This is a genomic window from Phytobacter sp. MRY16-398 (genome assembly GCF_003925915.1).
Classification (GTDB): Bacteria; Pseudomonadota; Gammaproteobacteria; order Enterobacterales; family Enterobacteriaceae; genus Phytobacter; species Phytobacter diazotrophicus.
This window is the reverse complement of sequence record NZ_AP018756.1, coordinates 2,009,370-2,064,118: the sequence shown is the minus strand read 5'-3', so window position 1 is coordinate 2,064,118 and position 54,749 is coordinate 2,009,370. Positions and strand designations below refer to the sequence as shown.

The 54,749-nt window shown below is 53.5% G+C and carries 60 protein-coding genes, 5 tRNA genes and 2 pseudogenes (1 of these 67 only partly in view); 34 read left to right on the top strand and 33 right to left on the bottom strand.

Annotated features, from left to right (window positions below):
• The first annotated feature begins 147 nt into the window (after positions 1 to 147).
• The 7 genes from MRY16398_RS31150 (at position 148) to MRY16398_RS09860 (ending at position 5,238) form a co-directional block, all read left to right on the top strand.
• Positions 148 to 270, top strand: a complete 123-nt coding sequence (locus MRY16398_RS31150; RefSeq protein WP_255498897.1) for a hypothetical protein — start codon at positions 148 to 150, stop codon at positions 268 to 270.
• Positions 267 to 452: a DUF1482 family protein gene (locus tag MRY16398_RS09885; protein WP_047369726.1), complete on the top strand. Its 186-nt coding sequence runs from the start codon at positions 267 to 269 to the stop codon at positions 450 to 452. Before MRY16398_RS31150 ends, MRY16398_RS09885 begins: the two co-directional genes overlap by 4 nt.
• Positions 453 to 620: 168 nt before the next feature.
• Positions 621 to 956 carry a hypothetical protein gene (locus MRY16398_RS09880; protein ID WP_125124257.1) on the top strand — a complete coding sequence of 112 codons (336 nt, stop codon included), beginning with the start codon at positions 621 to 623 and terminating at the stop codon, positions 954 to 956.
• Between the two features lie 15 nt (positions 957 to 971).
• Positions 972 to 1,310, top strand: a complete 339-nt coding sequence (locus MRY16398_RS09875) for an RrF2 family transcriptional regulator (protein ID WP_125124256.1) — start codon at positions 972 to 974, stop codon at positions 1,308 to 1,310.
• A gap of 140 nt (positions 1,311 to 1,450) precedes the next feature.
• Positions 1,451 to 3,922, top strand: coding sequence for a 3'-5' exonuclease (locus MRY16398_RS09870; RefSeq protein WP_125124255.1), 2,472 nt, complete (start codon positions 1,451 to 1,453; stop codon positions 3,920 to 3,922).
• 70 nt (positions 3,923 to 3,992) lie between these two features.
• Complete coding sequence (locus tag MRY16398_RS09865) at positions 3,993 to 4,241, top strand: DUF4224 domain-containing protein (RefSeq protein ID WP_125124254.1); 249 nt, start codon at positions 3,993 to 3,995, stop codon at positions 4,239 to 4,241.
• Positions 4,210 to 5,238, top strand: coding sequence for a tyrosine-type recombinase/integrase (locus tag MRY16398_RS09860; protein WP_172600701.1), 1,029 nt, complete (start codon positions 4,210 to 4,212; stop codon positions 5,236 to 5,238). Before MRY16398_RS09865 ends, MRY16398_RS09860 begins: the two co-directional genes overlap by 32 nt.
• Before the next feature lie 80 nt (positions 5,239 to 5,318).
• Here the strand turns inward: MRY16398_RS09860 and MRY16398_RS09855 are convergent.
• A tRNA-Ser gene (locus MRY16398_RS09855) sits at positions 5,319 to 5,408 on the bottom strand.
• Positions 5,409 to 5,501: 93 nt separating this feature from the next.
• Between MRY16398_RS09855 and mtfA the strand changes: the two genes are divergently transcribed.
• Both mtfA and MRY16398_RS09845 read left to right on the top strand, forming a co-directional pair.
• Positions 5,502 to 6,299, top strand: coding sequence for a DgsA anti-repressor MtfA (gene mtfA, locus MRY16398_RS09850; RefSeq protein ID WP_041851849.1), 798 nt, complete (start codon positions 5,502 to 5,504; stop codon positions 6,297 to 6,299).
• Positions 6,300 to 6,399: 100 nt separating this feature from the next.
• Positions 6,400 to 6,475: transfer RNA gene (locus MRY16398_RS09845), tRNA-Asn, on the top strand.
• Between the two features lie 51 nt (positions 6,476 to 6,526).
• On the opposite strand, the gene MRY16398_RS09840 is transcribed toward MRY16398_RS09845, so the two are convergent.
• Positions 6,527 to 7,450: a LysR family transcriptional regulator gene (locus MRY16398_RS09840; protein ID WP_125124252.1), complete on the bottom strand. Its 924-nt coding sequence runs from the start codon at positions 7,448 to 7,450 to the stop codon at positions 6,527 to 6,529.
• Positions 7,451 to 7,541: 91 nt separating this feature from the next.
• On the opposite strand from MRY16398_RS09840, the gene MRY16398_RS09835 reads away from it, so the two are divergent.
• Positions 7,542 to 8,018, top strand: a complete 477-nt coding sequence (locus MRY16398_RS09835; RefSeq protein ID WP_071196365.1) for a GNAT family N-acetyltransferase — start codon at positions 7,542 to 7,544, stop codon at positions 8,016 to 8,018.
• Positions 8,019 to 8,069: 51 nt separating this feature from the next.
• Here MRY16398_RS09835 and cbl read toward each other — a convergent pair whose 3' ends face one another.
• Together cbl and nac are read right to left on the bottom strand one after the other, a co-directional pair.
• On the bottom strand, positions 8,070 to 9,020 hold the full coding sequence (gene cbl, locus MRY16398_RS09830) for an HTH-type transcriptional regulator Cbl (RefSeq protein WP_041851852.1): 951 nt from the start codon (positions 9,018 to 9,020) through the stop codon (positions 8,070 to 8,072).
• 101 nt (positions 9,021 to 9,121) lie between these two features.
• Positions 9,122 to 10,039: a nitrogen assimilation transcriptional regulator NAC gene (gene nac, locus MRY16398_RS09825; protein WP_041851853.1), complete on the bottom strand. Its 918-nt coding sequence runs from the start codon at positions 10,037 to 10,039 to the stop codon at positions 9,122 to 9,124.
• A 332-nt stretch (positions 10,040 to 10,371) separates the two neighbouring features.
• On the opposite strand from nac, the gene MRY16398_RS09820 reads away from it, so the two are divergent.
• Both MRY16398_RS09820 and MRY16398_RS09815 read left to right on the top strand, forming a co-directional pair.
• A tRNA-Asn gene (locus tag MRY16398_RS09820) sits at positions 10,372 to 10,447 on the top strand.
• A 189-nt stretch (positions 10,448 to 10,636) separates the two neighbouring features.
• Positions 10,637 to 10,825, top strand: coding sequence for a YjfB family protein (locus MRY16398_RS09815; RefSeq protein WP_041851854.1), 189 nt, complete (start codon positions 10,637 to 10,639; stop codon positions 10,823 to 10,825).
• A gap of 92 nt (positions 10,826 to 10,917) precedes the next feature.
• On the opposite strand, the gene ldtA is transcribed toward MRY16398_RS09815, so the two are convergent.
• The 3 genes from ldtA to MRY16398_RS09800 form a co-directional block, all read right to left on the bottom strand.
• On the bottom strand, positions 10,918 to 11,868 hold the full coding sequence (gene ldtA, locus MRY16398_RS09810) for a L,D-transpeptidase (protein WP_041851855.1): 951 nt from the start codon (positions 11,866 to 11,868) through the stop codon (positions 10,918 to 10,920).
• A 76-nt stretch (positions 11,869 to 11,944) separates the two neighbouring features.
• The gene (locus tag MRY16398_RS09805) at positions 11,945 to 12,247 is read right to left on the bottom strand and encodes a helix-turn-helix domain-containing protein (protein WP_071196363.1); all 303 of its coding nucleotides are present in this window, start codon (positions 12,245 to 12,247) and stop codon (positions 11,945 to 11,947) included.
• Positions 12,248 to 12,249: 2 nt separating this feature from the next.
• The gene (locus MRY16398_RS09800; RefSeq protein ID WP_125124251.1) at positions 12,250 to 12,603 is read right to left on the bottom strand and encodes a type II toxin-antitoxin system RelE/ParE family toxin; all 354 of its coding nucleotides are present in this window, start codon (positions 12,601 to 12,603) and stop codon (positions 12,250 to 12,252) included.
• A 218-nt stretch (positions 12,604 to 12,821) separates the two neighbouring features.
• Between MRY16398_RS09800 and acuR the strand changes: the two are divergent.
• The 6 genes and pseudogenes from acuR to MRY16398_RS09770 all read left to right on the top strand — a co-directional run bounded on the left by acuR (position 12,822) and on the right by MRY16398_RS09770 (position 19,733).
• Positions 12,822 to 13,642: pseudogene (acuR, locus tag MRY16398_RS09795) on the top strand (acrylate utilization transcriptional regulator AcuR).
• Positions 13,572 to 14,501, top strand: coding sequence for an MDR family oxidoreductase (locus tag MRY16398_RS09790; protein WP_232034419.1), 930 nt, complete (start codon positions 13,572 to 13,574; stop codon positions 14,499 to 14,501). Before acuR ends, MRY16398_RS09790 begins: the two are co-directional and overlap by 71 nt.
• Positions 14,502 to 14,694: 193 nt before the next feature.
• Complete coding sequence (locus MRY16398_RS09785; protein WP_041851859.1) at positions 14,695 to 16,149, top strand: AMP nucleosidase; 1,455 nt, start codon at positions 14,695 to 14,697, stop codon at positions 16,147 to 16,149.
• Between the two features lie 18 nt (positions 16,150 to 16,167).
• A complete protein-coding gene (locus tag MRY16398_RS09780) occupies positions 16,168 to 17,946 on the top strand; it encodes an aminopeptidase P family protein (RefSeq protein ID WP_125124249.1) in 1,779 nt (592 codons plus the stop codon).
• A 363-nt stretch (positions 17,947 to 18,309) separates the two neighbouring features.
• Positions 18,310 to 18,933, top strand: coding sequence for a helix-turn-helix transcriptional regulator (locus MRY16398_RS09775; protein ID WP_172600637.1), 624 nt, complete (start codon positions 18,310 to 18,312; stop codon positions 18,931 to 18,933).
• A gap of 20 nt (positions 18,934 to 18,953) precedes the next feature.
• Complete coding sequence (locus MRY16398_RS09770; RefSeq protein ID WP_172600636.1) at positions 18,954 to 19,733, top strand: EAL domain-containing protein; 780 nt, start codon at positions 18,954 to 18,956, stop codon at positions 19,731 to 19,733.
• Between the two features lie 3 nt (positions 19,734 to 19,736).
• Here MRY16398_RS09770 and MRY16398_RS09765 read toward each other — a convergent pair whose 3' ends face one another.
• The 5 genes from MRY16398_RS09765 to MRY16398_RS09745 all read right to left on the bottom strand — a co-directional run bounded on the left by MRY16398_RS09765 (position 19,737) and on the right by MRY16398_RS09745 (position 24,556).
• Positions 19,737 to 20,549: a DeoR/GlpR family DNA-binding transcription regulator gene (locus tag MRY16398_RS09765; protein WP_071196356.1), complete on the bottom strand. Its 813-nt coding sequence runs from the start codon at positions 20,547 to 20,549 to the stop codon at positions 19,737 to 19,739.
• A 147-nt stretch (positions 20,550 to 20,696) separates the two neighbouring features.
• Positions 20,697 to 21,320 carry an HAD family hydrolase gene (locus MRY16398_RS09760; RefSeq protein ID WP_125124246.1) on the bottom strand — a complete coding sequence of 208 codons (624 nt, stop codon included), beginning with the start codon at positions 21,318 to 21,320 and terminating at the stop codon, positions 20,697 to 20,699.
• A complete protein-coding gene (locus MRY16398_RS09755; RefSeq protein ID WP_125124245.1) occupies positions 21,317 to 22,828 on the bottom strand; it encodes an FGGY-family carbohydrate kinase in 1,512 nt (503 codons plus the stop codon). The genes MRY16398_RS09760 and MRY16398_RS09755 overlap by 4 nt, the downstream gene beginning before the upstream one ends.
• A gap of 27 nt (positions 22,829 to 22,855) precedes the next feature.
• Positions 22,856 to 23,656 carry a BtpA/SgcQ family protein gene (locus MRY16398_RS09750; protein WP_071196353.1) on the bottom strand — a complete coding sequence of 267 codons (801 nt, stop codon included), beginning with the start codon at positions 23,654 to 23,656 and terminating at the stop codon, positions 22,856 to 22,858.
• A gap of 42 nt (positions 23,657 to 23,698) precedes the next feature.
• On the bottom strand, positions 23,699 to 24,556 hold the full coding sequence (locus MRY16398_RS09745; protein ID WP_125124244.1) for a DeoR/GlpR family DNA-binding transcription regulator: 858 nt from the start codon (positions 24,554 to 24,556) through the stop codon (positions 23,699 to 23,701).
• 144 nt (positions 24,557 to 24,700) lie between these two features.
• Between MRY16398_RS09745 and MRY16398_RS09740 the strand changes: the two genes are divergently transcribed.
• The 5 genes from MRY16398_RS09740 to MRY16398_RS09720 all read left to right on the top strand — a co-directional run bounded on the left by MRY16398_RS09740 (position 24,701) and on the right by MRY16398_RS09720 (position 29,817).
• Positions 24,701 to 25,501: an SDR family NAD(P)-dependent oxidoreductase gene (locus MRY16398_RS09740; RefSeq protein WP_052249323.1), complete on the top strand. Its 801-nt coding sequence runs from the start codon at positions 24,701 to 24,703 to the stop codon at positions 25,499 to 25,501.
• Positions 25,502 to 25,600: 99 nt separating this feature from the next.
• A complete protein-coding gene (locus MRY16398_RS09735; protein ID WP_125124243.1) occupies positions 25,601 to 26,737 on the top strand; it encodes an ABC transporter ATP-binding protein in 1,137 nt (378 codons plus the stop codon).
• A gap of 9 nt (positions 26,738 to 26,746) precedes the next feature.
• Positions 26,747 to 27,547 carry a carbohydrate ABC transporter permease gene (locus MRY16398_RS09730; RefSeq protein WP_079496379.1) on the top strand — a complete coding sequence of 267 codons (801 nt, stop codon included), beginning with the start codon at positions 26,747 to 26,749 and terminating at the stop codon, positions 27,545 to 27,547.
• A gap of 65 nt (positions 27,548 to 27,612) precedes the next feature.
• Complete coding sequence (locus MRY16398_RS09725) at positions 27,613 to 28,887, top strand: extracellular solute-binding protein (RefSeq protein WP_125124242.1); 1,275 nt, start codon at positions 27,613 to 27,615, stop codon at positions 28,885 to 28,887.
• A gap of 18 nt (positions 28,888 to 28,905) precedes the next feature.
• On the top strand, positions 28,906 to 29,817 hold the full coding sequence (locus tag MRY16398_RS09720; protein WP_107224098.1) for a carbohydrate ABC transporter permease: 912 nt from the start codon (positions 28,906 to 28,908) through the stop codon (positions 29,815 to 29,817).
• A 125-nt stretch (positions 29,818 to 29,942) separates the two neighbouring features.
• Here MRY16398_RS09720 and MRY16398_RS09715 read toward each other — a convergent pair whose 3' ends face one another.
• Positions 29,943 to 31,403, bottom strand: coding sequence for a hypothetical protein (locus tag MRY16398_RS09715; RefSeq protein WP_125124241.1), 1,461 nt, complete (start codon positions 31,401 to 31,403; stop codon positions 29,943 to 29,945).
• Positions 31,404 to 31,619: 216 nt separating this feature from the next.
• Between MRY16398_RS09715 and MRY16398_RS09710 the strand changes: the two genes are divergently transcribed.
• Positions 31,620 to 31,847: a hypothetical protein gene (locus MRY16398_RS09710; RefSeq protein WP_125124240.1), complete on the top strand. Its 228-nt coding sequence runs from the start codon at positions 31,620 to 31,622 to the stop codon at positions 31,845 to 31,847.
• 97 nt (positions 31,848 to 31,944) lie between these two features.
• Here the strand turns inward: MRY16398_RS09710 and MRY16398_RS09705 are convergent.
• From MRY16398_RS09705 to MRY16398_RS31255, 3 genes are all read right to left on the bottom strand, one after another.
• Positions 31,945 to 32,020 (bottom strand) — tRNA-Asn (locus tag MRY16398_RS09705).
• A 111-nt stretch (positions 32,021 to 32,131) separates the two neighbouring features.
• Complete coding sequence (locus MRY16398_RS09700) at positions 32,132 to 33,565, bottom strand: EmmdR/YeeO family multidrug/toxin efflux MATE transporter (protein WP_103245488.1); 1,434 nt, start codon at positions 33,563 to 33,565, stop codon at positions 32,132 to 32,134.
• An 88-nt stretch (positions 33,566 to 33,653) separates the two neighbouring features.
• Complete coding sequence (locus MRY16398_RS31255) at positions 33,654 to 33,746, bottom strand: DUF5951 family protein (RefSeq protein ID WP_222556193.1); 93 nt, start codon at positions 33,744 to 33,746, stop codon at positions 33,654 to 33,656.
• Between the two features lie 6 nt (positions 33,747 to 33,752).
• Between MRY16398_RS31255 and MRY16398_RS09695 the strand changes: the two genes are divergently transcribed.
• A tRNA-Asn gene (locus MRY16398_RS09695) sits at positions 33,753 to 33,828 on the top strand.
• 137 nt (positions 33,829 to 33,965) lie between these two features.
• Here MRY16398_RS09695 and MRY16398_RS09690 read toward each other — a convergent pair.
• The 3 genes from MRY16398_RS09690 to MRY16398_RS09680 form a co-directional block, all read right to left on the bottom strand.
• Positions 33,966 to 34,298, bottom strand: coding sequence for a type II toxin-antitoxin system PemK/MazF family toxin (locus MRY16398_RS09690; protein ID WP_125124239.1), 333 nt, complete (start codon positions 34,296 to 34,298; stop codon positions 33,966 to 33,968).
• Positions 34,299 to 34,556 carry an AbrB/MazE/SpoVT family DNA-binding domain-containing protein gene (locus MRY16398_RS09685; protein WP_125124238.1) on the bottom strand — a complete coding sequence of 86 codons (258 nt, stop codon included), beginning with the start codon at positions 34,554 to 34,556 and terminating at the stop codon, positions 34,299 to 34,301. It abuts the gene before it with no gap.
• A 423-nt stretch (positions 34,557 to 34,979) separates the two neighbouring features.
• Complete coding sequence (locus MRY16398_RS09680) at positions 34,980 to 35,891, bottom strand: LysR family transcriptional regulator (protein WP_125124237.1); 912 nt, start codon at positions 35,889 to 35,891, stop codon at positions 34,980 to 34,982.
• A 100-nt stretch (positions 35,892 to 35,991) separates the two neighbouring features.
• On the opposite strand from MRY16398_RS09680, the gene MRY16398_RS09675 reads away from it, so the two are divergent.
• From MRY16398_RS09675 to MRY16398_RS09655, 4 genes are all read left to right on the top strand, one after another.
• Complete coding sequence (locus MRY16398_RS09675) at positions 35,992 to 37,101, top strand: alkene reductase (protein WP_125124236.1); 1,110 nt, start codon at positions 35,992 to 35,994, stop codon at positions 37,099 to 37,101.
• A 298-nt stretch (positions 37,102 to 37,399) separates the two neighbouring features.
• Positions 37,400 to 37,939, top strand: a complete 540-nt coding sequence (locus MRY16398_RS09665) for an ester cyclase (protein ID WP_079496546.1) — start codon at positions 37,400 to 37,402, stop codon at positions 37,937 to 37,939.
• A 257-nt stretch (positions 37,940 to 38,196) separates the two neighbouring features.
• Positions 38,197 to 38,487, top strand: a complete 291-nt coding sequence (locus MRY16398_RS09660) for a DUF3601 domain-containing protein (protein ID WP_079496374.1) — start codon at positions 38,197 to 38,199, stop codon at positions 38,485 to 38,487.
• Between the two features lie 126 nt (positions 38,488 to 38,613).
• On the top strand, positions 38,614 to 38,949 hold the full coding sequence (locus MRY16398_RS09655; protein ID WP_041851877.1) for a gamma-glutamylcyclotransferase family protein: 336 nt from the start codon (positions 38,614 to 38,616) through the stop codon (positions 38,947 to 38,949).
• A gap of 54 nt (positions 38,950 to 39,003) precedes the next feature.
• Here MRY16398_RS09655 and MRY16398_RS09650 read toward each other — a convergent pair whose 3' ends face one another.
• Both MRY16398_RS09650 and MRY16398_RS09645 read right to left on the bottom strand, forming a co-directional pair.
• The gene (locus MRY16398_RS09650; RefSeq protein WP_079496373.1) at positions 39,004 to 40,029 is read right to left on the bottom strand and encodes an LLM class flavin-dependent oxidoreductase; all 1,026 of its coding nucleotides are present in this window, start codon (positions 40,027 to 40,029) and stop codon (positions 39,004 to 39,006) included.
• Positions 40,030 to 40,177: 148 nt separating this feature from the next.
• The gene (locus tag MRY16398_RS09645) at positions 40,178 to 41,062 is read right to left on the bottom strand and encodes a LysR substrate-binding domain-containing protein (protein WP_079496372.1); all 885 of its coding nucleotides are present in this window, start codon (positions 41,060 to 41,062) and stop codon (positions 40,178 to 40,180) included.
• 100 nt (positions 41,063 to 41,162) lie between these two features.
• Here MRY16398_RS09645 and MRY16398_RS09640 point away from each other — a divergent pair, with 100 nt between their 5' ends.
• The 4 genes from MRY16398_RS09640 (at position 41,163) to MRY16398_RS09625 (ending at position 43,935) form a co-directional block, all read left to right on the top strand.
• Complete coding sequence (locus MRY16398_RS09640) at positions 41,163 to 41,465, top strand: carboxymuconolactone decarboxylase family protein (protein WP_079496371.1); 303 nt, start codon at positions 41,163 to 41,165, stop codon at positions 41,463 to 41,465.
• A gap of 4 nt (positions 41,466 to 41,469) precedes the next feature.
• On the top strand, positions 41,470 to 41,856 hold the full coding sequence (locus tag MRY16398_RS09635; protein ID WP_041851880.1) for a tautomerase family protein: 387 nt from the start codon (positions 41,470 to 41,472) through the stop codon (positions 41,854 to 41,856).
• A complete protein-coding gene (locus MRY16398_RS09630; RefSeq protein ID WP_125124235.1) occupies positions 41,856 to 42,356 on the top strand; it encodes a DUF4865 family protein in 501 nt (166 codons plus the stop codon). The genes MRY16398_RS09635 and MRY16398_RS09630 overlap by 1 nt, the downstream gene beginning before the upstream one ends.
• A gap of 166 nt (positions 42,357 to 42,522) precedes the next feature.
• Complete coding sequence (locus MRY16398_RS09625; protein ID WP_125124234.1) at positions 42,523 to 43,935, top strand: hypothetical protein; 1,413 nt, start codon at positions 42,523 to 42,525, stop codon at positions 43,933 to 43,935.
• Between the two features lie 190 nt (positions 43,936 to 44,125).
• Here the strand turns inward: MRY16398_RS09625 and MRY16398_RS30885 are convergent.
• From MRY16398_RS30885 to fusA, 3 genes and pseudogenes are all read right to left on the bottom strand, one after another.
• Positions 44,126 to 44,494: pseudogene (locus MRY16398_RS30885) on the bottom strand (transposase domain-containing protein); the annotation flags it as partial.
• A 37-nt stretch (positions 44,495 to 44,531) separates the two neighbouring features.
• Positions 44,532 to 44,969, bottom strand: coding sequence for an IS200/IS605 family transposase (gene tnpA, locus MRY16398_RS09620; RefSeq protein ID WP_125124233.1), 438 nt, complete (start codon positions 44,967 to 44,969; stop codon positions 44,532 to 44,534).
• A 160-nt stretch (positions 44,970 to 45,129) separates the two neighbouring features.
• Positions 45,130 to 47,232: an elongation factor G gene (gene fusA / locus MRY16398_RS09615; protein ID WP_125124232.1), complete on the bottom strand. Its 2,103-nt coding sequence runs from the start codon at positions 47,230 to 47,232 to the stop codon at positions 45,130 to 45,132.
• 241 nt (positions 47,233 to 47,473) lie between these two features.
• On the opposite strand from fusA, the gene MRY16398_RS09610 reads away from it, so the two are divergent.
• Positions 47,474 to 47,785 carry an ArsR/SmtB family transcription factor gene (locus MRY16398_RS09610; RefSeq protein WP_041851883.1) on the top strand — a complete coding sequence of 104 codons (312 nt, stop codon included), beginning with the start codon at positions 47,474 to 47,476 and terminating at the stop codon, positions 47,783 to 47,785.
• Between the two features lie 74 nt (positions 47,786 to 47,859).
• Here the strand turns inward: MRY16398_RS09610 and cobT are convergent, their stop codons facing one another.
• The 9 genes in view from cobT to MRY16398_RS09565 are tightly spaced (at most 29 nt apart) and all read right to left on the bottom strand, a layout consistent with a single transcriptional unit that may run on beyond the window.
• A complete protein-coding gene (cobT, locus tag MRY16398_RS09605) occupies positions 47,860 to 48,918 on the bottom strand; it encodes a nicotinate-nucleotide--dimethylbenzimidazole phosphoribosyltransferase (RefSeq protein ID WP_125124231.1) in 1,059 nt (352 codons plus the stop codon).
• Positions 48,919 to 48,947: 29 nt separating this feature from the next.
• Positions 48,948 to 49,688, bottom strand: coding sequence for an adenosylcobinamide-GDP ribazoletransferase (gene cobS, locus MRY16398_RS09600; protein ID WP_107224089.1), 741 nt, complete (start codon positions 49,686 to 49,688; stop codon positions 48,948 to 48,950).
• Positions 49,685 to 50,230 (bottom strand): bifunctional adenosylcobinamide kinase/adenosylcobinamide-phosphate guanylyltransferase, encoded by a 546-nt coding sequence (cobU, locus tag MRY16398_RS09595; RefSeq protein ID WP_041851886.1) that lies wholly within the window; start codon positions 50,228 to 50,230, stop codon positions 49,685 to 49,687. Before cobU ends, cobS begins: the two co-directional genes overlap by 4 nt.
• The gene (locus tag MRY16398_RS09590; RefSeq protein ID WP_125124230.1) at positions 50,224 to 51,747 is read right to left on the bottom strand and encodes a cobyric acid synthase; all 1,524 of its coding nucleotides are present in this window, start codon (positions 51,745 to 51,747) and stop codon (positions 50,224 to 50,226) included. The genes cobU and MRY16398_RS09590 overlap by 7 nt, the downstream gene beginning before the upstream one ends.
• Positions 51,744 to 52,559 (bottom strand): energy-coupling factor ABC transporter ATP-binding protein, encoded by an 816-nt coding sequence (locus MRY16398_RS09585; RefSeq protein WP_107224087.1) that lies wholly within the window; start codon positions 52,557 to 52,559, stop codon positions 51,744 to 51,746. The genes MRY16398_RS09590 and MRY16398_RS09585 overlap by 4 nt, the downstream gene beginning before the upstream one ends.
• Positions 52,560 to 52,567: 8 nt before the next feature.
• Entirely contained in the window at positions 52,568 to 53,248 is a 681-nt protein-coding gene (locus MRY16398_RS09580; protein ID WP_125125646.1) for an energy-coupling factor ABC transporter transmembrane protein, read from the bottom strand.
• Positions 53,232 to 53,513: an energy-coupling factor ABC transporter substrate-binding protein gene (locus MRY16398_RS09575; RefSeq protein WP_041851889.1), complete on the bottom strand. Its 282-nt coding sequence runs from the start codon at positions 53,511 to 53,513 to the stop codon at positions 53,232 to 53,234. The genes MRY16398_RS09580 and MRY16398_RS09575 overlap by 17 nt, the downstream gene beginning before the upstream one ends.
• A 1-nt stretch (position 53,514) precedes the next feature.
• Positions 53,515 to 54,252 carry a cobalt ECF transporter S component CbiM gene (gene cbiM / locus MRY16398_RS09570; RefSeq protein ID WP_125124229.1) on the bottom strand — a complete coding sequence of 246 codons (738 nt, stop codon included), beginning with the start codon at positions 54,250 to 54,252 and terminating at the stop codon, positions 53,515 to 53,517.
• Positions 54,249 to 54,749: the 3' portion of a cobalt-factor II C(20)-methyltransferase gene (locus tag MRY16398_RS09565; RefSeq protein ID WP_125124228.1), read on the bottom strand. It continues 210 nt past the right edge of the window; only the last 501 of its 711 coding nucleotides appear in the window; its start codon lies beyond the right edge, outside the window — the gene reads right to left on this strand; its stop codon occupies positions 54,249 to 54,251. Before MRY16398_RS09565 ends, cbiM begins: the two co-directional genes overlap by 4 nt.

Sequence of the window (54,749 nt, the reverse complement as noted above, 5' to 3'; positions counted from 1 at the left end):
GCTGCCGGCGGCATACGAAACACCGGATGAGATAACGACACTGATATTCATTTTTCAGTAATTTCGCGCAGCAGGCTTTACCCGTTCCGCTCGCCAGCGACACAGGCAAACACTCGACATGAACCTCATCAAAGGGGAGAAAGAACAATGAAGGATTTCGCACGCGTTTCTGTTGGCATTCAGGCCGTGAAGTTGAATTGGGTTGTGGCTCGCGTTCGCCAGTTCTGCTATTTCCTGGCGCAGAAAGGCAACCCGGAGATTAAGGCGTGAGCACGTTTTTTTATTTAGTCATCACCGTTTGTGCGCTGACTGGCGAGTGTTCTGATACCCCGCTGGGTGTGTACCAAACCGAAGATGACTGTAATGCCGCCGCAGCGGAGCAAAGTGTAAAAGGCGAGTGCTTCCCGGTGAGCATTCCGGCTGCCGACCAACAGCCTGCAGTTCATTTTTAAACGAGTTTTCACCAATAACCAACGGCTGTAGCCAGCCTGATGCTCAGTGCACGGGGCATCGTGATGGCAATACCGCCATCATAACCAAACAGGAGGCGATGACCTGTTCTTGTTAAATTGGATAAATCTTCTTTGCCCGCCTCGCGGCGGGCCTTTTTAGGAGGAGATATGTCAGCAAACGAATTAGCGCTGCGTTTCAGCACCGCACCCGCTGAGCAGCTCATCGGCAAACTACCGGTGCTGGAAGTGAAGGAAGCTCTTTGGCAGGAAGTTGAGGATGAAGTTCTCACTGAGGTTTATCAGGAACATGAGTTTGAAATGGAAGCGGTATCGGAACAGACAGATGCAGCGAACCGCCTGGCCAGCAAATTCGAACTCGTCGCCGAGACCTTCGGCACCGCCATCAGGCTGGCATTGTCGCTACCACCAGCAGAAGCGAAGCAAATTTTGCAAGATGCTATCGACGATAACCCCGGTTACGGCCGGGAGCCGGATAAGGGATAAGTTATGGAATTTGGAATGAAACGTATCATTGCCTCAGTGCGCGTCGTCGCTGTAATGAAAAAGCTTTATACCGGCGCACCTGTCACTGTTGCGACCATCAGCAGCGAACTCAAGCTTTCCCCGTCTTACGTTGAACAGATCGTATCAAAGCTGGGAAAGGCCAAAATCGTGCGCGGTCAAAAAGGACCGGGAGGCGGCTACCACCTTTGCAAGCCTGAGTCCGAAACCAGTGTCGCCGAGGTGATCCGCGCTGTAACCATAATTCCGCACAGCAGCATTTTCGACCCGGTACTGGTTGCGCTCGACAGTGTTCTCGTCTCGCAACTGTCCGACGCAAAAATCAGTACCCCATAAAGCACAAAACCCGCGCAAGGCGGGTTAAGTACCCGGTCAGCCGACCAAAGCTTTCCGGAACGAGTTTTGACCAATAACCAACCGCAGGCGGCTAATCATTAGCTGCCGGGTATCTTACAACCATCAGGAGCCCGAAGGCAATGAAACCATATGCACGTCTTGTTCAAAACAAGGCTAAAGCCTCAGAAGCAAAAAGCATCTTTTTCTGGAAATCAGCTAAAACAGCGGAACGCGTAGATCGCGATTTAGCAAACGCACTCGAAGATGCAGAAATAGAAGTTGGCCGTGGCAAAGACTACTTAAAACCAGTTGCGACGAATTTTCCTGTGTTTGATGACTTACCACCAGAGGGCACACTCGATTTCACCTGGTGTGATCGCTATGAACTGGGCGAGGACGGGCTCACCTGGCAGAAAATTATCAAACCGGATCCATCAGCGCCGACCGAAAAAGAAACACTCCCGGTTACATCCGATGAAGCCAATATCTCCTTGGAAAATCGTGGGCTGGCTGTTCGCATTGCCATTCACCTGCTGAACGATAAATACCAGACCCATATCACGAAGGCGCAGCAGATTACCGCCACCGAGCTGTCACTGGATGAAGGCAACTCCTACACGCATAACTTACTCCAGGCCATCACTGACGTTGCTGAATTTGCTGATCTGTCATTGCATGTTGAGTGGAAACTGGTGCAGGCAGTTAAAGCTGTATTCCCTCAGGATGGCGAGCACGCCCCGACGCTGCTGGTCGAATTTGTGACGAACTGGATCTCTGCTGAACCGGATTCCCGCAATCAGTTGGTGGAAGACTGGCAAGGCGGCAAATTACCGGCTAAAGAACCGAGAACACGAAGCGAGGATGTTACCGATAAGATGGAGCATCCTGCGGCACAACTGGGATTCCGCCAGCAGTTCCTTGCCGCTTACATCTGCGATGAGTTTGCCCATCATGTCACCGCCGACCAGCGGATCATGATCTCCGACCTCATGCTCGACGTTGATAACCATTATGTTCAAAACCTGATGCTGGCCGCTGAGAATGTGGCGGAGGCAAAAAAATATTCCTGGCAAGAGATCTGGAAGCTCACTGACGCTGTAAAAAAAGTATTTGCCCCTTCGGCACGTCATGAACTCGGCGTGGTTTTGCGGTTCATGCAGGCATGGGCATCAACTCATCATATTGACCGGGGCTTACTGGTTAAAGAGTGGCTGGCTGGAAAACGCGTGGCCGCTATTCAGAGAACTGATTCAGGAACAACTGCTGGCGGCGGCATTCCAACAGACCGCAATCCAGACTACATCCACACGCTGGATACGCTGGATGAAGAAATTGCCGCAGCAACCCTGCCTATGGATTTCGACATCTACAACATCCCTGGGGGGATCCATCGCAGGGCGAAAGAGGTTATCTCCAAAAATGAAAGCCCCTGGAAGGAGTGGTCGGGTGTACTACGCAAAACGCCTGGCATCCTCGATTATTCCCGCGCAGCCATTTTTGCAGTTATCAGAAGCGCTCATCCCGAGTTTTATAAATCCCCAGGTCGTCTGAGCGGTTACATAAATGCCTACCTGACCGAAACCGATCATGCCAACCCAACACAGGAAACATTAGTTGCCGCGCGCCAGTTGGATAGTGCAGCAGTAGTTGCCGGGGTCATTCAGGGAACAGAACCGGTAGAAAGTCTGGATAAGCTCTCTACCGAATTCGTTGTTGTAGGTAAGCAGGTTGCAGAAGCAGCAGGCAAAACTGCAGGGGATTCTAAAACAACAACGGAAATTGCGAATCTCGGTAATGGCGTTTTCTCCATCGATAACCTGATGGGCCAGCAATCCGCCACCAGCACAACCACACAACAGAACGAGGCTGCCGATGATGTGCAGATGGAAGAGACTGGCCGTGATGAAACCCAGACTGATTCTGCGGTACCGCCGGGCGAAGCAGAAAATGTGTCAACTGAAAGCGGTGCTGCAGCTCGTCCACAGGCAACTGCCGTAGATAATAATATTGATACCGGGCATCAAATTAACGATGGTGAATCATACATCCTGATGACACATGTGATGGTTGACCTGGAAACGATGGGCAACAATCCGGAAGCACCGATTATCGCCATCGGCGCGGTGTTTTTCGATCCGGGAACAGGAAAAACGGGTGAGGAGTTCTATCAGATTGTCAGCCTCGAGTCTGCAATGGAGTTCGGTGCGAAGCCAGACGCCGCCACAATAATCTGGTGGATGAAACAGTCAGCAGAGGCGCGCGCAGCGATAACAGGCGGCGATGCTATTTCGCTGATGGACGCCATCGATAACCTCGACGAATTTATTCACACGAATTCAGCCAACGGCATCAAGTATGTGCAGCTCTGGGGCAATGGCAGTTCATTCGACAATGTAATTTTGCGCCGCGCATATGAACAGGTTGGTGCGGAATTGTCCGTGCCGTTCTGGAATGACCGTGACGTGCGCACCATTGTCGAGTTGGGCAAAGTTGTCGGTATCAACCCGCGCTACCAGATCCCTTTCGACGGCGACATGCATAACGCACTTGCCGACGCCCGGCATCAGGTCAAATACGTTTCAGCTATCTGGCAAAAACTGACCCAGAACTGATTTTCCAAAATCATCAATCAACATCCCGGTCAGTTATCTTTTACTGGCCGGTCATTGAGAGAAATGACCGATGCATGAATTAACGCTGTCGCCTCAGGAAATTGCAGAAATAACTGGCTACTCGCGCTATACGCATCAGCAACGGCAGTTGCGTTGCCATGGCATTCCGTTCACTACTGATGGGCGGAACCGCCCGATCGTATTACGTCGCAATCTTTCGCCCGGAATTACTGAATTACCTAAGGTTGATGAATATGTCGCTGCAGAACCTAACTACGACGCAATCAATGGGCCGACCACGAAAAGATCCAAAAGATAGACATCTGCCACCGCGGGTGACAAAAAATAAATATAGTTATGTATGGAAACCAAAGGGGACGAAACTCAGCATTACTTTGGGAAAGATCCGCGAAACGAGCATGTCACGGTTATGGGAAAATTACGAAAAGGCGAAAGCTGAGCGCCACGACGTAATGACTTTCGAAAAATTATGGGGCTTATTTATTTCTAGCCCCTCATTCTGTGAACTGGCTCCGCGCACTCAGCAGGACTACCGGCAATACCATAAAAATCTGATTCCTGTTTTCGGCAAGATGAGGGCCGATGACATCAAAATAGAAATGGTCAGAATTTATATGGACCGCCGCGGACAGCGCAGCATAAACCAGGCGAACCAGGAACTGGGAGGCATGTCCCGGATTTTTGGGTGGGGATTCGAGCGAGGTTATGTGAAGGGGAATCCATGCAAAGGGGTGAGAAAGTTCACCCTTAAGGCCCGGGAAGTTTACATTTCAGACGAAGAATATCAGGCAATCTACGACGAAGCGGTAGTTGCAATGAAAGCCGCGATGGAAATAGCGTATCTTTGTGCTGCTCGTTCTTCTGACGTTCGCACCCTAACCTTAGATCAATTGTCGGAAGCAGGTATTTATATACAGCAGGGTAAGACGGGTACGAAACAGATTAAAGCGTGGACAGAACGCCTTCATGCTGCCGTTGAGCTAGCCAAAACGTTAGGCGGCCAAAAATATCTGATATGTAGTTCCAAAAAGGAGATGTATTCCAAAAGTGGTTTTGCAGATCTATGGGAGGATGCCAGATCTCGCGCCGGGGAAAAACTCGGACGAAAACTGGTCTGTACATTTCATGATCTTAAAGCAAAAGGCATTTCAGACTATGAAGGCTCAAGCAGGGAAAAGCAGATATTCTCAGGCCATAAGACAGAGAGCCAAGTAGTCGTTTACGACAGGAAAGTTAAGGTGTCGCCTACACTGGACTTGCCAACTCTAAGCAGTACAGAGGAAAAAGACGAATGAAATATACCAATCGAATATACCAACACAATACCAACTGTGACGGGAGTCGTTGAAAGTAAAGCGCGTAAGTGCTTGAATAGTGGCGGAGAGAGGGGGATTTGAACCCCCGGTAGAGTTGCCTCTACTCCGGTTTTCGAGACCGGTCCGTTCAGCCGCTCCGGCATCTCTCCGTTTCAATGGTTGCCATGATGCCAGGTAATTTGGCATTTTAACAGACCCTGTCCCGTTAATTTGGTTCAAGTGGCGAGTTTGCGAGCAAAGCGATGATTAAGTGGCCCTGGAAAACAAAGGAAGCCTCTCACGGTGCGGAATTCCCATGGGAAGAAGCGTTAAGCATCCCCGTGTTGGCGAGCCTTTCTTTAGATGAACAAGAGAAACTGGTTCACCTTGCAGACCGTTTTTTGCAACAAAAGCGGCTGGTTGCCTTGCAAGGTTTCGAACTGGATGCGCTAAAGAGCGCGCGTATCGGCCTGCTCTTTTGCCTGCCGGTACTGGAACTCGGCCTTGAATGGCTGGATGGTTTCCATGAAGTGCTCATCTACCCTGCCCCGTTTGTCGTTGACGATGAATGGGAAGACGGTATTGGCCTTGTCCATAGTCAGCGTCTCGTCCAGTCGGGGCAAAGCTGGCAGCAGGGGCCCATTGTCCTGAACTGGCTCGACATCCAGGATTCGTTCGATGCATCAGGATTCAACCTGATCATTCACGAAGTCGCACACAAACTGGACGCCCGTAATGGCGACAGGGCAAGCGGTATTCCACTTATCCCTATGCGTGAAGTGGCTGGCTGGGAGCACGATCTGCACGCTGCGATGGACAATATTCAGGATGAAATCGACCTGGTAGGGGAAAGCGCGGCCAGTATCGATGCCTATGCTGCAACCGATCCTGCTGAGTGTTTTGCCGTGCTGTCGGAGTATTTTTTCAGCGCACCTGAACTGTTCGCCCCACGTTTCCCGGCGTTATGGCAACGTTTCTGTCACTTCTATGGACAGGATCCGTTATCGCGTCTGCGCGATCGGCCTTATTCAGCAAATGATCCCGTAAGCCGTGTGCACTAAAAAGGCAATTTGCACTTTAATTCACCAATTGAATCAGCAAGTTAAATTAAGTATTGACACATATGAACGTGGCAAGTAGTATGCGCCCCGTTCACACGATTCCTCTGTAGTTCAGTCGGTAGAACGGCGGACTGTTAATCCGTATGTCACTGGTTCGAGTCCAGTCAGAGGAGCCAAATTTGAAAACCCGCTTAAGCCAACTTAAGCGGGTTTTTGCTTTTATGGCCTCACATCCCCTTCTCTGCCAGCGCCTGTAATTCTCCTTTCAGCCAGTCCGTTGCCGCACGCTTACCACTGCGCTTATGCGAATAAATTTTTACCTCAAACGGCGGCACGGCAAAGGGGAGTTCAAAAAGCGCTAATTGCGCCGCCAGCTTCATCTTCCCGGCAGCAAAACGCGGAATAGCGAGCAGCAGGTCGCTCTGCTCAATAATGAACGGCGCGCTGAGCATCGAGGGTGTTTTTATCGTCACCTGCCGCATATACCCCATCCGCTCCAGTTGCAGATCCAAAATACCCTGCTTCTCATTCCAGGGGGTGACCACCAGATGCCTGGCCGCAAGATAATCTTCAAGCGTGAGCCGCGTGCGCTGGCTGTTACTGATGACGACATACTCATCTTCAAACCAGACAATCTCATCCAGTTCTGGATGCGCCACATCATCCGGCGCACTGAACCCCAGCGCCAGATCAATCTCGCCTGCAAGCAATTCCGTCAACGCCGGGCTATGCGGTAAATAACGCAACTCAAAACGCAGTCCTGGCGCAGTCTCCTGTAACCGATTCATTAAGGCCGGAAAAATACAAAATGCGGTGAAATCCGTAATAGCAATCTGAAAACAATCGGTACTGCTGGCCGCGTCAAACGCAGGTTGTGGCGTCAACTCCTGATTAAGGGACTTCAACGCCGGGGCGATCGCAGGTGCGAGCTGGGTCGCATACACGCTGGGGCACATCCGGTGGCCTTCGCGATAGAACAGTGGATCGTTCAATGTGACGCGTAGCCGCGACAGCGCATGACTGAGGGCAGACGTACTCATCGCCAGCTCCTCGGCGGCCGCTCTGACGGAACGATGCCGATAGATAGCGTCAAAAACGGGCAAAAGGTTTAGATCAAGACGTCGCAAAGCATGATGCATAATATTCATCAACCAGTGATTTCATTGCACTTAATTCTTTTAACAATACCCCTTATGCTTAACGCCAGCAATTTGAACCCACGCATAACAGGCAGGAAGAGAAATGAGCATCACGATTCGCCAGGCACGCCCAACGGACGCAAATGCAATTTATGACATGATTTATGAACTGGCGGTGTACGAAAAAGCCCCGGAAGAAGTGGTGACCACCCCGGACGAAATTAAGGCCACTCTGTTTGGTGCCGACAGTAAAACCGAAGCGTTAATCTGCGAGATCGACGGTAACGTGGCGGGTTATGCGGTCTTCTTCACCAGCTACTCTACCTGGCTCGGACGCAACGGTATCTATATGGAAGATTTGTATATTTCCCCAGATTATCGCGGCGCAGGGGCAGGCAAAGCCTTACTGAAATACATTGCGCAATGCGCGGTACAGCGCAAATGTGGTCGTCTGGAATGGAGCGTGCTCGACTGGAACAAACCAGCAATTGATTTCTACCTGAGCATCGGCGCACTGCCGCAAAGCGAGTGGGTACGCTATCGTCTTGATGGCGATGCGCTGCTCAAATTTGCGGAGTAACCTGCAACGCGCGTATCCCCCGACGGCATCCGTATGCGGGGGACGCTGTTTTCAAATCTGGTAATCAATCACCTCTTCGTCCGGCTCCATCACCTGACGTTTGATATCCTCAACCGACAGCCCTGCATTACAGAGCTCGATAAAGCGCCAGACATAATTGCGCTGCAGTTGACCGCGTTTAAGCCCAAGCCAGACGGTATTGGCATCGAACAGATGACGCGTATCCAGCCGCACCAGCTTGCCCTCTTCGTTCTCCCCGCTCGACTGCTCGGCCACCAGCCCAACCCCCAGCCCCAATTCAACGTAGGTTTTGATGACATCCGAATCCTGTGCGCTGAGCACAATATCCGGCAGCAGCCCCTTGCGACCAAACGCCTCATCAATACGCGAACGTCCGGTGATCCCCTGCCGATAGGTGATCAGCGGCCAACGACTGATCTCTTCAAGCGTAAGAGGAGAGGTTTGCAATAAGGGATGATCTTTAGGAACCAGCAGGCTGTGATGCCAGCGGAACCAAGGGAAAGCAGCGAGAGTGCTGTCGTTGCTGAGTCGCTCACTGGCGATGCCGATATCCGCGCCGCCATTGTGCAACAGCGTCTCAATCTCCTGCGGCGTCCCCTGAATCAGCTCAAGCCGAACTTCGGGGAACAGCGCGCGGAACGATTTAATCACCGTAGGCAGGCTGTAGCGAGCCTGTGTATGCGTTGTCGCAATCGTCAGCACGCCGGATGTGTCATTCGTGAAAAGGTCAGCGAGGCGGCGTACATTGCTCGCCTCATTGAGAATACGTTCGGCTATCACCAACAGCGCTTTACCCGGCTCGGTCATCCCCAGCAGCCGTTTGCCCCGACGGATGAAAATCTCAATCCCCAGCTCTTCTTCAAGCTCGCGGATATGACGACTCACCCCGGATTGCGATGTATAGAGCATGTTGGCGACTTCGGTCAGATTATAATCCCGGCGCGCCGCTTCCCGGATAATTTTCAGTTGCTGGAAATTCACCCTTCCCTCCAGGGCCATCAGACATGACGCTATTGTTAAAGTCTGAGGCCTGGCAGAACAAATAATAAAAACCAGCATGTTATTCCGTAATGGAATAACGCTTAACTTACCAACTGCAACTCCTGGCTGTCCATCGCCGGGCGGCTTACCAGAGACATAAGAATATCTTTTACCGCCTGTGCCTGCGGCGAGAGCGTACCGCGGGCAGAAACGTTCAGAGAGAGCGGTAAATTCATCGACGGCGTGGTAATACGCGCCATCCAGCCGTTCGCCGCACTGCTCAATGAGCGCGCGGCGGATTCCGGCAGCACCGTTACGCCCATACCACTGGCAATCGCCGCCGTGAGGGTGGCGATCGATTCGATTTCGCCGATGATTTTTGCCGTCAGGCGACGCAATGAGAACGCTTCGTCAACCCGCAAACGCACCGCGCTGTAGTCACGTGGCAGGAACAGGTTCATCTCTGCAACGGCTGTCAAATCAACGCTTTGTCCTGGGCAATCGCGCGTGCCGACCAGATACAGATCTTCTTTCAGCAGCGGTAAGCTGTTGATGCCGGAACCGGGTGCGCGCTCATACAGCACAGCCATATCGAGTTGACCACTCAGGAGCTTGTCGTTCAGTACCGTACCGCTATTTTCATGCAAATATACGGTCACTTCCGGTAACTCTGAGCGCACCGCCTGCAACAGCGGCATCGTTACAGAAGAGGCTGCCGTGCCCGGTGCAAGGCCGATGGAGACCTGTCCACGCAGGCATTGCCCCACGTTGTTCACCGCCAGTTGTGCCTGTTCGCACTGACGCAGGATAGTCCGCGCATGGGCATAGAGGATCTTGCCCGCTTCGGTCGGCGTCACGCCGCGCTTAGTGCGAATCAGCAACTGCTGATCCAGTTCGCCCTCCAGCGTAGCCACTTGCTGGCTCAGCGCGGGCTGCGCGATATGAAGTACCTCAGCGGCCTGAGTCAGGCTGCCGATATCGACGATTTTTACGAAGTATTTCAGGCGTCTTAAGTTCATTTTGCCTCCTGTTCGGAATACCAGTGCCAACGCCGGCAGTCATGTTGTCGGAGGAGTTGCAATATGCTTGCCAGTTTTAGATAAGTCATCTGACCATCGCTAACAGGCTGGATAATAAGAGATTCTGATAACCAGGGGGGATATGATTACTGAAACAGTGGTTTGCCCGATGCCCCATAAGAGACTCCTCTGCCTCATGATGGTGCAAACAAGCGGCAGACTGACTATCTTGCAGGCGCATTGTCGAAATAGTCGACAAACGGAACGAGAAAGGCATTGCAGCCTTTGACAAGGCGATCAGGCATCGTTAATATGCGCCCCGTTCACACGATTCCTCTGTAGTTCAGTCGGTAGAACGGCGGACTGTTAATCCGTATGTCACTGGTTCGAGTCCAGTCAGAGGAGCCAAATTTGAAAACCCGCTTAAGGCAACTTAAGCGGGTTTTTGCTTTCCAGCGCAGCACACGCCGCTCATTCGACAAATCCGCAGTGGGCACTTATTCTTTTCTAAGGTTTTACCGGAACATGCCGATGATACTGTGAGGCTTTGTCCTCGCACTGTTAGATTTTTTGTTTGTTAACAATAGGATGATCGAAATGGATACATTGCAAATCGCATCATTATCGACCAGTCTCAGTGCTTATAACCTCCAGAACCAGGTCAGCACCATTGTCCTGAGAAAAGCGCTGGATAACCAGGAGGCAACGGCAACCGGTATCATTAATCAGATACCTCAGGTGCCGGCAAATCCGTCCATTGGTCGTCACGTGAATACCACCGCATAAGCAAGTTTGCCCAATTACGCTTGCGTTTATTGGGCATTCCTGAGTACCTATGCTGCCAGGCCCGCCCAGATGCGGGCTTTTTTATCTGTGATTTACAACCGTTCTTTACTCAAACCAGCGCTGTGCGCGGACTCGCTGATGTTCACTGGCATCCCGGAGCGGCGTTCAAGCACCTCAGCCGCCCTCAACGCATCCACGCCCTCGCCTTTAATGACGGCATGTAACGCTGGCGTCAGAGGCAACGGCACTTTATTGGTGGATTCAAACTCGGCGCGATTGCGCGATAGCGGTTCGTGGACTTCAACCCAGCGGCTGCCATCCGGCTCTACGGTCGCTTTCACCGGCTGGTCAATCAACTGCACACGGGTGCCCACCGGCACATTATCGAAGAGATATTTGATGTCATCATTCCGCAGGCGAATGCAGCCCTGGCTGACGCGCAGCCCGATGCCGAAATTGGCGTTGGTCCCATGGATGGCATACAGCTTGCCGATATAAATAGCATACAGCCCCATCGGATTATCCGGCCCGGCAGGCACCATCGCAGGCAGGGTTTTCCCCTCTTTGGCATATTCGCGACGGGTGTTCGGCGTAGGAGACCAGGTGGGGCCTTCCTGCTTACGTTCAACAGCAGTAACCCAGTTACGTGGCGTTTCGCGTCCGGCCTGACCAATGCCAATAGGCAGGATCTCAACGGTATTGCTGTCTTTGGGGTAGTAGTAAAGGCGCATTTCAGCGACATTCACTACGATGCCCTGACGCACCGTGTCGGGCAAAATGATCTGCTGCGGCACAATCAGTTCGGAACCCGCTTTTGGCAGGAAAGGATCAACACCGGGATTGGCCTCCAGCATATTGCTCAACCCCTGGCCGTACTGCGCGGCAAAGGCCTCCAGCGGCAGCGTATTACCCTGCGGCACGGTGACGACCTGCACGCTGCCGACCAGGCGGCTTCCCTCCGGCGGCAATGGGTAACTCACCGCCAGCACGCTCTGACTGGCGAGCAAAATAAAAAGGCCATAAAACAGTTTAATACGACGCATGATTTCCTTTCCTCAGACGCGACAGGCGTAGCCTAATCATAGTCTTTTTTGTCCCTGTCTCGCTAATGCTCACGGGTTATACAACGAAGGCGTAATGCGACCCATCAGGCAGTTCGATATCAAGACGAAGCTTACCGCCAGTGGCTTCAACGTAGCGCTTAAGCGTCGACAGTTTTACATCGCGACCCGGTTTTTCCATTCCCGCCACCGTAGGTTGCCGTATCCCCAGTGCATGCGCCATTTCCACCTGCGTTTTTTGCACTTTCTCACGCAGTTCGGCCAGGTGAATGTTCAGGAGAGTCTCAGTCGCCATTGACTCAGCCTGCGCCACAACCTCTGGTTTTTCATCCGCAAGCAGTTGTTCCAGCGTTCTGCCCATATTTACTCCTCTTTCTCTGGTTTTTTCAGATAGTTTGCATATTCCTGCTCAGCTCGCGAAATCATTTCGGCGTAGAAACGTTTTTCATTTCCAGCTTTACTTCCTGCGCACAACACAATAGCCGCCCGTCTGGGATCAAAAGCGAAAAAAGGGCGTATCGGCTCCCCACGACACTGAATTCGCAGCTCCTTCATATTGCTGTAGCGCGCCCCTTTTATCGTGTCGGCCCAGGGTCTGGGCAATTCGGGGCCTTTCGTTCGCAACACGATCAGCGCCGCCAAAACGCTCGCACGCGTGTGATCATTTTGAGCGATTAACCACTCATCAAACCTGTCCGTTGTTTTAATTTCCCACACAAGATTTCCTTATAAATATAGGCCAAAAGCTATATAGCCGCAAAGTGATAATCTGCAATGTGAAAGAAAATCAGGAGAAGCGCACTTAATCGCAGCCAAAACCGGAAGCAAGGTTCCAGACTTTCTTCATGTACCGTAAAGCCATTCCCCTCGCTTCGCTTGCTAAGCATTCCGATTGCGCGTAGGCTGGCGACAATTAAAACCAATCGGTCTAAATTATGAGTAACGAAACGGTCGTTGCGCAAAAACCCCGGCGTGGCAGGCCTCCAAAGGTCGAACGCGCGTTTACTGACACCCGCCAGGAACTGATTCGTTCGGGTCTGGCGGTGCTGACGGAGACGGGATATTTGTCGGCGGGTATCGATGCGGTCATTAAAAATATCGCCGTACCGAAGGGATCGTTTTACCACTGCTTTAAGAGCAAACAGGAATTTGGCATGGCGGTGCTTGCAGCCTACGGTTCCTTTTTTGCCCATAAATTAGACAAATTCCTGCTTGATGGCACCCTGCCGCCGCTTGAGCGGATGGCCGCTTTTGTGCTTCATGCGGGTCAGGGGATGGCGAAATATCAGTTTCGCCGCGGTTGTCTTGTTGGCAACCTACTACAGGAGTCCCCCCTCTTACCCGAAGCGTTCCCCCAACGATTAAAAGCGATCCTCGAAGAGTGGGAAACGCGCGTCGCCCGTTGCTTTACCGAGGCGCAAGCGCAAGGCGTTATTCCACAGGATGCTTCGCCGGAAAAACTGGCGCGGGTGTTCTGGTCCGGCTGGGAAGGCGCCGTGATGCGCGCCAAACTGTTCCAGTCTGCCGACCCGCTCAATCAGTACTGGGAATTCTTTTTGTACAGCATTACTCAAAAATAACACCTGCACAGGACGGCCCTGCGCCGAAAACCACAGTCAGACGAGGAAAACTCAGTCATGAAAGCTTTAGTTCTGGAACAGATTGAAAACAAAACCCTGGCAGCCGTGAAAGATATCGCTCTGCCCGCCCTCGCCGATGGCGATGTGCTGGTCGACATCGACTGGTCCAGTCTTAATTACAAAGACGCGCTGGCGATCACCGGCAAAGGGAAGATCGTTCGTCAGTTCCCGATGGTACCGGGTATCGATTTCTCTGGGCGCGTCAGCGAAAGCCGCGATCCGCGCTTTGTTCCCGGCCAGTCGGTGATCCTCACCGGCTGGGGCGTGGGTGAAAACCACTGGGGCGGTCTGGCCGCACAGGCGTGTGTAAAAGGCGACTGGCTGGTTTCTCTGCCAGACGCGCTCAGCGCCCGCAACGCAATGATTATCGGTACCGCAGGTTTTACCGCCATGCTCTGCGTGGATGCGCTGGTTGAAGCTGGCGTGAAACCGGAAAGCGGTAAAGTGCTGGTCACCGGAGCCAGCGGCGGCGTTGGCAGTACCGCCGTTGTGCTATTGAAAGCGCTGGGTTACACCGTTGTCGCGGTCTCTGGCCGTGAATCCACCCACAACTTCCTGCGCCAGTTAGGTGCCGATGAAATTCTGCCGCGCAGCGATTTCGAAGAGACCCGTCCGCTGGAAAAACAGCTATGGGCCGGTGCCGTCGATACCGTCGGCAGTAAAGTGCTGGCAAAAGTACTGGCACAGACAAACTACCGTGGCTGCGTTGCCGCCTGCGGCCTGGCGGGTGGCTTCGATCTGCCCACCACCGTGATGCCGTTTATTCTGCGTAACGTCCGCCTGCAGGGTGTGGACTCCGTGATGGTACCGACCGCTGAACGCGCTTCGGTCTGGGCGCGTCTGGCCAGTCTGTTGCCGGAGAGCTACTACCAGCAGGCGTCCACTGAAATCGGCCTGGAGCAGGCTCCGGCGTTTGCCGCCGATTTCCTGAGTAACAAGATTCAGGGCCGTACGCTGGTGAAAATCAACGGCTAACTGTTACCCCGGCGCGCCCTGTCGCGCCGGCTTCTCGCCATACGCCCCATTATCATTAGATTTACGCACTCAATGCGCGGCAATGGTATTGAAGACAGGCATCCTCCGAAACCCATCATCCGGAGTTATTGTTTCATAAAGCTGTGACATACTATCGTCTACAGCCGTACACCTGTGAAACAAGGAGTTAATGATGAATAAAAAGGGTGCACATCTGACCCCGGAACAGGCACTGGATCAACTGGAAGCCCTGTATGAGCAGTCAGTGTCGAACCTGCGTGCAGCCATCAGCCGTTATATCGAAGATGGCACGCTACCCACGCATGAAGCACGCGCCAACGGCCTTTTCGTCTACCCTGAGCTGTCGGTAAGTTGGGATGGCAGCGCCACCAACCCACCGAAAACCCGCGCTTACGCCCGTTTCACCCACTCTGGCTGTTACACCACCACCGTCACCCGCCCCGCCCTGTTTCGCAGCTATTTACACGAACAACTCACGCTGCTGTGCCAGGACTATGGCGCACATATTGAAGTAGGGCTATCAGCACATGAGATCCCGTATCCGTATGTTATTGACGGCTCGGAACTGACGCTGGACCGTTCAATGAGCGCCGGGTTGACCCGCCATTTCCCCACCACCGAACTGGCGCAAATTGGCGATGAAACCGCCGACGGTCTGTTCCATCCTACCGAGCTCTATCCGCTGTCGCATTTCGATGCCCGCCGCGTGGATTTCTCACTGGCCCGTCTGCGCCACTACACCGGCACCCCGGTGGAGCACTTCCAGCCGTTCGTGCTGTTCACCAACTACACCCGCTACGTAGACGAGTTTGTCCGTTGGGGATGCAGCCAGATTCTGGACCCGGAAAGTCCCTATGTTGCCCTCTCCTGTGCGGGTGGCCACTGGGTCACCGCTGATACCGATGCCCCGGAAGAGGCCATCTCCGATCTGGCGTGGAAAAAACACCAGATGCCGGCCTGGCATCTCATCACCGCCGACGGTCAGGGCATCACCCTGATTAACATCGGCGTCGGTCCGTCAAACGCGAAAACCATTTGTGACCACCTTGCGGTGTTGCGCCCGGATGTATGGATGATGATTGGCCACTGCGGCGGCCTGCGTGAAAGCCAGTCGATTGGCGACTATGTGCTGGCGCATGCTTATCTGCGAGATGATCACGTACTGGATGCCGTACTGCCCCCGGATATCCCCATTCCGAGTATCGCCGAGGTGCAGCGTGCGCTGTACGATGCCACCAAAGAGGTGAGCGGCATGCCCGGCGAAGAAGTCAAACAGCGCCTGCGTACCGGCACCGTGGTCACTACCGATGACCGTAACTGGGAGCTGCGTTATTCCGCGTCGGCACTGCGTTTTAACCTGAGTCGCGCGGTGGCTATCGACATGGAAAGCGCCACCATTGCCGCCCAGGGTTACCGCTTTCGCGTGCCGTACGGTACGCTGCTGTGTGTCTCTGATAAACCGCTGCACGGCGAAATCAAGCTGCCGGGTCAGGCCAACCGTTTTTATGAAGGGGCGATTTCCGAGCATCTGCAGATTGGTATTCGCGCCATTGACCTGCTGCGGGCAGAAGGTGATCGGTTACATTCACGTAAACTGCGCACCTTTAACGAACCCCCGTTCCGCTAACAATAAGGAAGGATTCTTATGCAAACCCCAACACCGCTGGCAGCACTGCGTACACAGCTAGCGGCCATGGATGTCGACGGCATGATTGTGCCACGCGCTGATGCCTACCAGAGTGAAGACTGCGCGCCGCACGATAATAAACTGGCCTGGCTGACCGGCTTTAGCGGCTCGGCGGGCCTGGCGCTGATCCTCCGTGACCGGGCGCTGATGTTTGTCGACGGACGCTACCAGGTGCAGGTTCGCCAGGAGGTCGATCTCAACGCATTTGAGATCCACCATCTGCACAATGAGCCGCTGGCGCAGTGGCTTAACGACTCGCTGCCCGCTGGCAGTCGTATCGCCTTTGAACCGTTGCTGATGGTCAACAGCCAGTTTACCGCACTGGAGGCGACCCACTGTGAACTGGTGGCGCTGAACAATGATCCCTTTGACGCCATCTGGCACGACCGCCCGCCAGCCCCCTGCGGTGCAATCCGCGAAATGCCACCGGAAATCAGCGGTGAAAGCAGCGAGGCGAAACGTGCACGCATTGCTCAGGTGCTGGCTAAAGAAGGTGTCGATCTGCTGGCTATCACCCAGCCGGATAACATCGCCTGGCTTTTAAATATTCGGGGTTCGGATGTGGCAATGAACCCGGTCGCTCACTCATTCGCCCTGCTCAGCCGTGACGGAGAGATGGAGTGGTTTATCGATGCGGCGAAAACGCATGCCTTATCGGATGACCTGAAATCTTCCCTGCGGATCTCCGCATGGACCGATTTTCTGCCCCACTGTCAGCAAGCGGCCGCTGGCAAGAAAGTGATGCTGGACGCCGATTACGCCCCGGTCGCCCTGCGTTTTGCTATCGAGCACAATGGCGGCGAAGTGGTCTGGCACGCGGACCCCATTACGCTTATCAAAGCGCACAAAAACCCCGTTGAGCTGGAAGGTTATCGCGACAGCCACCGTCAGGATGGCGCGGCGTGGGTTAACTTCCTGGCATGGCTGGCGCGTGAAGTCCCGGCACGTGAGGCCGCAGGCAACCCGCTTTCCGAACTGGAAGCACAGGCAAAACAACTCACTTTCCGCCAGCAACAGGCCGGTTTCATTGAGCAGAGCTTTAGTACCATTTCCGCCTCTGCCAGCAACGCCGCAATGTGCCACTATCACGCCAGCGAAGCCACCAACACCGCCATTACCCGCAGTAATTTCTACCTGAATGACTCAGGCGGTCAGTATCGCAATGGCACAACCGATACCACGCGCACATTGTCGTTTGGCCCCCTGTCTGATGAACAGCGTTTGCACTATACCGCCGTACTGAAAGGCTTTTTGTCGATGCTGACACTGCAGTTCCCGAGCGGCACGCAGGGGCACCAGATCGATGCCTTTGCCCGCCGCGCGCTCTGGGAATTAGGCCTCGATTTCGACCACGGTACCGGGCATGGTGTGGGACATCAGTTGTTGATTCACGAACAGCCACATCGCATTGCCAAAAAGGTCACCCCATGGCCGCTGGTCGCCGGGAATATCATGACCATCGAACCGGGCTATTACCTGGCCGATCGCTACGGCATTCGCATTGAAAACCAGGTGGAGGTCGTAGAAAGCCAGCCCGGATTCTGCCGCTTCTCATCGCTGACGCTGGTGCCTGTGGATCTTAGCCAGGTGGAGTGGTCGCTACTCTCGGAGCAAGAAAAACAATGGCTTGATACCTACCATCAGCAGGTTCGCGACACGCTTTCACCGCTGGTCGACAGTGATGCGCGAGCATGGCTGGATGCCGCGACGGCCCCCGTGTGCACATATATGGGTTAAACAATATAAAGCCTGCATATGTTTAATATGCAGGCTTTAATGTAATGGCAGGTTTAACCGTTTTAAGAATTATCCTTATTTTTATTCAAAGGTTATTTGCACGTCTCCTTTACCGCCACTATTTAATATTGCGGATAAAATACATCAATCACATACCTTTCTTGACATAGCCTTACTAATAGCATGGTATTGTGTTTCCGCATTAACACCTCGACTGATATTTAAATATTCATTAGGATTTTTCCTAAGTCAAATTAACAAATTCTCATTTTCCTTAAGATTATGAGAGAGTTATTGCTTTTGTTTTATTCAGGTATATAGAATAAACCAGCCAATACCAGGATGCCCCGAGGTTACAAGGGAATGAAATTTTTAATAAATATTGATAATGACACATTATTCTCTACTGGCATCGTCGGTTTAATTCGTGACGCTATTAAAGAATGCAATGTCTCTTCGCCTTCTCTTTCCTGGGATTTTAGCGTTGAGAATATTCATAAAGCAGATTTTATTTTCATGACCGTATGTGCGGGAGAATATTACTTATGTTTTAGAGACTTAATTAACAGGAAAAAGTCAGGGAGGATTTTTATCTTTGTCGCCGGCGATACGATTCCAGCGAGACATATCCTGCCTGACTGCATCAAAGACGCACAATTCTTTCTTCGCAAAGAGCGTTCGGCTGTGGTGTACGACGCCATCGTCAAAGCGATTCATGGCAACCCTGCGGCAAAAGAGCGCGCCAAAGGTGCGGGAAAATGCGCCTATTCCTGTATTAACTGTAACTATAGAGCCCTCTCTTTTACCCAGGAGAAAATTGCCTATGGCTTACATGCCTGCATGGGCATGAACGATATCGCGGATCGTATTGGTATTACCTACAAAACGGCCATTAGTCACAAAAAGAATATTATGAATAAATTCGACCTGAACAGTAAACTGGAACTGTATGAATTTATTGCCTGTTATCACAAAAAGAAGCATTAGTGCTTAATATGGAGCTAACGATGCTTTGCCGATTAAAGCATGCCTTACTTGCCAATAATATCAACCTTTACTACCAACCTATTTACTCAGCCTGCACAAAAAAGATTGTCGGGTTTGAAGCGTTATTGCGATGGCGTGATGCGCGATTCGGACGAGTCTGCCCGGAAACGTTGATCGGGCTCGCCGTTGAAAATGGCCTGATGAGTACCGTTTCGCTCTACGTAATTAAAAAAGCCATTGCCGAAATGGCGACATTATTAGCCCGGCACGGACTGTTATTAAACCTGAACATCACACCTGGCGATCTGAATTCAATCTCATTTAAGAACACGCTGCTTAATGAACTTGCGCGTCATCAGCTCAATGCCTCGTCCATCGTGCTGGAGATAACCGAGGTCAGTTGCAACGATTCCCAGGCGCTCATGACTAACGCGACACAGTTCAGACAGCACGGCTTCCACCTGGCGCTGGATGATTTTGGTAAAGGTTGTTCGAATAATGAAAGGCTGCTCAGCCTTCCCGTAACGGATGTCAAAATAGATAAATCCCTGACTCAGGCACTGTGCGCAAAGACTCTACATGGAGAAAAAACCCTGCGTATGTGCAGGGCGCTGTATGAACGACCTTACCGGTTAATCTTCGAAGGGATTGAGTTCGCGGAACAACTGGCCTGTATCACCCGAGAGTTTCCCGGCGCCCGTGCGCAGGGCTGGTATTTCTCAAAAGCGCTGCCCGTAGAGGGCGTGCGGGAGCTCCTGAACGAAGCCTCACCCGAGGCCGTCATACAACGCCTGGCCTGACGGTCAGGGTGCAATCATCACCTGCACATTCGCCAGTTCAAGGGCGGTCGCCAGTACCGCAGGCGGTGCGCTATCTGTTATTAGCAGATCGATATCCTGCCACTGCGCCACCTGCACCAGCGACATATGCTGGAATTTTGCAGAGTCGCAGAGCAGCACTTTAAAGCCGGAACGGCGAATCAATACCCGTTTCATTTCCGTCTCATCCAGTGCGCTATCGTAAATGCCCTGGCTGGTAATGCCCGATGCGCCAATAAACGCAATATCAAACCAGAACTGCTGGAACTGCTCAATGGCAGACGGCCCGACAATCGCCATCTCGTCATCACGCATCATCCCCCCTGCCAGATAGACTTCCGGTGCCTGCGCATAGCGGCCCAGCGCATGGGCAATGCGCACACTGTTGGTGAAGATTTTCAGACGCTCATGCTTCACCAACTCGTCGACCATAAACAGGGTTGTGGTGCCGATATCAAGCGCCACGCTCTGGTAGCGCCCGGCCACCTCAGCAGCCATGCGGGCAATGCGCATTTTGCTCTCCCGATGAAGGGAAAGACGTGCGTCAAAATGCGCCGGAAGCGGGTCCATAATCGGCTGGCTGACCGTTTCGGTCAGTACCGCACCACCGTGTACCCGGCTGAGTTTACCCTCGGTTTCCAGTTCGGCGAGATCGCGGCGTACTGTCATCTCCGAGACCGCCAGCTCCGCTGAGATATCCACTACTGTCACGCGCCCCTGCTCGACCAGCATGTTAAGGATCCGCTTTTTGCGTTCCTGAGGAAGATAACGGGCCTGAATCTCGGGTTTAGCTGACATAACGATAGATACTCTGTTTCGGGTGGAGGGGCTTAAACGATATAGCTCACAATATTAAGGGGAAGTGGTGTGATTTAAAACCCAATTTGTTCGAATGTGTTCATTTCTTTGCGCGGAACATCCCTTTCCCGCGCGAAACTGTGCGAATCAAAACCAGTCGAGGATCCGCGTCAGCGAGGTGATTTCTGTTACCCCCTGCTCAGAGGCGGGTGACGCGCCATAAAACGCGACGTGCATTCCGGCGGCCTGCGCCGAGCGCATCCCGGTCATGCTGTCTTCAACCGCCAGTACCGCCGCCGCAGGCAATCCAAACGCCCCCAGCGCATGTTGATAAGGTTCGGGCGCCGGTTTGCCATGGTGTACATCATCCAGCGTCACCACTACATCAATAAACTCACGCACACCCAGCGCCTCAAGATTCGCTTCGACTATCCGTCGGCACGAATTCGACACGCAGGCCTGTTTGATACCTTTCGCCGCCAGCTTGCGGATGGTTTCGCGGCTGCCGGGAATAGCAACCAGTTCGTGGCGGTGGTCATGGTAGTAGTCTTCAATCGCCGCCAGCCACACGGACTGGTCCAAATCGGCGGGCAGTTCTGCGCACAAGGCCAGCCAGACATCGTTAATGTGCACACCGTAAAAGCGCGTCTCGGGAATATGGCTCAGATCCAACCCGAAGCGATGGCAGACAGCCAGCAGTGCCCGGTGATGAAGTGGTTCGCTATCGACCAGCGTGCCGTCAACGTCCCAGGCAATGGCAGTAAATTTCATGGTGTCTCCTGGCGGGTCAGTGGACGACAGGCTTCATAGAGCTGGCGGAAACGCGGATATCCCTCATGGTAAACATCGGCATGTTCAGGCCGTGGCGTAATCACATCTTTGAGGTTGACCCAGGCGCTGGCTCCCTTCCAGTCTGTCGATACCCCGACACCCATCGCCGCCGTCCAGGCGGCCCCCAGACAAGAACCGGGGTGCCCATCCAGGCGAGTCAGCGGCTCGCCCAGCACATCGGCGACAATCTGCATCCACAGTTTGCTTGCCGAACCGCCATCAGAGACGATGTAGCGTTTTACCGGATAGCCGATGTCAACCAGCGTCTCGATATGGTGTTTGATGGCGTAGGCGTAGGCTTCGAGCAGCGCGCGCCAGATATGCCCCGCGTCGTGGCTGAGCGTCAGGCCAAACAGGATGCCCCGGGCATTTGGATCATGTAACGGGGTTTTCTCCCCCAGAAAATAGGGCAGGAAAATCAGGCCGTCACTGCCCGCCGGGCGGTTTTCCGCCATCTCGTCCAGGTACTGATGGATACTCATGCCCTTTTCACGTGCTGCCGCTTCATGCTGCGCCGCGAAGTTCTGCACAAACCAGTTCAGCCCCGAACCGCCGGTCGACATACAGCCGTTGGGCATGTAGCAACCCGGCACAAGGTGATAATCCAGATACAGGCGCGGGTCAGGGGTAGCGCTTTGCGTTACGGTCAGAATATCCACCGAGCCGCCGAATTTGAGCAGCACTTCGCCAGGCGAAGTCACCCCCGCGCCGAGCGCGGAGGCAATCAAATCCGCCGCCCCGCCAATCACCGGTGTGCCTTCACTGAGCCCGGTCCAGGCCGCCGCCTGCGCGGTCACCGCGCCGATAATGTCATGAGAGCGGACCAGACGGGGGACTGTATAGCGGGGAAGATGGGCAAAGGCAATCAGTTCGTCATCCAGCGTATTGCTGCTGATATCAACAAAACCCGCCTCCAGCGCCCAATTCTGCTCGATGATTTTCTCACCCGTGAGCTTCCAGTTAATAAAATCATAGGAACCGAACACCGTGGCAATACGTTCAAACACTTCCGGTTCATGGTGTTCAATCCAGCGGATTTTCGCTCCCACCAGTTGCTGGTTAATACCGTTTCCGGCGCGCTCTAAAAAGTGCTGACTGTCCATTTCACAGCGCATCTGCTGCACTTGTGCGCCGCTGCGACCATCGCTCTGTTGAATGCTCGGACGCAGCAGGCGGTCTTCGCTATCCAGTAAAACCACGGCAGGCAACATCCCGGTCACGCCAATGCCACAGATTTCACTCGCCGCAATGCCGCTTTGTGTGAGCAACTGCTGGCAAATTTCACCGACATTGTCCCACCACTGCTCCGGCGACTCCTCCGTCCAGCCGCTGTGCGGGGCGAAAAGCGTGACCGGGCGGGAGGCCGTACCGAGTACCTTATCGGGCAGGCCGATCAGGATGCCAATGGTTGAGGTTGTACCAATATCAATGCCTAACAGATACTGCATCTTATCCTCCCGTTCCAGGGGTTATGTTTAGCGCAGCTTTTCGACCACATCCATAAAGCGTTTTACCCGATCCCCGTCGACCTGATTCCAGGTGTGCCCGTCGACCTTAAAGTGCGTGCCGATGACCACACCGCTGGCAATGCTCAGAATGTCGGTGACGTTATCGATGTTGGTGCCGGTGTTGGCAAAAACCGGAACGCCCTCTACCGCTTCACAGACTTTGCGCAGATTAGAATGTTCAGCCGGTTCACCGGTGATCGGCCCGGACACCAGAATGGCATCTGCCAGTGACGAGAAAATGGCGCTGCGCGCGCGCAGTTCGATGGGGCGCGCATCCAGAGAATGGGCGAATTCTGCGTTGATGTTAAAGAGCAATTTCATATCTTCACGGCCCAGGTTGCGGCGCAGGCGAGACGCGCTGGCACAATCCGGCTCCCAGATCCCCATATCAGAAGCAAACACGCCGGTGAAAATTTCACGCACGAAGCTCGCCCCGGTGGCAGCACCAATGGCGACACTGGCGTTAGGATCCCACAGGTAGTTCACGCCGAACGGCACTTTCAATATCGATTTCGCCGCCTGTACCACAGCCGACATGGCCGAGACGCCTTCCAGCGACGCTTTAAACACATAAGGACGGTCATTTTCGTTGCCGAACATAATCGCATCCACGCCACCTGCCTGTAGTTTCTCTACATCACTGAGAACATCGTCGATGAGCTTATTGAGGCCACCTTTAGCGTCGTACAGCGGCGCGCCAGGCAGCGCGCCAATATGGGCCATTGCGATAACCGCTTTTTTCTTATTACCCAAAAATTCAAAGATCATAACTTTCTCCGGTGTTGGCTGATATGTCATGGTAAAAAGCGATCACGCGTCTTTCGGCAACGCAGGCGCGATGATCACATCAATATTTTCCGCCTCCAGCATCGCCGACAGCGCGGGTGGTGGTGCCTGTTCGGTGATCAGGATGTCGAATTGCCTCAGTGTGGCGAGGTGCACCAGCGACATTCGTTGAAACTTGCTGGCGTCACACAGCACCACTTTCAGGCTGGAACGGTTGAGATAAAGACGTTTGAGTTCCGCATCCTCAAAGGCATAGTCATAAATTCCCTCGGCGGTCAGACCAGAGACGCCAATAAAGGTGATGTCGAACCACAGGCTGGAAAACTGCTGTAGCGCCGCAGAACCGCCGGTCGACATTTCATCCGGGCGCATCCGCCCGCCCGCGAGGTAGATTTCCGCCTTCGCGGGGGCAATGTCATGCGCCACGCGAAGGCTGTTCGTAAAAATTTTCAAATGTGAACACTGGCTGAGGTAACGTGCGGCAAGAAACGTCGTGCTACCGACATCCAGTGCCAGTGTGCGAAATTTCTTGCCGAGCTCTGCCGCCGCCGCCGCGATGCGCAACTTAGCCTCATGGTTTTGCAACAGGCGGGACTCGAAACTCGGTTCCACTTTGTCAATCGCCACTGCGCTTGCGCTCTGCGGCAAAACCGCCCCACCATGCGTACGGCAGAGGCTGCCCTTCTGCTCCATCTCCATCAAATCACGACGGATAGTCATTTCGGAAACGGCGAACTTCACGGCCAGATCCGGCACAGACACCGCACCTTGCTGAACCAGCAGTTGCATGACTTCACTCTGACGCGACGCAGCCGAACGGCGTAAACGCGCACCGGATCCGGGAGCGTCAGGCTGAAAAGGCAGAGCGTCGTTGTGCGTCATCGGCTGACTCCGAACATTGAAGTTAACAAAAACAAACATACAAAACAAAATTTGTGATCGCAATTGTTTTTATCATAAGAAATATGTTTTGTTGTGTTCGTTATATTGGTGTAAAAAATAATCATCAACACAGGGGAAAAGAACATGCACACATCACATTTGACGTCCGGACACTATCCGGACCTGCAAGGTAAAGTGGCGATTGTTACCGGCGGCGCTACGGGTATTGGTTATGCCATCGCCCGCAATCTGATTCGCCAGGGCATGCGGGTCGCTATTGGAGACATCAACGAAGAAGCCGCCTGGGCAGCCGCCACCGAACTCGGCGCGAACACGGTGGCGTTTCATCTGGATGTTCGTTTACGTGCGTCCGTTGAAGAAGGCTTTGGCTGGGTAGACAAAACGCTGGGGGACTATGATCTGCTGATCGCCAACGCGGGCGTATCAACGATGCAAAAAGCCCTGGCGATAACAGATGATGAGTGGGATTTTAATTTTGACGTCAACACCAGGGGTATTTTTCTTACTAATCAGATTGCCGCACGCAAATTTGTGGCGCGCAAATCCGGTACTATCGTGAACACAGCGTCGCTTGCCGCCAAAGTTGGCGCGCCGCTGCTGGCCCACTACTCCGCCAGCAAGTTTGCCGTCCTCGGCTGGACTCAGGCGCTGGCACGGGAACTGGCCGCTGACGGGATCCGCGTGAATGCCGTCTGTCCGGGTTTCGTTAAAACTGGCATGCAGAGCCGCGAAGTACAGTGGGAAGCACAACTGCGCGGCATGACGCCTGAACAGGTCATTGATGATTACATTCGCCAGACGCCGCTTGGCCGCCTGGAAACGCCCGAAGATGTCGCCGAAGTGGTGGCCTTTTTGAGTTCCGACGCCGCCCGTTTTATGACGGGTCAGGGCGTCAACGTGACCGGCGGGGTGTATACGGGCTGATAACACGCCGTTGTGAACAAAGCAGCTTCATTTCGAACAAAACCGAACATGGATGTCACCAGTCCCAGGACGGGCAACACGTAACAGAGGTAACCCAATATGGCCTCCATTGAATTACGGAACGTGTCGAAATCCTACAACGGCAATCAGCACAGCGTCCGTAATGTGAATTTGCACATCCGGGATGGTGAATTTGTTATCTTCCTTGGCCCTTCCGGCTGCGGAAAGTCCACTACACTCCGCATGATTGCCGGACTTGAAAGCATTACCGATGGCACATTGTTAATCGACGGGCGCGACGTGAGTCATGTGGCGCCGCGCGATCGCAATATCGCCGTGGTATTCCAGAGCTATGCGCTCTACCCGCACATGACCGTCGCCGAAAACATGGCCTTCGGCCTGAAAATGCGTGGCGTGCCGGGCAACGTCATCAACAGTAAAGTGGCCGAGAGCGCTGCAATGCTGGGGCTGGATAAACTATTACACCGTAAACCGGCCGCGCTTTCCGGCGGGCAGCGCCAGCGCGTCGCCCTGGGCCGCGCTATCGTGCGTGAACCGCAGGCCTTTTTGTTAGATGAACCCCTCTCAAACCTTGATGCTCAGTTGCGCGGCGAGATGCGTAGTGAACTGATCAAGCTTCATCGTCGGCTGGGCAAAACCATGGTCTACGTCACCCATGACCAGGTAGAGGCCATGACAATGGCGGATCGCATTTGCATCATGCGTGATGGCCATTTGATCCAGTGCGGGACTCCGCTGGAAGTCTATAACTACCCGGTAAATACGTTTGTTGCCCGTTTTCTCTCCTCTCCGTCCATCAACCTTCTTCCCTGTCTTGTGCAACGAACGGGCATGGATGTCAGCCTGCAACTGTCCGACGGCCCACAGCTCCCGGTGCCGGGCTGGATGGCCGCCGACTATCAAAGCCTGGCGGGAAAACAGATGACCCTCGGCGTGCGACCGGAAGATTTTCACGCCCACCCACGCAGACCAGACTGGATCCCGCTGGAAATTGCCGTCAGCGGGGTGGAAGCGCTGGGCGCGGAAAACATTGTCAGCGGCACGCTCGGTAAAGTGCCGGTGGTGATCCGCCTTGATCATCATACGCACCCGAAGGTGGGCCAGATGCTCAGCATCTGGCTGGATCCCAACTCACTGCATCTGTTTCACCCCGGCAGCGGAGATGTGGTTGAGCGCCGTAAAACACCGGACAACGCTGACACCCCAGGCACGTGAGGAGCGAACATGCTACGAAAAATTGGATTGCATACCGGGCTGGTGCTGGCCTGTCTTTCAATTTTACTGCCGGTGCTGTGGATTGTGCGAACCAGCCTGGTGCCAGAATCGATGGCCTACAGCAGCGATATTTTCCCGCAGTTTTCCGCGGAAAATTTCCGCTCGCTGATTGAGAACAACGGTTTTTTACGTCATTACGCCAATAGCCTGATTGTTGCTACCGGGTCGGTTGTCCTCGCCCTGCCGTTTGCCGCCGCCACCGGCTATGCCTTTGCCCGCTTTAAAACGGGCGGTAAAGCGGCGCGCTTTATTATGCTGGCGACCCAGATGCTGCCAGCGGTAGCGCTTGTGTTACCCGCCTTTGCCATGCTGCGAACCGTTGGGCTGACCAACTCGCTCTTCGGACTGACGCTGGTCTATGCCGCGTTAAACCTGCCGTTTCTGACCTGGATCCTGATGGGCTTTTTCGAAGGGATCCCGGTGGATCTGGAGTGGGCCGCGATGACCGACGGAGCTACCGCCTGGGGCGCTTTCTGGCATGTGGTGCTGCCCGTGTCGCTGCCGGGTCTTGCGGCCTCCGCCGTGCTGGGCTTCATCCTGTCGTGGAATGAGTTTCTTTTTGCCCTGGTGCTTAGCGGGCCGGAGACCGCCACGGTCCCGGTGTCGCTTGCCGCGCTACAGACCTCGAACGGTGTTCAGATTGGCAAGGTTTCGGCAGGCATTGTGCTGGCCGTGCTGCCACTGATGGTCGCCTCACATTTTATTCAGCGTTACATCGTCAAAGGACTCACCTTCGGCGGTGTTAAGTAAAGTCATGCCATCCAGACAGAAAATTGTCGCCGTTAACACTCCGGCACCTTCTCCAGGAGTTAATTATGTTGAATCGTAAGAAAGTCACATTGTTATCGGGTCTGATAGTCCTTAGCCTTTCGGCGTCCGTTCGGGCGGAAGATGTAGTGCTGCGTGCGTTGATGGAAGATGTTCCGGAAACGAAAATCATTGAAAAAATGCTGCCTGATTTTGAGAAGCAGTACCACATCAAAGTGCAGTTCGAGAAAATCGGTTACGGCGATATGCATGACAAGCTGGTATCGCAACTGATTCAGTCGCAGAGCTATTACAACCTGCTGGAAGTGGATTTTCTGTGGGCGGGGGAATTCAGTAAAGCCGGCTGGCTGACTGATCTCACGCCGGATGTGAAAAAATCTAACTTTGATATGTCGGCCTTTATTCCGGCCACCGTGTCGCTCATTAATGTGACGCCCAATAAAACCACGCTGATCCCGATGTACAACTATTCCATGGGGCTGATTTACCGCACGGATGTGTTGCAGGATGAGAAAATAAAGAGCGCCTATCAGGCCGAGTTTAAAAAACCGCTTGAGCAGCCCAAAACCCTGGAAGAGTACGTTACGCTTGCCAAATTTATCAAGAAGAACAGTGATATGGCCGGGGCGGCTATGCAGGGGCAGCGCGGCGATCCGAACAGCATGGAGTTCTCGAATTACCTGTTCTCCAGCGGCGGCGCTTACGTAGACGACAAAGGTAAATCCGCACTGAACAGCCCGGCGGGGAACAAAGCGATGACGCTGTATGCGGATGCCATCAAGAATGCCGCGCAAACCGGTGCGCTTTCCGCCACCCTCGACGATACCGTGCGTCTGATGTGCAGCGGTAAAGCGTTCAGTATGTTGACCTATTGGTGGATGCTGCCGCAACTGGATAACGCCACCGCCTGCCCTGCCGTGGCCGGTAAACTCGCGCTGACAACCGTTCCTGGTGGTCACGGGGAGAGCGGCGGCTGGGGTTGGGGCATTCCGAAAAACGTCTCAGATAAAGAGAAACAGGCCGCCTGGACCTTTATTCAGTGGGTGCAGAGTAAAGAGGTCACTACCGCACGCGCATTGCAGGGGCACGCGCCTGTTCGTTCCGATGTCTATGAAAACGCCGAGGTACTGAAAAAGTATCCTTACTATAAAAACGCTCTGAATATTGTGGCGTCCGGTAAGTCCTTCCCGGTCTTCTCCTATTCCGCTCAGTATGAAGATGTTCTGGGGACACAATTGTCCCTGCTGGCGAGTGGCGAAAATACCGTCGACAAGTCGCTGAAAAATGCATCCGACCAACTGGATAAGTTGCTGGTGAAATAAGACAAAGGGGGCCGGCAGATGGCTTTAGCTGAGGAATTTAGCGTGAAACCGAAGTACCGTTTAACAATAGACAGATTCCGGGTGACAGGCTGGGCATTCGCCCTGCCTGGGTTGCTGGCTCTGGCGATTGTGCTCGGCTTCCCTGTTATCTATTCCGTTGTACTGGCTTTTTCGTCCTATACGCTGATGCATGCGGAGATCTTCCCTTTTGCAGGGCTGGACAATTTTATCAGCGTGCTGAGCAGCGATACCTTCTGGCACTCTGCCTGGTTGACTATCCGTTACTCATTATTGACGGTAACCGGTGAGTTTATTGTCGGGCTGGGTATCGCCCTGATGCTCAACCGGGTGGTGAAAACCCGCCCGGTCTATTTCGCCTTATTGACCATCCCGATGGCTATGTCGCCGGTGAGCGTGGCGCTGATCTGGCGTATGTTGCTGCAACCGAACCTTGGGATTATCAACCATATGCTGCAAAGCGTTGGCCTGCCGGGCGTCGACTGGCTGGGTAACCCTACGCTGGCGTTCTGGAGCATGGTGTTTATTGATGTCTGGCAGCAGATGTCATTCGTGGTGCTGATCCTCGCTGCGGGGCTGGCGTCGCTGCCTAAAGACCCGTACGAGGCCGCCGAAATTGACGGTGCAAATAGCTTGCAGCAATTCTGGTATATCACCCTGCCGATGCTGCGCCCGGTTTCGGCAATTGCGATTGTGATTCAGTTAATTAACGAACTTCGCACCTACGACCTGCCCTATATCCTGACCCGTGGCGGGCCGGGGAATGCCACCGAAGTGCTGAGCTTCTTTGCCTATCGCCGGGCGTTTCTGGGGCTGTCGCTCAACGAAGGGGCCGCCGCCGCGCTGATTTTGCTGTTAATTGTGCTGGCGATGACCATCGTCTATTTCGTGCTGCTGGAACGGCGCAGATAAACGCGAAGTGGAGGAAGCAGGAAAAGCAAAAACCCGCTTAAGTTGCCTTAAGCGGGTTTTCAAATTTGGTGTATTGGGCTAAGGCATCCAGTAAAAAATCAAATCAGTTTAATACTTTTTATTTCTTACCAGGAAATCACAAAACTACCATTACGCCGTTGTTTAACTGCCGCGTAACGACCATGTTTGTTATGTCTGGATATTATTTTCTCGGCCTTGTCTCTATCATCAGGATGCAGGCGTTCTATATTTACAGATGGTTCTTTATTCAGTTTCGCCCTCTGCAATGCATTAAGGCGAATATCGAATTGCACTCTTTCAAACTGTAGGTCGTCAAGGTGTACTTGAATCGCATTATTTACTAACTTCATTCCCTGCATTATTGTGTCAGGAGAAAATCCGGCTTGACCATGTTTTCGACTCAGTCTGGCAGAAATATGATTCGCTCGCTTTAATGTAGAATTTTCATTAGAATCCCTCTTCCAAAAAACATAAATTTCCTTGCCAGACTCTGTATATTGAATGAAATGCTCCTGCACCATAATCAATCCCAGTAGATAATTTTTAGCGTTGAATAATGTTTTCAAACCGGGGAGCAGAGCCTTATGCAAGTCTTGTAGTTCAATTATTCCCGGGGCATCAAGTTTTGGGACGTTAAATGCCCGAGTGAGTTCGTATCTGTTTGTTGCCGTGAATTTCCAGAAATTTTCATTCCCAGACTGCGCGTATGCAATTGCTGCCCTGAGTGTTGCCATTGCTTTATCGAGATCTAAATTCGTTAAAGGTTCGGAGGTGTTGATACGAAACCTGACCTCCGATGTGAACTTTATCAACTCGACTGGGAACATACTTTTTAGCATCAGAAGCTCATGCAGATTTTCTTCATAAGGATCGGTGATATTAAATTTTTTTATATTATCAACGCGATTCAACAAGGCGTCATCAGGAATAGATAAATTTTCAGTAATAGGTTTTATTTGATGCACGACTCTTCTCGTCGAAGGGGCTCGTGTGTAGGTGGGGGAAGATGTTATCGTTGTTGTCCTGTCTTTCTGACTTGGTAAAAATGTCATTCCATGATAATAATCTAATATATTTTCGTAATTGTATCGATACGCTAATACATGAGGCGGATATTGATGTTCTATTTCACCTTCAAAGCCGGAATAATCGGTAAAAAAATCACAAACAGTTTTATAGAGAGATGCTTTGAAATTTATTTCATACTCATCGTAACTATCTGAATCTTGAACAAGATCATCATATTCGGCCATTAATGGCAACCTGATTTTGATCAGGTTTAATTCTGCGATATGCCGGTGTGTTTGTTCGAGGAACTCACTTTCATCTACACCGTAGATTATTAAGTCCAGAACCAGTGATGCCAGATCTTCAACTAACGCATCAAAGCCTTTCTCATAGTAGGATCGGAGTGTTTCTTGCACTGCACGATCCACAGTAAGAATGCGTGAACACTCTTGCGGATATTGCCTGAACAGCGCCAGCTTGTAGATTTCCTGAGCAATAAAATTGGTTACCTCACTAAGCGCATTTTTCCGCATATCTGCTATCAGCTTTGCATTCACCTCATCCTCCAGCGCAACAAGATACTTACGATGCCAACAGTATACCCTTACATTGTGCAATAAATGGGTATTTTTAATGATAAAAAAGTACCACTTTATTGCGCTAAATACTGAACTAGACTTGCAACCATCCTGTCGATTTCGCGGACTTGTGGACGAAACTGGATACGCTGGCCAAAATCTGGTCGATCAAAAAAATGCACAATTTGAGGACGAATGATGAGTAATAATACAGAAATTCATGTATTTACGGATGAAAGCTTGCGGCAACACGATCGCGAAATTGCGATTAAAGTAAATCAAGCAACCGTCACTCATGTTGTACGTAAATTAAATGCCATGAATGCGGGGCAGCAAGTACGTGCCTACTCGAAAGTGGGCCGTGAAGAACTGATGTTTGATGACGCAACACTGGATGAGATCCTCAGCCACGTGAAAAAGTAAAGCATGGTTTGGGTCGATAAGGATACAGGTAACGCCAGGAAGGTTAGTGCAGAAAAGCAAAAACCCGCTTAAGTTGCCTTAAGCGGGTTTTCAAATTTGGCTCCTCTGACTGGACTCGAACCAGTGACATACGGATTAACAGTCCGCCGTTCTACCGACTGAACTACAGAGGAATCGTGTGAACGAGGCGCATATTAACGAGGCCTCCTGCCCTTGTCAAAGGCTGTTTTCACAAAAATGTCCGTTTGCCGATTTATTCTCCACTCTGCGGGAAAATGAAGCGGTTACGTGTGATCTCGCGGTACTTTTGGGTATTTCCACAGCCAACGACCGCTCACCATTCGCCAGTAGAAGAGCGCGCCTCGCACCGCCCAGTCGAGCACCATTCCGAGCCACACGCCGACGACGCCCATGCCAAGCATAATCCCGAGCGTATAGCCCGCCACCACGCGGCAACCCCACATACCGAGCATCGACACCCACATAGCGAAACGGGCATCGCGCGCCCCTTTCTGCCCCGCAGGCAGCACCCAGGAGGCGGCCCAGATCGGCATAAACGCGGCGTTCAGCCAGAGAAGTATCTTGACCACTTCTTTTACATCTTCTTCATGGGTATAGAACGACGCCAGCAGCCCGGCGAAAGGCGCCGTGCCCCACGCGATAAGCGTCAATATAATGGTCGACAGCCAGAACACGTGGCGTAGCTGTCGTTCGGCCTGGCTGCGTTGCCCCTTGCCCAGTCGCTTACCGGTAATGATGGTCGACGCCGAGCCCAGGGCGTTACCGGGCAGGTTAATCAGCGCGGCGACGGAGAAGGCAATAAAGTTACCGGCAATAACGTTGGTCCCCATCCCGGCGACAAACATTTGTGTCAGCAATTTCCCGCCGTTAAACAGCACCGACTCGATACTCGCCGGAATACCAATCCCCATCACTTCCCAGATAATGGCGAAGTTCAGCGGCTTGAAATAGCTTTTCAGCGGGATGCGCAGCGCCGGGTTAAAGCCAATCATCAGTACCCAAATAATGGCAATCGCGCCGATATAACGGGCAATAGTGAGCCCCAGCCCGGCACCGGCAAAACCCAGCCCCGGCCAGGAGAACGCGCCGTAAATCAGGATGCTACTGATAATGATGTTGAGGATGTTCATCCCGCCGTTTATCAACAGCGGAATCTTGGTGTTCCCGGCCCCACGCAGTGCTCCGCTACCGATGAGCGCAATAGCCGCCGCCGGATAACTCAGCACGGTGAGTTCCAGATAGGTCAGCGCCAGCGCTTTGACCTCCGGCGTGGCCGCCCCGGCGATAAAGTCGATGATTTGCGTGCCGAAGTAGTGAATAACCGCCGCCAGAATAATGGAGAACAGGGTCATGATCACCAGCGACTGCCGCGCTGCCGCCCTCGCCCGCTTTTTATCGAGCTTGCCGAGGCTGAATGCCACAACAACGGTGGTCCCGAGGTCAATCGCGGCGAAAAACGACATGATGACCATGTTAAAGCTGTCGGCCAGCCCCACTCCCGCCATGGCTTCTTTACCGAGCCAACTGACAAGGAAGGTACTGAGCACACCCATTAACAGGACGCAGGTGTTTTCGAGGAAGATAGGGATGGCGAGCGGCGTGATTTCGCGCCAGAACAGGACCTTGTAGCTCTTGCGTTTGGCGTACCATGGCGTGCGCATGATAGCCTGGCGTATCGGGGCGACGACGTTCAAAATTGACCTTAGTGAGAAAGATGAAACTTCATTTCAAATGATGGGGTAGAATTCGTGATCCTGCAAAGCATTTCCAAAAAATTGTTGTTAATTACAGCAAACTGCCGTGATTTGCGGCAGTTGCACAAAACCGCCTGAAATCAGGTTTGACAAAAGTTTTTTCGCCGCTAAGATACGACTCCACACCGATTCCTCTGTAGTTCAGTCGGTAGAACGGCGGACTGTTAATCCGTATGTCACTGGTTCGAGTCCAGTCAGAGGAGCCAAATTTAAGAAGCCTGCTTACGAGCAGGCTTTTTGCTTTTTTGGTCCCTGATATTTCTTCTGTACCGAGCGTCGGGCTTTTGGCATTTCGCTTCGATGATGTAACGCTCAGCAAACTTCCCTGCCTTGCCGCAAAATCTCAACTCAGAATGGCTTCCAGTCGGGCCAGCACTTCATTCACGACAGCATCGGGTATACGTTCCAGACGCTTGTCGTTTCGGGCGTCCATATCAATGGTTCTGGGCTGATCGCAGCGAATCACACCCGTGGTTTTCGTTCCCGCACCTTCCAGTGAGACGGCAAAACCCGCCGCTCGGGCAAAGTTTCCGCCACTGGTGACCGGAACAACAACGGGCAAACGGGTGAGTGCATTAAATGACGCGGGAGAAACGATAAGCACTGGACGTTTTCCGCTTTGTTCATGCCCGGTGGTCGGATCCAGTGAGACGAGCCAGATTTCCCCTCTGTCCATTTACAGAAGCTCCTTGCCCGCCGCAGGCCCATCAATCCATTGCCGATCCTCTTCGCTGATTTCGGCGTGCGGATCACACTGCGCCAGCAATTCCTCAAGCGAGTAATGTGGCCGTTTCTGGGGTTCAATAATCAGGCAGCCATTCTCAATGGTCATACCCACTTCGCTATCCGTCGACAGCCCCAGGGTTTTCAATACGGCAGGAGGAACCGCCAGCATGACGGATCCTCCAACCTTTTTAAGGCGAGCGATATACATAGAACACCTCCAAATATTATATTTTAATATAACACCAGAGGCTGCATGTGTGCAATTTGTAGTCAAATTCATGGTGACTGGTGTCCTTACCCTTGCGAAGCCCGATAATCCAGAGGGTGATCGTTGCGGCTGTTTTCAAAGACAGCAGCGTTGCCGATAAGAAAAGGCAATCTCCCCGTTTTTCTCACGTCATAGAGCATGTCGTTCACGCAGTATTGCGGCGCGCATTAAACATGTCCGATAGTAGAAAACGGGTTATACGGTTCAAAGGACTTTGACGAATCAGATAATCAAATTGCGGCGCAGTTTCCATATCCGGGCTGCGCCGGAGAGATATCAGCGATAGCGTGAAGTCCAGATTTTTTCGGGCGCATATCACTAACGCAACGGCGTACAAAAAAACGAGTAGCAGGTCATAGACTTCTACTCATTTTCCAGCCAGTTAATGAAGAACTGAGTGAAGGCGGTAACCGGCAGCGGCTGCAGCCGTCGCTGCGGATAGACAAATTGCAGGCCGACATTTTTTTTATCAAAACGGCTAAAGCCAATAAAACTTTCCGCAAACAGCAGTTGCAGCCTGCCCTGCTCCACATCACGCTTTACATCCCACCATGATTTGCTGGCAATACCCGCATCAGCCAATACCCACTGGCGGAGTAGCGCACCATCGTCGCATACCATGGCTGGGGTAAAACGTAATGCGCTCTGTTTACCATCATGCTCAAAACGCCATTCGTTCATAACCATGCCACGCAGCTCCAGGGCCAGGCATCGGTGGCGGTGTAAGTCCTCAATGGTATTGGGTGTGCCTGCCGCCCGGAGATAATTGGCTGAGGCGACCAGTACCCTATGATTCGGGCGGATATTTCTGACGACCAGGCTGCTGTCTGGCAGGTTTCCGAAGCGAATGCTCATATCCAGACGGTTGGCGACCAGATCTTCGACATTTTCGCCCAGGTACACCGAGCATTTCACTGCCGGATGCTGGCGGGAAAAATCGAGCAGCGCCGGGCTGAGGTACTGTCGGCCAAAATCAGAGGGGGCCGAAATGCGGATATTACCGCTGAGCACCCCTTCTTTTTGGGTAAGCAGCGACTCCGCGTGGCTCATTTCCTCCAGTACACGTAGTGCAGCGTGATAGAACTCCTCACCGGCACGGGTCATCGTAATGGCGCGGGTGGACCGGTGGAATAGCCGGGTCTGATAACGCTCTTCAATCGCCTTTAGTCTGGCGGTCATGGTGGCCGCTGAGAGCCCCATACGGCGACCAGCGGCTGAAAGCCCGCCAGCCTCCACCACTGCAACCAGCAGTGCCATATCTTCGAGCTTTCCCATTATTCAGAAATCCTGAAAAGACAATCATATTTTAATGCCATTATCAAAATATCTCTCGCCACGTAAAGTATTTTCACAGATACATTACGGGGGACAGAAAATGCAAAATCGGACACTTTTTGACAGCTACCACTTAAAGGCTCTGAGCCTGAAAAACCGGATCGTAATGGCACCAATGACCCGGGCGCGGGCGTTACAGCCGGGAAACGTTCCTTCCGCATTAATGGCGGCGTATTACCAGCAGCGCGCCAGCGCGGGTTTGATCATTACCGAAGCCACGCAGATTTCACCGCAGGGCCAGGGATACTCCTGGACGCCAGGTCTGCACTCCGCTGAACAAGTTGAAGGATGGCGATTGAGCGCAGAAGCCGTTCACCGTGCCGGAGGGATTATCTTTTCCCAGCTCTGGCACGTTGGGCGCATGTCATATGCGGGTTTCCATGAGGATGGTAAACCTGTCGCGCCGTCTGCACTCGCGCCCGATGCTCAGGTATGGGTTGTTGATGAGCAGGGGAAAGGACATATGGTTGACTGCCCGCAGCCGCGGGCACTTGAGCATACCGATATTCAGCAGATTATTGCTGATTATCGGCAGGCCGCATTAAACGCCATTAACGCCGGATTTGATGGTGTTGAGGTACATGGCGGTAATGGTTACCTGATCGATCAGTTTCTTCGCCGGACATCGAACAAACGTACCGATGAGTACGGCGGCAGCCTGGCTAACCGGATCCGTTTTGCGCAGGAGGTGCTGGATGCCATCAGCGACGCCATCGGCAATACGCGCACGGGCATACGCCTTTCCCCATTCATCACCCAGCGCGGAATGAACGACCCGCAGGTGACTGAGGCGATCCTCGCGCTGGCTGCATGGTGTGAAAAGAAAGGTATCGCCTATATCCACCTGGCAGAGGCTGACTGGGACGATGCCCCACAGGTACCTGCTGATTTTCGTGAAACTTTACGCGCCACCTTTAGCGGTACCCTTATTGTCGCTGGAAATTATACCCTGAACAAAGTGGACAAACTCCTTAAGGCGGGGCTGGCCGACCTGTTTGCCTTTGGCCGTCCGTTCATTGCCAACCCTGACCTGCCGTACCGGCTCAGGAATAACCTTCCATTAGCGACCATAAGCGATCCCGCCACGCTTTTTGGTGGAAACAGCGCAGGCTATACCGATTACCCATTTTATAAAACTGACGAGACGTAACAGGATGGTGAAAAAACAGTAATCATCGGCGGAGCTTCCGGCATTGGCTTTGCCGTGGCTGGCGCTCTCGCTGAACAGGGAGAAAGCCTAATCCTTGCAGGACGGGACAGCGGAAAGCGGATGCAGGCCAGGGACATCGCAAAAGCTATCTGTTTGTTATGTACAATCCGTTTGTCACCGGAACCCTACTGGATATCGAAGGCGGCGCGCTGATTAACTAATCCTGACGTTACACCCACAGGCTGCTGAAATGCGCCCGAGTCACCTGTTTCCCTTAGGCAACAAAAAGGACATTCTTATGAAAAAGTTGACGCTTTATCCTCAACGACTGGCGGCACTTATGCTTCTACCCATGGCCAGCGCTGTGTTTTCTGCACCGCTTGAACTGGTAAAACCCCATGAATTGATTGCGGAAAGCCAGTTATCTTCCGCACACGTGGCGATGCTTGAAACTGTCGCGAGACGTTACGCAACATTCTGGAATACGGGCGATGAAGCCCTGGCCCGTGAGGCATTGGCCGATAATTTTGTCGATAAGACACCGCCCGAGGGGCGCAAACAGGGACCAGAAGGCGCGCTTCTGGCCTCACGTGCCTTCCGTACCGCCGTCCCGGATCTGAGTTGCGAGGTTGAGCAGATGATCATTGCAGGCGATCGCGTGGTATCGCACCTTCATTTTCGCGGGCATTTCACGGGAACCTTCGGCAAATTGAAAGGTACAGGCCAGAAGGTTGATTTTATCGCGACGGATATCTATCAGGTCAGGAACAATAAAATTATTGCGAACTGGCATCTTGAAGATAACCTGACCCTGATGAAACAACTGGGCGTGTTATAAAATGGCTGCCCGGAGCGGTGATATTGTCAGGCATTTTGGCAAGGGTTGAAATATTTCAATATCCGTCCCTGGCATCTGCACGCCGACACCGCGCAAGGTGGCGATAAATAAGGGGCAGAGGTGCACGCTCTGCTCAATTCTTCGCTCCCAGCTAACGTCCAGACATTTTGCGCATACAACCTATTATTCGACCTCGCCGATGATCATTCCTCTCTTCTCGCCTATTATTGCCAACGTCAAGCAAAGGAACCCACCACATGGACACCCGCCAGCTCAAACAAGCCTACGCACACCTCGTTGCCGGTAAATATTATAAGGTGGCGAAAACCTTCGTCGATTACGACGGAGCCACCCGTTTTGAAGGTGAAGTCTGGAAGTTTGTTGGTTCCAGTTTTTTGGCGTATGAAAGTGGGCTGTCGCTGTTTTTCAAAATCAAAGGAAAGGTCGTGCAGGTGAGATTACAGGCTATCCCGGAAGAACAAAGCCATATCACTGAACATCTCGACCAGTATTTTGTTGAACATAACCCGTGGTGGCAGTTCTGGTGATACGTCGCGCCGCAGAGTGATAATAAAACGCGATGAAGAACGGGTTGCGACGCACGTGATAACCTCTTATTTTGAAGACATTTCTTCCCCATTGAGGGGCAATATTGCGTCAGCTAACGAGGGAAAATGGAACGCTTGTTTGTCTACGGGACACTACGTCCGGGTCACTCTAATGCTTATATTCTGGAAAACATTGGTGGTGAATGGCTGCCGGGTTATGTGACGGGCACGTTTTATGAACGCGGCTGGGGTGCAGCAGCGGATTTTCCGGGGATTGTGTTACACAAAAACGGGCCGCAGGTTCAGGGTTACCTGTTTACCTCAGATAATCTTGAGGCGCACTGGCCAATGCTGGATGAATTTGAAGATGGCTACGATCGCGTTGAGGTTGACGTCATCACCACAAATGGTGAGCAGCTCAGCGCATGGATTTATCAGCTACAACCGCAAACGCAGCCGTAAGCGATGTGAATGTAACGCCTCGCCTGTTTGCACAGTGCGAGGCGTTATTGCTTTTTAATCGCGCCAGCCCATCGCTGGAGCAACATGTTTCAGAATGGACTCAATCACATGCACGTTGTACTCCACGCCCAGTTGATTCGGCACCGTCAGCAATAAGGTGTCTGCTTCGGCAATCGCCTCATCCTGTTTCAACTGTTCAACAAGCTTGTCCGGCTCGGCGGCAAAGCTGCGCCCGAAAATCGCTCGGGTTTTCTCGTCGAGGAAACCGACTTTATCGCTGTCATCACGGCCTGAGCCGAAATACATCCGGTCCCGATCGTTCATCAGGGCAAAAATACTGCGGCTGACCGAAACGCGTGGCGTACGGGAGTGCCCCGCTTCCGCCCAGGCTTCTCGATAGGCGCGGATCTGTTTTGCCTGCTGAATGTGGAACGGCTCGCCGGTTTCATCATCTTTCAACGTCGAGCTTTGCAGGTTCATCCCCAGCTTCGCCGCCCATACTGCGGTGGCGTTAGAGCCTGCGCCCCACCAGATACGCTCACGCAGCCCGTCGGAAAAAGGCTCAGGACGCAGCAAGCCCGGCGGGTTTGGGAACATCGGTTGCGGATTGGGTTTCGCGAAACCTTCACCGCGCAGCACATCCAGCAGCACTTCAGTGTGGCGACGTGCCATATCTGACTCGTTTTCCCCCTCAGAGGGGACGTAGCCAAAGTAGCGCCAGCCATCAATAACCTGCTCCGGGGAGCCACGGCTGATGCCCAGTTGCAAACGCCCACCGGAGATCAAATCGGCCGCACCCGCGTCTTCTGCCATATAGAGCGGGTTCTCGTAGCGCATGTCGATAACGCCCGTGCCAATTTCAATGTTGCTCGTTTTCGCCCCAATTGCCGCCAGCAGCGGGAACGGCGAGCTTAACTGGCGCGCAAAATGGTGCACCCTGAAATAAGCGCCATCGGCTCCGAGTTCTTCGGCGGCAACCGCCAGATCGATGGATTGCAGCAGCGCGTCAGCGGCCGAACGGGTTCCCGACTGCGGCGACGGCGTCCAGTGACCAAATGACAAAAATCCAATCTTCTTCATGACGTGGGTCCTTATTCTCAGGGATATGTCGGCAGCAAATAACCTCACTGCCTTTGATGGTCACTACTCTACGCATTACCCGATGAGAATAAATATCGTTTGTTTAACATAATGCATCAAATTAATTGACTAACCTGCGGGAAACCGCTTATTTCACATTCAACAACGCCGCTTCCATCAGTTCCCCCAGCTTCGCTCGCGCACCGGTATCTGCCACATTCCCGTGCCCGTGCGCCAGCATAATCCCCAGATTGCCCGGCGATGGCAGCGTACTTCCCGCTACGCGAAGATGAACGGGCATCCCGACACGCGTGCGTAGCGTGATGCCGAGCCCCGCCTGCACCGCCGCCCAGATACCGCTCAGACTGTGGCTGACAAACACCACGCGCCAGGGAATACCCGCCCGATCCAGGCAGGCGATGGCGCGTGAGCGCATCAGGCACGGGTTGTCAAACATCACCAGCGGCAATGGCTCGCCCTGTGCCAGCAGCGCGCTAATATCCATTTCCGGATGCTGTATCCACTCAAGCTGACACTGGCCGAGAAGTTTCCCCTCGCGCGGGCTGTTTTCCGATTGCCACAAAAGTGCCATATCCAGGGCGTCGTCATCCAGCGCCGAGAGCAGCGCCTGATTGCGATCCACCCGGGCGATGATCCGCAGCCCCGGATGGTGGCGCCTGAACTCGCCCAGAATGCCGGGCATCAGCGATTCGCCAAAGTCTTCCTGCATACCAATACGGATCTCCCCCTGTAGCAGCTCGCCTTTCAATGCCCGCTGCGCCTCGTCATTAAGCGCCAGCAGACGACGGGCGTAGCCCATCAGGATCTCGCCATTGCGGGTTAATGCCAGGTGGCGGCCCTGCTTCATCACCAGTTCGGCATCGCACTGCTGTTCCAGCTTTTTAAGCTGTGCGCTTACCGCTGAGGTCGAGCGGCACAAGCGGCTTGCCGCCAGCGCAAAGCTGCCGCACTCAATGCCGGTTACAAAACTGCGCAGCGCGTCGAGGTCGAGCGTTAAGGGAAGTTTGTCCATTATCGTCCTGAAATACGGGATGGTTAGTCGTGGATAATTTGATTTTCAGGACGAAACTATGACGCCAGAATCGCTTCACTGTCAATACGGAGAGAAAACCATGGCTAAATCCCTCGATCGTGAAACCCTGGCCCGCGTTGCGCCGAAGCTGGCCGAACTGAGTCAGGACGTGCTGTTCAATGATATCTGGCAACGGGAGGCGCTTTCTCCACGCGAGCGCAGCCTGGTCACACTGGGTGCGCTGACGGCGCTGGGCCGCGTGCAGCAGCTTCCCTGGCATATTAATTTCGCACGGCAAAATGGCCTGAGCCGTGAAGAGATAGCCGAAGCCTTCACCCACCTGGCGTTCTACGCGGGCTGGCCTGCGGCGGTGTCCGCCCTCGGTTGTCTGGAAGAGGAGTAAGCGTATGCCCTTCACCCGTATCACTTTGCGCCAGGGGTATAGCGACGCGCAGATCACGCAGATTTCCGACATCCTGCAGCAGACGTTGGAGGACGAATTTTCCGTTCCGTCCGGTGACCGTTTTCAGGTATTTGAAGCGCTACCGGTCAACCAGCGCGTGTTTGACCGCCACTATAAAAGCGGCGGGCGCAGCGATAATTTCATTCAGTTTCATATTCTCGCGGGGAAACCCCGCACGCCTGAGCAGAAGCAAAATCTCTGCCGCGTACTCTGCCAACGGCTACAAAGCGCGCTGAATATTCACCCGGATGATGTGATGGTGATGATCCAGTTTAATACCGCCGACGAATGGAGTTTCAGCCAGGGTCGGTTGTTGTCGGAGGAGGCGTGATGATTGTGATGCAATACCGCTTTACTCTGCCTGCCGACTACGACATGGCGGTGATTGAGACACGCATCCGGGAGAACGGCGCGAAACTGGACGGTTTCCCTGGCCTGCTGGTTAAGGCGTATCTCTTTTCCCGGCGTGAGGACGCGCATTGCGCTGAGAATCGCTATGCGCCGCTGTATGTCTGGAGAAATCCCGAAGCGATGGCGCGTTTTTTACAGAGCTCCGGCTTTAAAAAGCTGACAGAGGATTTTGGCTGGCCGCAAATTGATACCTGGCTGGCGCTGCATCTGCCCGATATTAATGAGGTGCGCAATGCTGCCTGGCTGTCGATGAGAAAGCAGCCAATTACTGCACACAGTAACCTGGCGACCCTGGCGCTGGAGGGGCAACTTTGCGCGTGGGATGTGAGCCGCTGGCAAGGGTTGCAAGTGTATCCTGGCGCTGCGCCGCAGGCGGATTGCGAGAATTACCGGGTTGGGTATGTGGCGGCAGGCGGATAAGCAAGGCGGCATATCAGTACAGTTATCGTCATGAATAGCGAGCCTTTCGGCCTTAGTTCGTCTCTTTGCCCTCGTATGTGTCTGTTACAATTTTATAATGTCTCAATTTCGCGCTCAGTCCCAGGGAGCGTCAATAAAATTAATCATCAGGAGATACGGGAAACACATGGAATATTATCGCACGAAGACAATGCATCAATACTACCGGGATGTTTATACTGTTCAATTGAAAATATCAGAAACGGGTAACTTACCCTTGATGAAAATAATTGAGTTTACGTATCTCCGCTCCCTGGATTTATTCTCGCTTTATCAAAATATACTTTCTATTGACTCAGGCCTCCCGGAAAAGCATGACAAGGGTCTAAAGAAAATACTATTAGCCATTGGCATGTCGAATCTTGCATTAGATAATGTCTGGCATGGACAACAGACCAAACTCCCACAAGATTATATTACTTCCATTAAAAATTGCATTCTTGCCGCACTGGAATACCACCCAAATCTCGAATATCTGGAAATAGCTATCAAAGTATTATTTCGTGTGGGCGATATTGAAAGCGTTATTGAACTGGTAAGCAAAAACAGTGAACACTTGCTGCATTCTCCGGACATTCTCAAGATTATGTTGCTCATTTCGAACATTGAAGAGAATTATGAAGATGCTTTAGCGTTGGTAAAAATACTGATAGCGGACCCTGATCTAATTGGTGAAGACCCGTTAGCGCTGCTTATGACTGTGTCTACCATTTACAAGAACGGTGGTATTCCGGAAGACTATATCGACTTCAAAAGCTTATTTAACAACAACCTAACCATTCCTCAGGATGAATATATTATTGCCATACCACCAGCAAAAGCGAACGAAAATACTACTATTTTGGTTTGCTGTGACCTTGGGTATTACGAAAAACATGCTATTCATCTGATGCGTTCTATTTATCATACCAATAAGGGTGAATTAAATCTCCATTTCCATATCTATAATATAAACAATGATATCCTTACAGACATCAAAAAATATGCAAACAGATTCCCGGAATTGAATATTTCATGTACATCAGAGGTTGTCGCACAAGACGAAAATAAAAAAACCGCTTACGCATCCAAGCGATTTATTTTCGCTGAGCATGCTCTAAAGTTATTGTCAACACCGGTGTTAATTGTCGATGCAGACAGTTTAATTCGTAAACCATGGAAAGAGATTAGTAATTGGGTTGAAGATAATGATCTATTGGTAAACAAACCTGAAGTGTCTCCCTTCTGGGAAAGTATTATCGGTGGATTCGTGTGGTTGGGTGGCAAAGAGCAGTCGACAAGTTATATCAAAAAAGTGTCCCTCTTTTTGCGCAGCAACTTTGCTCAGGGCAATTACCCATGGTTTATCGACCAGGTCGCATTAAGTGCCGTGATGCACGAAATGGAAAAAAAACAGCCAGTTCGCAGCATTCCTACTGAGTGGGTTTTTGATATCAGGCACAACGAGCAAAGTTTTGCCTGGTCTGTCACCACAATTAAAAAAGGGAATAAAAAATATGAAGCATATCAAGCATTTCTAGAGAAACAGTATCCTGCTTAAGCAACCCTACTACATAAAAACCTCAATAGCGTAACACCATTCCCTTAAGATGTTTTGAGCGTAAGGGATACAGATTTTTGTAATTCGAACGGCCCTTTCTTTGGGCTGTTTTCTCTTTCATAGCGGGATAACTGTGATTTCCTCCCTGAACACAGCGCCAGATTAAGCAGCAAAACGAGGGAATTTCTGATGTGCCATCAACTGTAAAGAGCCGCAGATCTTGCCAAAGGCCATTCTTATTCTCCTGTTGAGTCCAGGGCACAACCATCGACATGAACAGTTCATGAAACAGTTCACCGATGAGCCGGGCCATGGAACTGGCGGAGGAAACGGCCAAAGTACATGCCCACAATCAGCCATACCACGAGTTTTCAGGGGAACTTAAGTTTACGGATACTGGCCTTATTAGCGGAATCAAGCATTGATAAATCCGCTTAGGGGGAAAGGCATGCTGAAAACAGGAAAGTAAAGCGTGTTCAGCCCAGGTCTGCGTATCGTCAAGCCAGATCGAAAGCGTAAAAAACCACCTGCATAGCAGGTGGCATTGATTTCGCCCCATAGGAGCGCACTAAGTCCAGACTCAGAGAGCCTTCCCTTCACACTTCTTTCAGTGGAAGCTGGCTCTCTTCAACTTCCTGTGTTTCCTGATACTTCACGTACTTTCTTATCATTTCTTCGTTTATACCTACGCTATCGACACAATAACCTCTTGCCCAAAAATGATTCCCCCACAGCTTGTTCTTACGCAAGTTGGGAAATTTACTGAACAATCGAAGGGCTGTTTTACCCTTTAAGTGCCCTATTACATGGGAAATCGAAAGCCGTGGAGGCACTTTTACCAGCAAATGGACATGGTCTATCTGGACATTCAGCTCCACTACTTCTATCCCGAGCTGCTCACTTGAGATCCTTATCTGCTTATAGACCTCTTTTCCAACATTGTTCCTAAGGATGCGAAATCGGTACTTGGGTGTCCATACGATATGATATTGACAACACCAGAGCGCATGAGATGCTTTCTGGAATCTACTCATGGTTAAATCCTTATCAGTTATGTGGATAAAAGATTCGGATTTTCCCATGAGTAGCATTACTGGCAGAGCCAACTTATTGCTGACCACCTCCATAGGAGGTGGTGTTCATGCAGGGATAAAAAACCCCGCCGGAGCGGGGTTTTGAGTTACAGCCAACAGGTTACGCTTTGGCGCGACTGGCAATGATATCGTCCGCCACATTGCGCGGGGCTTCCGCGTAATGGTGGAACTCCATGCTGTAGGTCGCGCGGCCCTGCGACATGGAACGCAGCGTGGTGGAGTAACCAAACATCTCCGCCAGCGGCACGTCAGCGCGGATAATCTGGCTACCGAAGCGCTCTTCCATGCCCTGCACCATCCCGCGACGGGAAGAGAGATCGCCCATGATATTCCCGGCGTACTCTTCCGGCGTTTCCACTTCCACATGCATAATCGGCTCAAGGATCGCCGGGTCCGCTTTGCGCGCGCCATCTTTAAAACCGAAGATCGCCGCCATACGGAAGGCCATTTCCGAGGAGTCGACGTCGTGATACGAACCAAATGTCAGGGTCGCTTTTACGTCCACCATCGGATAACCCGCCAGCACGCCGTTGTTCATGGCTTCGCGCAGCCCTTTTTCCACAGACGGAATGTACTCGCGCGGCACCACGCCGCCTTTGGTGGCATCTTCAAACACGAAGCCACTGCCCGGCTCCAGCGGTTCAAGGCTCAGCACAACATGTCCGTACTGCCCTTTACCGCCGGACTGGCGCACAAATTTCCCTTCAATCTCTTTCACCGCTTTACGCAGTGTCTCGCGGTAAGTGACCTGCGGACGCCCAATATTCGCTTCCACGCCAAACTCACGTTTCATACGGTCGACGATAATTTCCAGGTGTAACTCACCCATCCCGGAAATAATGGTCTGCCCGGACTCTTCGTCAGTGTGCAGACGGAACGACGGGTCTTCAGACGCCAGGCGCTGTAAGGCGATACCCATTTTTTCCTGGTCCGCTTTGGTTTTCGGCTCAATCGCCAGCGAAATCACCGGCTCCGGAAACTCCATGCGCTCCAGGGTTATCACCGCATCCGGATCGCTCAGGGTGTCGCCGGTGGTCACATCTTTTAGCCCCACACAGGCGGCAATATCGCCCGCCCGCAGCTCGTCGACTTCATGGCGATCGTTGGCATGCATCTGCACGATACGACCAATACGCTCTTTTTTACCTTTCACCGGGTTCCATACCGCGTCGCCTTTTTTCAGCACGCCGGAATAGACACGGATAAAGGTCAGTTGACCCACGTACGGGTCGGTCATCAGTTTGAACGCCAGAGCCGAGAACGGCTCATCATCGTTCGGATGACGTTGCGCAGGCTGGCCTTTTTCGTCCACGCCCTGAATCGCCGGAATATCCAGCGGCGACGGCATCAGCTCAATCACCGCGTCGAGCATGCGCTGCACACCTTTGTTTTTAAAGGCGCTACCGCACAGCATCGGCTGGATTTCCCCGGCCACGGTGCGTTTACGCAGCCCGGCGATGATTTCCGCTTCGTCCAGATCGCCCGTTTCCAGATATTTGTCCATCAGCTCATCGCTGGCTTCGGCCGCCGCAGAGACCATTTTTTCACGCCACTCCTGGGCGGTGACCAGCAAATCATCCGGCACAGGCGCATAGCTAAAGGTCATACCCTGTGTGGCGTCGTCCCAGACAATAGCGCGCATTTTGATGAGGTCCACCACACCGGTGAAATGCTCTTCCGCACCGATAGGGATAACAATCGGCACCGGGTTCGCTTTCAGGCGGTCAATCATCATCTGCACCACGCGGAAGAAATCCGCGCCGGGGCGGTCCATTTTGTTGACGAACGCCAGGCGCGGCACATGGTATTTGTTGGCCTGCCGCCAGACGGTTTCCGACTGCGGTTGTACGCCGCCAACGGAGTCATAAACCATCACTGCGCCATCCAGTACACGCATGGAACGTTCCACTTCAATGGTGAAATCCACGTGCCCTGGGGTGTCGATGATATTGATGCGATGCGGCTCATAACCTCTGTCCATACCTGGCCAGAAGCAGCTTACCGCCGCGGACGTAATGGTAATCCCGCGCTCTTGCTCCTGTTCCATCCAGTCGGTTGTTGCCGCGCCATCGTGTACTTCACCCAGTTTGTGGCTCATCCCGGTGTAAAACAGGATGCGTTCTGTGGTTGTCGTTTTACCGGCATCGATGTGCGCGGAGATACCGATGTTGCGATAACGTTCGAGGGGGATGGGTCGGGGCATGATGCGTCCTTAGTCAGTTTGACAATAAATGGCCGATATGGCCGGTTAGGTTTCGCAAACTATAATAGTCCAATTGTACGAGTATTCTAGTACTATTTTTAAATTTTGCGCTATCATTGAGATTGTTGGTCCTGATGCATGGCGCATAGCCGTGCCTGTACGCATCGGGTATATTACCGGCCAGCCGCCGATACGGGCTGCTGCTCATGATGAGCAGAGCAACCGCCGACTCAGGAAAACTATGATTGCGAACCACCCCGATACCGAACAAATATTGCTGGAAAACGTCCTTTTCGCCCTTGGTAACCCTTTGCGTCTGGCGATGATCAAGCGGCTCGCCGATGGCAGTGAGTTGAGTTGCAATGCGTTGCGCCCGGAGGATGTGGCAAAGTCCACCATGACCCATCACTGGCGCGTGCTGCGCGACAGCGGCGTGGTCTGGCAGCGTCCGCAGGGGCGGGAAAATATGATTTCGTTACGCAGGGAAGACCTGGACGCCCGTTTTCCTGGGCTGCTGGATACGTTGTTGCAGGTGATGCAGGCGGGAAGGTAAGCCCCCCCTCCCCTAAGGAGAGGGACGCGAACACGTCATGTAGCCCCGGTAAGCATCGCGCCACCGGGGACATTTTACTTACTTTCGGGCAACACAATATTGCTGTTAGCCAGCGTTCCCATCTTGTTGTGCATGGCGCAGGCGGCATCCACCAGTTGCATGGCTAATGCCGCGCCGCTGCCCTCGCCCAGACGCATCCCCATATTGAGATACGGCTCCAGACCGAGGTTTTGCAGGGCGATACGCGCGCCTTTCTCCGCCGAAAGATGCGACGGGATCAGATAATCCTTCACTTTCGGCTCGATACGGCACGCCGCCAGCGCCGAGGCATAGGATAAGAACCCATCCAGCACCACCGGCAGGCCGCATGACGCGGCACCGATCATTACGCCAGTCATCCCCAGCAGGTCAAAACCACCGACTTTCGCCAGCACATCCAACCCATTGTTTGCATCAGGCTGGTTAACCTCAATGGCGCGACGCACCACCTGCGCTTTATGTCCAAGCTGCGACTCAGGCAAATTTGCGCCAATGCCCACAACCAACTCCGGCGCTTCCCCGGTCAGCACGCTGACAATCGCCGCCGCTGGTGTGGTGTTCGCCATACCCAGCTCGCCCACGCCAAAAAGCTGCACGCCATCAGCCGCCTGTTCGCGGGTATAGCGAATGGTTTCCAGCAGCAGTTCCTGCGCTTGCGCGGTACTCATTGCCGGCCCCTGGGCTATGTTATTACTGCCACGCGCGACTTTCATATTGATAACGCCGGGAATCGGATCGCTGTCGATACCGACATCCAGCACATGCACTTTCGCCCCGGCCTGCGCTGCCAGCACGCAAACACCGGTGGTGCCCTGCGTCATATTCGCCGCCTGAATAGCCGTCACCACTTGCGGTGAAATCGCCACCCCTTCGTGCCAGACGCCGTGGTCGGCGCACATCACGATAATGGCCTTCTTTCCGGACTGTGGTTTGCCGCCTAACCCCGGCATCCCGGCAAGCTGCACCGCCAGCGACTCCAGACGCCCCAGGCTTCCGGGCGGCTTGAGTAGCCCATCAATATGCTGTTGCGCCTGCGCCATCGCACCCTGATCGAGCGCGGGAATTGCTGCCAGTAACGAAGTCAGTGTTTGCATAGGAATTCTCAGTAGTGGTAAGGCGCCGCTCAAAGCAGCGCCAGAAGGAAGACCAGTTCACCCAGTTCAATGGCGGCACCCAGGGTGTCGCCCGTTTGCCCGCCCAGCGTGCGTTTAAGCATCAGGCCGAGCAGAAAAATCGCCAGCAAGGTTATCAGCACAGCCGTCAGGCCGCGTGCCCCTTCCAGCCCCACCGCCACCAGCAGCGCAAGCGCCAGCGTGATAACGGTCTGCGTGAAAGTGACCTTGCCGATAAACAAATTACCCAGCCCCTCCTCGCGGGCGTAGCGATGACCATACATCATCACCACCGCGCAACCGCGCCCGGCGGCACAGGCCGCGGCCAACGCCGCCGGAACCGCAAGACCGCGCAAAGAGAGTTCGCTGATAACAAGGATTTTCGCCACCAGCACAAACACCAGCGCCAGCCCACCGTGGGTGCCCAGACGGCTGTCGCGCATGATTTCCAGCATCCGCTCGCGTGTGCGGGCAGAAAAGACGCCATCACAGGTATCCGCTAAACCATCGAGATGAAAGCCGCCGGTCAGCAACGCCAGCGCCAGAACCGTAAAGAGGGCCGCCAGCGGCGCACCGCACCAGGGCTGGAGCAGCATAAATACACCACCGCTGATACCGCCAAGTACCACGCCAACAAACGGAAAGGTGACGATACCACGCACATAGTCCTGCACCTCCAGCCCCTGAACCAGGCGGGATGGCACTGGCAAACGACTGATAAACGACAGCGTGGCAAAAAACAACCTGATCATTTGATTTTGACTCCGATCCCCGACACCACCAGCCAGACGTTATCCGCCGCCTGCGCCAGACGTTGATTCACCCGCCCGGCGATATCGCGAAAATGCCGCGCCAGACGGTTTTCCGGCACAATGCCCATTCCCACTTCGTTGGTCACCAGCACCACCGGCGCCGGGCAACGTTCACAGGCGGCGATTAACCGCTCGATCTCTTCCTGCACCTGCGCTTCCAGCAGCGCATAGTCCCAGCCGTCCGGGTCGCTGTCGCCCCCCTGCGCGAACAACAGATTGGTCACCATGGTGGTGATGCACTCCAGTAAAATGGCCTCATCCGGGGAGTTATCCGTAGTGATGATATCGGCCAGCCCCTGCCAGCGCTCTTCGGTGCGCCAGTGCGCCGGGCGACTATCCCGATGATGCTGAATGCGGGCCGCCATCTCCTCATCAAAGATTTGCGAAGTGGCGATGTAGAGAACCCCCTTCGCATTTGCGACCAGCGATTCGGCGTGGCGGCTTTTGCCGCTGCGCGCCCCACCCGTCACCAGCGTTAACATGCGCGTTCCTGATGTTGATGCATAATCTGATAGATCCTGTCGATGTCGATATTCTTGCGCATGGCATCTGCCAGCAGGTCAAACTGCTGCGCTTTGTAGTGGGCATAATCCACCGTACTGTCCAGCGGCGGCAAGCCTTTGCGCGCCCGCAACGTGTTAACCAACGTGCGGGTAAAATCATTGCTGTCAAAAAGCCCGTGCAGATAGGTGCCAAATACCAGCCCGTCTTTACTGACCGCGCCATCGGCGATGCTCTGCCCCTCTTTTTCCAGCCACAACATCGGACGACACCCTTCATGCAGCGTGGTTTCACCCATATGGATTTCATAGCCGCGCAGGGGGAGATGCCCACAGCCCGCCAGCAGTCCGGGAAGTTCGCCCTGCACGGAGGCCGCCACCAGGGTGGTGGTTTTGTTCTGCGCAAAATGAGTGACGGTATTGAGGAGCCCCAACCCCGGCAGCGTGCCCAGCCCTGATTCCACCTCATCGACAATGGTTTCGCCGAGCATCTGGTAACCACCACAGACCCCCAGTACGGGCACGCCCTGGCGATTCTGTTGTAAAACCGCCTGCGCCAGCCCGCTCTCCTGTAGCCAGGCAAGATCCCCCAGCGTGTTTTTGCTGCCGGGGAGGATAATGAAATCGGTATTGTGCAGCTCTTGTGGCGAGCGAACATAGTGCACGCGCACGTCCGGTTGCGCGGCGAGGGCGTTAAAATCGGTGAAATTAGAGATGTGCGGCAGTTGCACCACGGCAATATCGATGGCCCGCTCGCCGGTGCGCAGGTATTTGCCACGCTGCAGCGCCACGCCATCTTCGTCTTCTAAATCCACCTCCAGCCACGGCATCACCCCCAGCACTGGCACCCCGGTCAGGGCTTCAATCTGTTTAATGCCGGGGGTGAGCAGGGCCACGTCGCCGCGGAATTTATTAATGATGACCCCTTTTACGCGCCAGCGTTCATGTTCCTGCAACAGCGCAAGGGTGCCATAAATCGCAGCGAAAACGCCGCCCCTGTCGATATCTGCTACCAGCACCACCGGGCAGCCGGCCATCTCCGCCATGCCCATGTTGACGATATCGCGATCGCGCAGGTTAATCTCGGCCGGGCTGCCCGCCCCTTCCAGTACAATAGCGTCGTATTCACGACTCAGGCTCTGGTAGACGCTGATAATCTGCTCGCGCAGACGCGGTTTGTAGTCGTGATAGCTGACGGCGTCCATATCGCTCGCCACTTTGCCCATCAGCACCACCTGCGCTTTACGGTCGCTGGTGGGTTTGAGCAGAACCGGGTTCATGCGCACATCCGGCACAATCCCTGCTGCCTCTGCCTGAAAAATCTGCGCACGCCCCATCTCTTGCCCGTCCGGGGTGATACCCGAATTAAGCGCCATATTCTGCGATTTAAAGGGGGCGGTCTTTAATCCATCCTGATACAGGATGCGGCACAGCCCCGCCACCAGCACGCTTTTACCCACGTCTGATGCCGTGCCCTGGAGCATAATCGCCAGCGTCATGACGCCTCCTTAATGTACGTTTCCCGCATGCGGGTAAAGAATTCGGCTTCACTTTTACACAGCGGCATTCCCAGTTCGCTATGCAGTTTTACCAGCCAGGGCTGCGTTAACCCCGCCTGTTCGATCTGTGCTTTTTGGGCAAAAACCTCACCCGGCGTGCCGTACGCCAGCCTTTCGCCGCGGCGTAGAACATACACCGCATCACAAATCTCATAAATCAAATCAATATCATGGCTGGAGATCACCACATGATTCCCCTGCGCCACAATCCGCTGAATGATCGCGATCATCTGGGTGCGCCCCGAGGGGTCCAGCCCGGCGGTGGGTTCATCCAGCAGCAGATACTTCGCCTGCAAGACCAGCGCTCCGGCAATGGCGACGCGCTTTTTCTGCCCGTGGCTGAGGCACTGAATCGGCTGATGGCGAAAAGAGTGCGCATCCACCAGCGTCAGCGCATCATCGGTGCGTCGGGCAATCTCTGCTTCCGCCACGCCAATGTTGCGCAGGGCAAAGGCTATATCGCTGTCGATATCGGTATAGAAAATCTGCTGATCGGGATCCTGAAACACGGTAGCGACCTGCTGGCGCAGCGCAAGCAGCCCGCGTTTGCTGTAATCCAGCGGTTTTCCCTGCCACAGCACCGCGCCTTGTTGCGGACGTAAAATACCGCTCAGGTTCATAAACAGCGTCGATTTCCCGCAGCCGTTCGCCCCCACCAGCCCGGTGACCGGCTGGCGCGAAAAATCGAGCGTTAACCCTTTCAGAATGGGCTCTTCCTGATAACTGAACCACAGCCCCTCGGTCGCCAGCATGCCATTCCTTACAGGTGAAAATCACCCTGATAGAGTTTGATATCCAGCGTGGTTGCCATCTCTTTGTAGCGCAGCAACACGCGGGTAAATAAAAGCCCAACCAGCATCGCCAGCGAGCGGTAGCCCAGCGGCAAGGTTCGGTAACCAAAGCGCAGGGTTTGCGCCCGGTGAATGGCCGCGGCCTCTTCCAGCAGGATAAAGATAAACCGCCAGGTCAGCAGAATTTGCTCGGTCAGCAGACGCGGCACTTGCCCCTTTCTGAGTAACACAATGAGCTGCGGAAACGGCAGGTTCAGCACCAGCCAGAAGGTGGCCGCCAGCGCCGCCAGGCTGCGCCAGAAGGTCGTACTGGCCATCGTCAGCCCTTCCGGCAAAACGCCCAGCCAGTAGCTTCCCAGTGGAATGCCCACCAACAAGTGCTGCGGCTGCTGGGTGATGCTAAATAATATTGTCACCACCCCCACCAGCAGAAAACCAATGGGGATCGCCATCCAGCGTAACCAGCGCCAGAACGAAATACGCACTAGCCAGCAGGTAAACGCCGCCAGCACAACCAGCAAGGCTCCCTGCCCGACCGGAGGCAGCGAAAACGCCAGGACCATCATCGCCAGCCAGAGAAAGAATTTGCGCTCCGGGGCAACAGTAAACCAGCGGCTCTGGTAGCTCAGCCGATCAAGCCCGTTCGTCAGCACGCTGTCTGCCTTTCATATAACCAAGAATGTAGAAAATAACCGCCGCGCCCAGCGATCCTTGCAGGGTAAAGAGCAGGCTTTCGATTTCCCCGCTGGCGGGTTCATACAGCGGCTGGAACCAGGGTTTATAGTGTGGCGCAACGGCCTGAATCTGGCTTTCCGCCTCGCCGTCTGAACCACCGTACTCGCCGCCGTGATTGATAAAAAACGGCAGAATCACCAGCGCGATAACCATCGCGAGCAAAATCAGTGTCTTTTTCATCTTAATGTCCTTGTGCGGTGATCAACTGGCGTTTAGTGAGCTGGTCGTAGATCATTACCGTGAGCAGCCCTTCGGCAATCGCGATAGGGATCTGCGTCAGGCAGAAGATACCCATAAACTTGATGATGGAACCGCTCGCTCCGGCCTGCGGATCCGGGAAGGCCACGCCAAGCTGCACGGAGGTGACAAAGTAGGTCACCAGGTCAGCGAGCATGGCACATAAAAAGACCCCAACATCACGACGAATACCCGCGCGACAGGCCATCTGCCAGACCAGATAACCGACGACAGGCCCGATCACCGCCATCGACATGCCGTTTGCCCCAAGCGTTGTCAGGCCACCGTGCGCCAGCAGCAGCGCCTGAAACAGCAGCACAATCGCGCCGAGGACAGCCACCACGCCCGGCCCGAAGAGGATAACCGCCAGGCCCACCCCTGTCGGGTGTGAGCAACTGCCCGTCACGGATGGGATTTTCAGCGCCGAGAGCACGAAGATAAACGCGCCGCAAAGCGCCAGCAGCACCTTCTGGTTACTGTCTTCCGCCACGATACAGCGCAGACGCACCAGCCCGTACCACAGGCAGGGTAAAAACAACATCCACCAGGCTAGCGCCCATAACGGCGGTAAAAAGCCCTCCATGATATGCATGGCAAATGCCTGCTCCGGTACGACAAGCAGTAACAGACCTGCTGCCAGCCCGCTTAACGACAGGCGTTTAAGCTGTTGTTCCCGTTTCATCGCCTCTCCCACTGTTTATTAACCAGAATGGTCGAAAAATACGGCAGTGTCTGTTCGTCGCTCACCTCAGCGAGCTGCCGCCAGCACTGCTCTCCCGGCAAGGTTGCTTCGGCCATCATCACTGCGCGGTCAAGCAATCCGGCATCGGCCAGCAACGCTTTGACGCGTGCGAAGCGGCCGTAGACTTTCATCAGCACCAGGCTGTCGTGGTTCGCCAGCGCCTGTTTAATCTCCGCCTCCGGCGCGGTACAGGAGACCACCGCCAGCGACTGCTGCTCCATGGCGAGCGGTATTTGCGTGCGCGCGGCAATGGCGGCAAAAGAGGTCACCCCAGGTACGATTTCCAGCCAGTCAGGACGCCCCAGACGCTGCAACAAGAAGACCCAGGTGCTGAACAGCATGGCGTCACCCAGGGTGATGAACCCCACCTGTTTTCCGGCCAGAGTTTCTGCGCTAAGCGCGGCGGCCACGTTATCCCAGACGGCCTCTTTTTCCAC

Bases quoted from the DNA above. Each gene is read 5' to 3' on its own strand.
- nac (WP_041851853.1), bottom strand. From the start codon at position 10,039: ATGAACTTAAGACGCCTGAAATACTTCGTAAAAATCGTCGATATCGGC.
- MRY16398_RS09870 (WP_125124255.1), top strand. From the start codon at position 1,451: ATGAAACCATATGCACGTCTTGTTCAAAACAAGGCTAAAGCCTCAGAA.
- MRY16398_RS09590 (WP_125124230.1), bottom strand. From the start codon at position 51,747: ATGACGCTGGCGATTATGCTCCAGGGCACGGCATCAGACGTGGGTAAA.
- MRY16398_RS09750 (WP_071196353.1), bottom strand. From the start codon at position 23,656: ATGATCTTTGAATTTTTGGGTAATAAGAAAAAAGCGGTTATCGCAATG.
- MRY16398_RS09865 (WP_125124254.1), top strand. From the start codon at position 3,993: ATGCATGAATTAACGCTGTCGCCTCAGGAAATTGCAGAAATAACTGGC.
- MRY16398_RS09755 (WP_125124245.1), bottom strand. From the start codon at position 22,828: ATGCAGTATCTGTTAGGCATTGATATTGGTACAACCTCAACCATTGGC.
- MRY16398_RS09650 (WP_079496373.1), bottom strand. From the start codon at position 40,029: ATGAAGAAGATTGGATTTTTGTCATTTGGTCACTGGACGCCGTCGCCG.
- MRY16398_RS09660 (WP_079496374.1), top strand. From the start codon at position 38,197: ATGGACACCCGCCAGCTCAAACAAGCCTACGCACACCTCGTTGCCGGT.
- MRY16398_RS31150 (WP_255498897.1), top strand. From the start codon at position 148: ATGAAGGATTTCGCACGCGTTTCTGTTGGCATTCAGGCCGTGAAGTTG.
- MRY16398_RS09765 (WP_071196356.1), bottom strand. From the start codon at position 20,549: ATGTCAGCTAAACCCGAGATTCAGGCCCGTTATCTTCCTCAGGAACGC.
- MRY16398_RS09640 (WP_079496371.1), top strand. From the start codon at position 41,163: ATGGCTAAATCCCTCGATCGTGAAACCCTGGCCCGCGTTGCGCCGAAG.
- MRY16398_RS09780 (WP_125124249.1), top strand. From the start codon at position 16,168: ATGCAAACCCCAACACCGCTGGCAGCACTGCGTACACAGCTAGCGGCC.
- MRY16398_RS09760 (WP_125124246.1), bottom strand. From the start codon at position 21,320: ATGAAATTTACTGCCATTGCCTGGGACGTTGACGGCACGCTGGTCGAT.
- MRY16398_RS09770 (WP_172600636.1), top strand. From the start codon at position 18,954: ATGCTTTGCCGATTAAAGCATGCCTTACTTGCCAATAATATCAACCTT.
- MRY16398_RS09720 (WP_107224098.1), top strand. From the start codon at position 28,906: ATGGCTTTAGCTGAGGAATTTAGCGTGAAACCGAAGTACCGTTTAACA.
- MRY16398_RS09675 (WP_125124236.1), top strand. From the start codon at position 35,992: ATGCAAAATCGGACACTTTTTGACAGCTACCACTTAAAGGCTCTGAGC.
- MRY16398_RS09815 (WP_041851854.1), top strand. From the start codon at position 10,637: ATGGATACATTGCAAATCGCATCATTATCGACCAGTCTCAGTGCTTAT.
- mtfA (WP_041851849.1), top strand. From the start codon at position 5,502: ATGATTAAGTGGCCCTGGAAAACAAAGGAAGCCTCTCACGGTGCGGAA.
- MRY16398_RS09880 (WP_125124257.1), top strand. From the start codon at position 621: ATGTCAGCAAACGAATTAGCGCTGCGTTTCAGCACCGCACCCGCTGAG.
- MRY16398_RS09775 (WP_172600637.1), top strand. From the start codon at position 18,310: ATGAAATTTTTAATAAATATTGATAATGACACATTATTCTCTACTGGC.
- fusA (WP_125124232.1), bottom strand. From the start codon at position 47,232: ATGCCCCGACCCATCCCCCTCGAACGTTATCGCAACATCGGTATCTCC.
- cobT (WP_125124231.1), bottom strand. From the start codon at position 48,918: ATGCAAACACTGACTTCGTTACTGGCAGCAATTCCCGCGCTCGATCAG.
- ldtA (WP_041851855.1), bottom strand. From the start codon at position 11,868: ATGCGTCGTATTAAACTGTTTTATGGCCTTTTTATTTTGCTCGCCAGT.
- MRY16398_RS09805 (WP_071196363.1), bottom strand. From the start codon at position 12,247: ATGGGCAGAACGCTGGAACAACTGCTTGCGGATGAAAAACCAGAGGTT.
- MRY16398_RS09630 (WP_125124235.1), top strand. From the start codon at position 41,856: ATGATTGTGATGCAATACCGCTTTACTCTGCCTGCCGACTACGACATG.
- MRY16398_RS09860 (WP_172600701.1), top strand. From the start codon at position 4,210: ATGGGCCGACCACGAAAAGATCCAAAAGATAGACATCTGCCACCGCGG.
- cobU (WP_041851886.1), bottom strand. From the start codon at position 50,230: ATGTTAACGCTGGTGACGGGTGGGGCGCGCAGCGGCAAAAGCCGCCAC.
- MRY16398_RS09665 (WP_079496546.1), top strand. From the start codon at position 37,400: ATGAAAAAGTTGACGCTTTATCCTCAACGACTGGCGGCACTTATGCTT.
- MRY16398_RS09635 (WP_041851880.1), top strand. From the start codon at position 41,470: ATGCCCTTCACCCGTATCACTTTGCGCCAGGGGTATAGCGACGCGCAG.
- MRY16398_RS09730 (WP_079496379.1), top strand. From the start codon at position 26,747: ATGCTACGAAAAATTGGATTGCATACCGGGCTGGTGCTGGCCTGTCTT.
- MRY16398_RS09835 (WP_071196365.1), top strand. From the start codon at position 7,542: ATGAGCATCACGATTCGCCAGGCACGCCCAACGGACGCAAATGCAATT.
- MRY16398_RS09575 (WP_041851889.1), bottom strand. From the start codon at position 53,513: ATGAAAAAGACACTGATTTTGCTCGCGATGGTTATCGCGCTGGTGATT.
- MRY16398_RS09680 (WP_125124237.1), bottom strand. From the start codon at position 35,891: ATGGGAAAGCTCGAAGATATGGCACTGCTGGTTGCAGTGGTGGAGGCT.
- cobS (WP_107224089.1), bottom strand. From the start codon at position 49,688: ATGATCAGGTTGTTTTTTGCCACGCTGTCGTTTATCAGTCGTTTGCCA.
- MRY16398_RS09655 (WP_041851877.1), top strand. From the start codon at position 38,614: ATGGAACGCTTGTTTGTCTACGGGACACTACGTCCGGGTCACTCTAAT.
- MRY16398_RS09625 (WP_125124234.1), top strand. From the start codon at position 42,523: ATGGAATATTATCGCACGAAGACAATGCATCAATACTACCGGGATGTT.
- MRY16398_RS09585 (WP_107224087.1), bottom strand. From the start codon at position 52,559: ATGCTGGCGACCGAGGGGCTGTGGTTCAGTTATCAGGAAGAGCCCATT.
- MRY16398_RS09745 (WP_125124244.1), bottom strand. From the start codon at position 24,556: ATGACGCACAACGACGCTCTGCCTTTTCAGCCTGACGCTCCCGGATCC.
- MRY16398_RS09875 (WP_125124256.1), top strand. From the start codon at position 972: ATGAAACGTATCATTGCCTCAGTGCGCGTCGTCGCTGTAATGAAAAAG.
- MRY16398_RS09785 (WP_041851859.1), top strand. From the start codon at position 14,695: ATGAATAAAAAGGGTGCACATCTGACCCCGGAACAGGCACTGGATCAA.
- cbiM (WP_125124229.1), bottom strand. From the start codon at position 54,252: ATGAAACGGGAACAACAGCTTAAACGCCTGTCGTTAAGCGGGCTGGCA.
- MRY16398_RS09685 (WP_125124238.1), bottom strand. From the start codon at position 34,556: ATGTATATCGCTCGCCTTAAAAAGGTTGGAGGATCCGTCATGCTGGCG.
- MRY16398_RS09690 (WP_125124239.1), bottom strand. From the start codon at position 34,298: ATGGACAGAGGGGAAATCTGGCTCGTCTCACTGGATCCGACCACCGGG.
- MRY16398_RS09610 (WP_041851883.1), top strand. From the start codon at position 47,474: ATGATTGCGAACCACCCCGATACCGAACAAATATTGCTGGAAAACGTC.
- MRY16398_RS09725 (WP_125124242.1), top strand. From the start codon at position 27,613: ATGTTGAATCGTAAGAAAGTCACATTGTTATCGGGTCTGATAGTCCTT.
- MRY16398_RS09740 (WP_052249323.1), top strand. From the start codon at position 24,701: ATGCACACATCACATTTGACGTCCGGACACTATCCGGACCTGCAAGGT.
- MRY16398_RS09735 (WP_125124243.1), top strand. From the start codon at position 25,601: ATGGCCTCCATTGAATTACGGAACGTGTCGAAATCCTACAACGGCAAT.
- tnpA (WP_125124233.1), bottom strand. From the start codon at position 44,969: ATGAGTAGATTCCAGAAAGCATCTCATGCGCTCTGGTGTTGTCAATAT.
- MRY16398_RS09645 (WP_079496372.1), bottom strand. From the start codon at position 41,062: ATGGACAAACTTCCCTTAACGCTCGACCTCGACGCGCTGCGCAGTTTT.
- MRY16398_RS09710 (WP_125124240.1), top strand. From the start codon at position 31,620: ATGATGAGTAATAATACAGAAATTCATGTATTTACGGATGAAAGCTTG.